Below are 57,538 nucleotides of genomic sequence, written 5' to 3'. Positions count from 1 at the left end.
TGATGAGCGACGCCGACGTCAAGCTCGACGTCGGCCGGGAGCTGACCCGGGGGTTGGGCGCGGGCGCCAACCCCGACGTCGGCAAGAACGCGGCGGAAGACCACCGCGACGAGATCGAAGAGGTGCTCAAGGGCGCCGACATGGTGTTCGTGACCTGCGGCGAGGGCGGCGGCACCGGCACCGGCGGGGCGCCCGTGGTGGCCCAGATCGCCCGCAAGCTCGGCGCGCTGACGATCGGCGTGGTCACCCGGCCGTTCTCGTTCGAGGGCAAGCGCCGGCAGGTGCAGGCCGAGGCGGGCATCGACGAGCTGCGCAACCAGTGCGACACGCTCATCGTGATCCCCAACGACCGGCTGCTCGCCCTGGGCGACCGCGGGATCTCCATGATGGACGCGTTCCGCCAGGCCGACCAGGTGCTGCTGTCCGGTGTCCAGGGCATCACCGACCTGATCACCACGCCCGGCCTGATCAACCTGGACTTCGCCGACGTGAAGAGCGTGATGAGCGGCGCGGGCAGCGCGCTCATGGGCATCGGCAGCGCCCGTGGCGACAGCCGCGCGGTGGAGGCGGCCGAGAAGGCGATCTCCAGCCCGCTGCTGGAGCAGAGCATGGACGGTGCCCGGGGCGTACTGCTGTCCATCGCGGGCGGCTCCGACCTCGGCCTGTTCGAGATCAACGACGCCGCACAGCTGGTGACCGACGCGGCCCACCCGGACGCCAACATCATCTTCGGTGCGGTGATCGACGACGCGCTCGGCGACGAGGTGCGGGTGACCGTGATAGCGGCTGGATTCGACGGCGGTGCGCCCGCGTACAAGCCGGCCGAGCCGCCGCGCAAGGCCACCCCGCCGCGGGTCGACACGCCGCTGCCGACGAGCGCGCCGCCGGTGCCGCCGGCAGCTCCGCCGCCGGCCCGCCGGGTACTCTTCGACGACGTGGACGTTCCGGACTTTTTGAAGAACGGCTCCTAGCCATCGCCAGAGAGGCGGAGATCCGCGCCGGCCTGGTGGCCGTGCGGGAGCGGATCGGCGCGGCGTGCGAGGCGGTCGCGCGCGATCCCGGCGAGGTCACGCTCGTCGTGGTCACGAAGACGTACCCGGCCAGCGACGTCGAGCTCCTCGCCGGGCTCGGGGTCGCGGACGTCGGGGAGAACAGGGACCAGGAGGCGGCGCCCAAGGCCGCGGCCGTTGCGGCGGCCGGGGCCCGGGTCCGCTGGCACTTCGTCGGGCAGCTCCAGCGCAACAAGTGCCGGTCGGTGGCGGGCTACGCGGACGTGGTCCACTCCGTCGACGGCGTACGGCTGGCGCGCGCGCTCGCCGGGGCCGCCGAACGGCACCGGGAGCGGCCTCTCGACGTACTCGTGCAGGTGAGCATCGACGGCGACCCCGCCCGCGGCGGCGCGGTGGTCGGCGCCGGGGAGCCGGACCGGCAGCTCGACCGGGTGGCGGCGGCCGTGGCCGGCGCCGCCCCGCTGCGGCTGGCCGGCGTCATGGCGGTCGCGCCGATGCACTGGGTGCCCGAGGCGGCGTTCGAGAAGCTGGCCGAGGTGTCGGCGCGGTTGCGGGCGGATTACCCGGCCGCGACCGCCGTCTCGGCCGGGATGAGCGGCGATCTGGAGCCCGCGATTGCCCACGGCGCGACACACGTGCGCATCGGCAGCGCGGTCCTCGGAACGCGTGCCAAGCTGCGGTAGCCTGACGGCGGGCACCGAACTACATCAGTGTTATTCGTGGTTCCTCAGTGGGGCCTCAGGCCGGTGTTCGCGTACGCGACAGGCACGCCAGGGGGCGCGTGCCGCCCGGCGGAGGGAGGTGAGCGCATGAGCGCTCTGCGCAAGGCGGGGGTTTGGCTCGGTCTCGTCGAGGAAGAGGACGACGACCGTTCATACGACGACGGCTACGACAACAACAGGGGGCACTACCGGGAGCGGGAGTCCAGCTACCGGGAGAGCCGCACGAGCCGGTACGCCGAGGAGTTCGCCGACGAGGAGGACGAGGTCGACGAGCCGCCGGCGCCGCGGTCGCGCGGCCGGCTGGCCGAGCGGGCCCCGCTGGAGCGGATCTCGCGGGCGGAGTTGGAGCGTGCCGACGCCGACCGTGCCGAGCGGGCCAGCGTGCGCTCGATCACGCGGCCGAGCGCTCCGGAGCCGGTCAGCTATCCGACGCGGGAGAACCTGGCCCTGGCGCCGCAGGTGCAGTTGCGGGAGCGGGCGGTCGTCGCCGACGAGGACCAGCGCTACCAGATCACCACTCTGCACCCGACCACTTACCGAGAGGCACGAACGATCGGTGAGCACTTCCGCGACGGTGTACCTGTGATCATTAATCTCACCGAGATGGATGAGGCAGACGCCCGCCGACTGGTCGATTTCGCGGCCGGTTTGGCGTTCGGGCTGCGCGGTACGATCGAGCGGGTGACCAACCGGGTATTCCTGCTCTCTCCGGCCAACGTCCAGGTCACCGCGGAGGACAAGGCCAAAATCGCAGAGGGCGGGTTTTTCAGTTTGAGCTAACCCGACCGAGGGACCACGTCTGCTGTGCTGTCGATCACGTTGCAAGTCACCTACCTGGTGATTTATGGCTTCTTCCTGACGCTCCTTGCCCGGTTTGTCCTAGGTGCAGTCCTCCAGTACGGACGGCGCTGGCAACCCGGTCGAGGGGCTTCAGCCGCACTCGAGTCGGTGTGGACCGTCACCGATCCACCCCTCAAGGCGTTGAGGCGTGTGATCCCACCACTGCGAATTGGTACTGTCAGCTTCGACCTGGCCTCCCTTGTGTTGCTGGTTATTCTGTTCGTGCTGATGTACGTGGTAGGGCGGTTGATCACTGCGTGAACGCGCAGTGACCAGTCGCTACGCGGCCGCAACTGACCCGAGGAGTTTCGATGCCGCTCACCCCGGCCGACGTTCACAACGTCGCCTTCAAGAAGCCTCCGATAGGCAAGCGGGGGTACGACGAGGAGGAGGTCGACGCCTTCCTGGACGAGGTTGAGCGCGAGCTCGCCCGTCTGATCGAGGAGAACAACGAGCTTCGCGCCCAGGTCGAGCGCGGTGGCGGTCGAGGCGGCGCACCAGCCGGCCCGGGCGCCGACCCGCGGCTTGCGGCCGAGCTCAACGACATGAAGGCGCAGCTCGACCGCGTACAGCGGGACAAGGCCGCCGCCGAGCAGGCGGCCCGCGCCATGCAGGCCGAGCTGGAGCAGGTGCGTTCGCAGGGCGGCCCGGTCGTGGGCGGCGACGGCGAGCAGCAGGCCCTGCGCGTGCTGATGATGGCCCAGCGCACGGCCGACGACCACGTCGCCGACGCCCGGCGCGAGGCCGACAAGCTGCTGTCCGACGCCCGGTCCAAGGCGGAAGAGGTCACCCGCGAGGCGCGGGCCAAGGCCGACGCCCTGGAGCGGGACGCGCGCCAGCGGCACCAGGAGGCGATGGGCGGCCTGGACGCCAAGCGCACCGCCCTGCAGAAGCACATCGAAGAGCTCAAGCAGTTCGAGCGCGAGTACCGCACCCGGCTCAAGGCGTACCTGGAGAGCCAGCTGCGGGACCTCGACGGTCGGGGGCAGGGCCTCGAAGCCGAGATGACCCGCGCGGACGGCAACCGTGCCGTCGGCGGCTCCGGTGGCCTGGCTACGGCCGGTTCGTACGGCGGAGGCCGTTCGGGCGCGCTCGAGAGCCGGTAACTGAACGAGTCCAAAACGAGAAGAAGCCGTTTCATGCGGCGGGGGTGAGCCGTGATCGTCGGAAGTCTGCTGCTCATCCTCGTCGCCGTCACGCTGCTCGTGTTCGGCCTGATCTTCGGGTCCAGCGCGTTGCTGATCAGCTCCATCGCGGCGAGCCTGCTGGCCGCCGTCGCATTGGTCGTGGGTGCCCGCCAGGCAGCCGCCGCCCGCGGCGACGCCGGCTTCGCCGACGATGAGCGCGAGCGTGCCGGCGACGAGGGCGGGGAAGAAGACCGAGACCGCCGCCGTGCGCTGCCGGCCGGGGTACGGGCGACCGAGTCGATCGGTCGCCGTACCGGCCCGGTTTTCACACCGCCCGCCCGGCCCGCCGAGCACACCATGCGCTTCGAGTCGCCGGTGGCCCTGGCCGAGCCCGACGTGGACTACGCACCTCGCGAGGCGCTGGGCTACACCGCGCCGGAGATCGTCCCGGCCGACGAGGCGACGACCGGCGACATCCTGGACGACGCGGACCCGCCGGACGAGCCCGCCGCCCAGTACGTCTCGCCCGCCGACGCCGCCCGGGTCGCCCGGATGACGGCCGAGGTGCTGGTGATCGACGGCCGCCCGCGCTACCACCTGGCCGGCTGCGTGCACCTGCTGGGCCGGGAGAGCGAGTCGCTGCCCGTCGGCGAGGCGGCCGACCTGGGCTTCTCCCCGTGCAGCCGGTGCGAGCCGGACAGCGCGCTGCTGGCCGACGCCCGCCGGGTCTGACCGGCCCATCCGATCCCGTGACGCCCAGCGTGTCGGCACAATGAGGCATGGTCACGCCGATCTCGCTGTCCGTACCGGTACGGGTCAAGCCCGGCTCCGCCCGAGCCCGGGTGGGTGGGCGGCACGACGGCCCGTACGGGGCGGCGCTGATCGTCGCCGTCAACGCCCCGGCGGTTGACGGGCGGGCCACCGAGGCCGCGCGGCGGGCGCTGGCCGAGGCGCTCGGCGTACGGCCGGCGCACGTGACCCTCCGCGCCGGGGCGGCCAGCCGCGACAAGCTCTTCGTGGTCACCGGCGCCGCGGATCTGCCCAGCCGGCTCGCGCTGATCATGGACTCATGAGCGACGGGCTGGACGTCGCGCTCCTCATCGGAGCCGCGGTCCTGCTCGTCGCCGTCGGCGCGGTACGGCTGTCCACCCGACTCGGCGTCCCCAGCCTCCTGGTCTACCTGGCGCTCGGGGTGGCGATCGGCGAGTCCGGGCTCGGCATCGACTTCGAGAACGCGGAGCTGACCCGCGTCCTCGGGTTCTGCGCGCTCATCGTGATCATCGCGGAGGGCGGGCTGACCGCCCGGTGGGCGACGCTGCGTCCGGTGTTGGGCGAGTCGGCCACCCTCGCCACGGTCGGCGTCCTGATCAGCTCGGTGGTCGTCGGCGTCGCCGTGTACGTCGCGTTCGACGAGGACTGGCGCGTCGCCCTGCTGTACGGCGCGGTGCTCTCCTCCACCGACGCCGCGGCCGTCTTCGCGACGCTGCGCCGGCTGCGCCTCCCGCCCCGACTGGTGGCCACCCTCGAGGCCGAGTCCGGCATGAACGACGCCCCCGCCGTGCTGCTGGTCGTCCTGCTCTCCAGCACCCCGGTCGGCGGCGGCCACCCCTGGTGGTACGAGGTGCTCGTCGTCGCGTACGAACTGGTGGCCGGCGCGGCGATCGGTTTCGTGGTCGGGATGGCCGGGAAGTGGGGCCTGCGCCGGGCCGCCCTCCCATCGGCCGGGCTCTACCCGATCGCGGCGGTGGGCCTGACCGTCCTGGCGTACGCGGCCGGCGCCGTGGCCCACGCGTCCGGCTTCCTCGCCGTGTACGTCGCCGGCGTCGTGCTCGGCAACGCCCGGCTGCCGCACCGGCAGGCCATCCTCGGCTTCGCGGACGGGCTGGCCTGGCTGGCGCAGATCGGGCTCTTCGTCCTGCTCGGCCTGCTCGCCTCGCCGGAACGCCTGGACGAGGCGGTGCTGCCGGCCATCGTCGCCGGGCTGGCGCTCGTGCTGCTCGCCCGGCCGCTGTCGGTGGTCGTGTCGGCGACGCCGTTCCGGGTGGGCCTGCGCGACCAGGCGTTCCTGTCCTGGGCCGGGCTGCGCGGTGCGGTCCCGATCGTGCTCGCCACCGTCCCGCTGTCGGCGCAGGTGCCGGGCGCGACGCGGCTGTTCGACGTGGTGTTCGTGCTGGTCGTGATCTTCACGCTGGTGCAGGCGTCCACCCTGGGCCCGGTGGCGCGCCTGCTGGGGATCACCGCGCCGGCCGAGGCCGCCGAGATCAGGGTGGAGACCGCCCCGCTCGACCGGATGCAGGCCGACCTGCTCCAGCTCGAGGTGCCACCGGGCTCCCGGCTGGCCGGCGTACACCTGGACGAACTGCGGCTGCCGGTCGGCGCGGCGGTGACCCTGGTGCTGCGCGACGGCGTGGGCTTCGTGCCCCGGCCGGACACCCGGCTCAAGGTCGGCGACAGCCTCCTGATCGTCGCCACCGCCCAGGTCCGGGACGCCACCGAGCGCCGGCTGCGCGCGGTCAGCCGCCGTGGCCGGCTGGCGCGCTGGTTCTCCGAGTACGGCGACGACCGCGACGCATAAACACCGCCTCGCGCGGTGATCATGAAGTTAGCGTCAAAATGGAGCGCTCTCGCCGACGCTAACTCCATGATCACCGCGCGAGGGCGGGCATGATGTGGCATTGGTGATGGATGAGGGAGTACGCCCGCGAGTGAGGAATTATTGATCTAGAGTGGCTTTCGCCCGGTTTGCGGGTTTAGCAGCCTCTGAATTGGGTACGAACGGTGCGGCATGTTGTCGGACGTCCTCACGTTCCGTATTCTTGCCAGCCACCGGAGTGCGCGGCGTCCCGCCGCGCGCCCGTTTTGCAAGTGGGGGACACGATGGCCGAGCGGGCGAACGCCGCGCGCAAGGCGGCATCGAAGAGCGGTGCGTCCACGCGCGCCGTGGGGGCTCGGGCCGCGGCTAACCGCGCCGCGACCGTGCCCGCGACCAAGGCGCCGGCGGGTAAGAAGGCCGCCCCGGCACGCAAGGCGGGGTCCGGACCGGCCCGCAAGACCGGCGCCACCCCGGCCGCGAAGAAGGCCGCCAACAAGACCGCGGTCAAGAAGGCCACAACGCCGCCGGCCAAGGCCGCGCCAGCGAAGTCCGCGAAGGCGACCGCGCCCGCGAAGAGTACGGCGAGGAAGGCCGCGCCGGGCAAGGCCGTGACCACCGCAGCGCCGGCCAAGGCGACCGCGCCGGGCAAGGCCGTGACCACCGCAGCGCCGGCCAAGGCGACCGCGCCGGCCAAGGCGACCGCGCCGGCCAAGGCGACCGCGAAGAAGGCGGCGGCGGGGAAGGCCGTGCCAGCGAGGGCCACCAAGGCGAAGAAGGCGCCGGCCAAGGCGGCAGCGGCGAGCCAGGCCCCGGCCAAGAAGGCGCCCGCGACGAAGACCGCGGCGACGAAGGCCCCCGCCAAGGCGAGTACCACCAAGGCGAGCGCCGCGAAGGCGAGCGCGGTCAAGGCGAGTACCGCCAAGGCAGCGCCGGCCAAGGCGAGCACTACCAAGGCAGCGCCGGCCAAGAAGGCGGCCCCGGCGAGGGCCACCAAGGCCGTGGCCCCAGCGAAGGCCGCAACCGTGGCCCCGGCGAAGGCCGCCAAGGCGAGCACCACCAAGGCGGGCAAGAAGGCGGCCCCGGCGAAGGGGGTAAAAGCTACCAAGGCCGCCCCGACCAAGGCAGGCAAGAGGGCGCCGGCCCGAGCCGCGCAGACCACACCGGCTCAGCGCTCCGGCGTACTCGAAAAGGAAGCTGAACCACCGCGCAAGAGTGCGCGACCGCAGACACCGGCACCGACGACGGCGCCGGCGGAGGCCCTTGTGGCCCCCAGGCCGCCCGAAAGGGCGGCGACCGCCGCTCCAGCGGCTCCGGCGCAACCCGCCGGCGGCGCTGCAAGCACCACCACACCGACCGCGGCCACCCAGGCCCCGCCGATCGCCGCGGAGACCGCGGCCAAGGGAGCGACGATGGCGAAGCCAGCCGACACCAAGACCGCCACGAGCCGCAAGCCGGCGAAGGGGACCCGCAGCGCCGCGGAGACCGAGAAGATCCGGGCCGCCCTGGCGGCGCGCCGGGACGAGTTGCGCGACGAGTACGATCAGACGCTGAGCGAGATTACCGAGTTGCAGCGCGAGCGGCTGACCGACTCGGCCGGGGACGACCAGGCCGATACGGGCACCAAGACGTTCGAGCGGGAGCAGGAGATCTCTCTCGCGAATGGCATCCTGGAGCGGATCAGCCAGGTGGAGCGTGCGCTGGAGCGGCTCGACGAGGGCAGCTACGGCTGGTGTGAGCGGTGCGGCAACCCCATTCCGGTGGAGCGGCTCGCCGCGTTCCCGTCCGCGACGTTGTGTGTGACCTGCAAGCAGTTGGAGGAAAGGCGCTGAGTGCTACGGCTTCGGACGCGCCGGCCGTCGATGAACGGCCGGCGCCGGCACGGCGACCAGCGGTCCTGATTCTGGTCGCCACCGCCGCTGTCGCGGTCGCGATCGACCAGGTCACGAAGCAGCTCGCGCTGTCCCATCTCGAGGACGGCGATCCGGTACGCCTGCTGGGCGGCGCGGTCTACCTGAGCCTGACCCGCAACAGCGGGGCGGCGTTCAGCCTGGGCAGCGACTACACGTTCGTGTTTCCGCTGATCACGTCGGCGGTCATCGGGTGGATCGCGTGGATGGCGCTGCGCCTGCGGTCGGTGCCGTGGGGCGTCGCGCTGGGCCTGGTGCTCGGCGGTGCGCTGGGCAACGTGGTGGACCGGATCTTCCGGGCGCCCGGCTTCCTGGTCGGGCACGTGGTCGACATGGTCAGCCTCTTCGATCCGCGCGGCCAGGTTTGGCCGATCTTCAACGTGGCCGACAGCGCGCTGGTGTGTGGCGTGCTGCTGGCGGTCGGGCTGGAGTTCACCGGGCGGCAGCGGGACGGCACCCGGGTTCGGAGTCTTAAGAAGTGAGTGACACACGGTCGCTGCCGGTGCCCGACGGGCTCGACGGGCTGCGCCTGGACCAGGCGGTGTCGCGGCTGTTCGGGCTGTCCCGGACGGCCGCCGCGGCCCTGGTCGAGGCCGGTGACGCGCTCGTCGACGGCTTCCCGCGGCCGAAGGCCGACAAGGTCAGCGCCGGCTCGTGGCTGGAGGTCACGCTGCCCGCGCCGCCGGCCGCGATCGAGGTGGTCCCGCAGGCCGTGCCAGGACTCCGCGTCATCTACGCGGACGACGACATCGTCGTGGTCGACAAGCCGGTCGGTGTGGCCGCGCATCCCAGTCCGGGGTGGAGCGGACCGACCGTCATCGGCGGGCTCGCCGCGGTCGGGCACCGGATCTCCACCAGCGGCGCCGCCGAGCGGCAGGGCATCGTGCACCGCCTCGACGTCGGCACCACCGGCGTGATGGTGGTGGCCAAGAGCGAGCACGCTTACAGCGCGCTCAAGCGCGCGTTCAAGGAGCGCGAGGTCGACAAGCGCTACCACGCCGTCGTGCAGGGCCATCTCGATCCACTACGGGGTACGGTCGACGCGCCGATCGACCGGCACCCGACACACGACTACAAGTGGGCGGTGATGTCGGGCGGCAAACCCAGCGTCACGCACTACGACACGCTGGAAGCCTTTCCGGCGGCAAGTCTTGTCGATGTGCGGCTGGAAACCGGCCGTACGCACCAGATCCGGGTCCACTTCTCGGCCATGCGGCACCCATGCGTCGGTGACCTGACGTATGGTGCGGACCCGACACTCGCGGCCAGGTTGAAGCTGTCCAGGCAGTGGTTACACGCCCGTGCGCTCAGCTTCCTGCACCCCCGTACGGGGGAAGAAGTTCGCTTCGTCAGCGACTACCCTGATGACCTGGCGCAGGCGTTGGCCATCCTCCGTGACGCCGCGTGACCAGACGACTCAAGGGAGAGCAACGCCGTGCGCGCTGGCGACCTGCTGCGCCGGTTGGACAGCCGGTTGTTGCCGCCACTGGCGCACGCCATGTCCAAACTGGCCCAGGGGCGCACTCGGATGCGGGTCCTGACCGGTGCCGCGTTGCTGTCCGCTACCGCGGTGTTGCTGACCGCGGTGTGGGCCGTGGACCGGCAGCCGGCCGGAGATCCCACCGTCGGTGAGGTCGTGCGGGTCGGCGTGTTCGAGGGCCAGTCGATCCCCGGCTACGTCGCGTCGAGCCGCGAAGAGCTGGCCGGCCTGCTGGCGACGCCCCCGTCCGGGCCGGGCGAGACGTACGCGTTGGTCACGCTTTCGGCGTATCTGGCGCCCGATCGGCTGACCCCCCTGCTGGGTGGGGTCGCGGTCGCCGAGGTGCTCGGCCGGGTGCCGCTCGCCGACGCACAAACCCAGATAGTGCACATTCCCGCGAATCGCATCCCGACCGACGTCGTCGCCGGCATGGCGGCGGTCGCCGATCGCAAGGAGGCGGAGGCCCGCGAGTACCGCGAGCTGAGCCGCAAACTCACCGGCCAGAGCGCCCGCGAGCGCGAGCTCCGGCAGGTGTACGACACGGGTGCGGCCATCGCCGCGGCGGAGGCGACCGCCTACCGGTCGTCCTGTTCATGCGTGTACGCGGCGGTGATTCGTGCCACACCGGTCGCGCTGGACCAGATCTCCGCGCGCCCCGAGGTGCGGGCCGTGGACCCGGCTCCCGAGGTGCAGCGGCTCGACCGCGCGGTGTTCCTGCCGCCGCTGCCCGAGCAGGACGACATCGTGCACCCGCCGGCCGATACCGGGCTGCCCTCGCCGGAGGTGTCCGCGCCGGCCACGTATGCTGCGGACCCCGGCTCGGCTAGCCCTTCCGCCCAGCCCGAACCGGCGCCGTCGACCGAGCCGAGCCCGTCCGACGGCGTGCCCACCACCGACCCGACGCAGAGCCCAGCGCCCTCCTCGGCGCCCACCACCGAACCCGCCGGTACGCCCTCAACGGGCACCTGATGCCGGCCGCCAGCATCCCTGTGTGTCGAAGTGCGTTGAACCGTTGACGAGCCTGGCCCGTGTCCAGATCGGGGTGATGTGGGCGTTGTTCGCTTGTGGGGCCGATGGTGTGGTCTGAATAAGGATTTGTTCGTAGCCTGTCAGGGCGGGACCTATATGGCGCTGGGAGGGACGAGCCGTGGAGGGCACCGAGACCGGCTGGGGCCGGCCTGCGGAACCAGCGCCGCGTTGGCGGGCGCTGCTCGACCGTGCCCGCGGCGGCCGTACCGGTGAGCAACCCGCGGTCGACCCGAGGGGCCGGCCACGGCGGGTGCCGAGCCCGCTCGACGGTCGCCCCGACGACGACGGCCCCGCGTTCGACCTGCCGCCGCCCCGGTCGCTGGACGGTGGCTGGGACGACGAGCCGCGCGGGTCGTCCTTCAACGGCTCCCGTGGCTTCGACGAACCGCCCTTCGAGGGTCCGCCGCCTCGGCCCCGTGGGTCCAACGGGCGGGCCCGTCCGCCCGCCTATCCCGGCCCGGAGGCGTACGGCAGCCCGGTCGGCTACCCGGAGGACGGCTACCCGCCGGACGCCCGCTACGCCGAGCCTGGGTACGCGGAGCCCGGGTACGCCGAGCCGCGCTACCCCGAGCGCCGGTACGAGCCGCAACCGTCGGCTCCCGGCGGGTACAGCCGCTGGTCCGAGCTCGAAGGTGGCTGGCAGCCGCCACCCCCGCAGCCACCACCCCCACCGCCGCCACCGGCCCCGCCGGTGAGGGACAACGGGTACAACCCGGTCGCGCAGGTCGAGTTCCGGCAGACCCGGCCGGACGCCGAGGTGGAGCGCGCGGTCAGCGTGCTGCGCCGCGACCTGGGCACGCCCAAGGTGCTCGCGTTCGCCAACCCCAAGGGTGGCGTGCACAAGACCACCGCGACCGTGCTCGCCGCGGCGACCGTCGGCAGCGTACGCGGGCGCGGGGTGCTCGCCTGGGACGACAACGAGCTGCGCGGCACACTCGGGCTGCGGGCCGGCAGCGCCCGGCACGCGCGCACCATCCGGCACCTGATCGCCGACCTCGCCGACGTCGAGGCGCGGCACGGCCTGGAGCTCAAGGAAGAGCTCGACGACTACCTGCGGCACGCCTCCGACGGCTCGTACGACGTGCTGGCCGGCGAGGAGAGCCCGCGGTTCGCCCAGCGCCTCGACCAGTACACCGTCCGGCGGGTGCTGGAGCTGCTGCGCCGTACCCACGACGTGATCTGTGTGGACACCGGCAACAACGTGGAGAGCGCGAACTGGCAGACCGTGCTGCAGGCCGCCGACCAGCTCGTGATCACGACGGTGCCGCGGGAGGACGCCGCGTTCACCGCCGACTGGATGCTCGACCTGCTCGACGAGGTCGGCATGGGCGAGCTGGCGGCCAACGCGGTCACCCTGCTGTCCTGCCCGACGCCGGGGCATTCGCCGCTGCTGGACGACCTAGCGCGGCACTTCGCGACGCGTACCCGGGCGGTCGCGATCGTCCCGTACGACCCGGCCCTGGAGACCGGCTCGTCCATCGAGTACGCCCAACTGCAACCCGAGACGCGGGAGTCCTGGCTCAAGGCGGCATCGGTGATGCTGGAGCCGTTCGTCCGCTGACGCGTGTCCCCCCTGCCGCGTGTCATACCTGCGGGCTAGGCTCGTGGCCGGCAGTCAAGGGAGAGGGGGCCTGAGGGTGTCTGACTCGTTCGTGCACCTGCACGTGCACACCGAGTATTCGATGCTCGACGGCGCCGCCCGGCTCAAGGAGCTTTTCAGCGAGGCCAACCGGCTGGAGATGCCGGCCCTCGCGATGACCGACCACGGCAACCTCTTCGGGGCGTACGACTTCTTCAAGCAGGCGACCGGCGCGGGCATCAAGCCGATCATCGGCCTCGAGGCGTACCTCACACCCGGCACCGACCGCCGCGACCGGACCAGGGTGCGCTGGGCCGATGGCGGGGAAAACGACGTTTCCGGCGGCGGCGCGTACACGCACATGACGATGCTGGCCGCCGACGCCGTGGGCCTGCAAAACCTGTTCCGGCTCGGGTCGTTCGCGAGCCTGGAGGGCTACTTCTACAAGCCGCGCGCCGACCGCGAGCTGCTCCACCAGCACGCGAAGGGCCTCATCGCCACGACCGGCTGCCCGTCCGGCGAGGTGCAGACCTGGCTGCGCATCGGCAATTTCGAGAAGGCGTGCGAGTCGGCGGCCGAGTTCCGCGACATCTTCGGCCCGGACAACTTCTATCTGGAGTTGATGGACCACGGGCTCGACATCGAGACCCGGATCCGCGCGGACCTGATCCGCCTCGGCAAGCGGCTCAACCTCAAGCCGGTGGCCACCAACGACCTGCACTACACGTACGACAAGGACGCCGACGCGCACGAGGTGCTGCTGTGCGTGCAGTCCGGCTCGACGATGGCCGACCCGAAGCGGTTCAGGTTCGACGCGCGCGACTTCTACCTCAAGTCGCCGGCCGAGATGCGCAAGCTGTGGGACGCCGAGGTGCCCGGTGCCTGCGACAACACGCTGGAGATCGCGGAGAAGATCGGCGACTACGCGGAGCTGTTCAAGGCGCGCAACCTGATGCCGCAGTTCCCGGTGCCGGCGGGGGAGAGCGAGGAGTCGTTCCTGCGCAAGGAGGTCCTGCGGGGCCTGGAGCGGCGCTTCCCCAACGGGGTGCCCGACGACCGGCGCCAGCAGGCCGAGTACGAGCTGGACGTCATCCTCAAGATGGGGTTCCCGGGCTACTTCCTGGTGACCGCCGACCTGGTGGCGTACGCCAAGCGCGAGGGCATCCGGGTCGGCCCGGGGCGTGGCTCGGCCGCGGGCGCCCTGATCGCGTACGCGCTGGGCATCACCGAGCTCGACCCGATGCAGCACGGCCTGCTGTTCGAGCGGTTCCTCAACCCCGACCGCATCTCGATGCCCGACATCGACATGGACTTCGACGAACGCCGGCGCGGCGACATGATCCGCTACGCCACGGAGAAGTACGGCGAGGAGCGGGTCGCCCAGATCATCACGTACGGCACGATCAAGGCCAAGGCCGCGATCAAGGACGCGGCCCGGGTGCTCGGCTACCCGTTCGCGATGGGCGACCGGATCACCAAGGCGATGCCGCCGGCCGTCATGGGCAAGGACATCCCGCTCGGCGGCATCTTCGACCCCAACCACGCGCGCTACCCCGAGGCGGTGGAGTTCCGCCAGCTGTACGAGTCCGACGCCGAGGTGCAGAAGATCGTCGACACCGCCAAGGGCCTCGAAGGGCTCAAGCGGCAGTGGGGCGTGCACGCGGCCGGCGTCATCCTGTCCCGCGACCCCCTCGTCGACGTCCTGCCGATCCAAAAGCGCGAGCAGGACGGCGCGATCATCACGCAGTGGGACATGGGCGCCTGCGAGTCCATCGGCCTGCTCAAGATGGACTTCCTGGGCCTGCGCAACCTGACCATCCTCGACGACTGCCTCGACTCCATCCGCGACAACCGGGGCACCGACCTCGTGCTCGAGGACCTGCCGCTGGACGACAAGGCGACGTACGAGCTGCTGGCCCGCGGCGACACGCTGGGTGTCTTCCAGTTCGACGGCGGCCCGATGCGGGCGCTGCTGCGCTCGATGGTCCCGGACAACTTCGAGGACATCTCCGCCGTGGGCGCGCTCTACCGCCCCGGACCGATGGGCGCCAACGCCCACAACGAGTACGCGGACCGGAAGAACAACCGCAAGCCGGTGGTCCCGATCCACCCCGAGCTGGCCGACTCACTGAAGGACATCCTGGGCGACACCTACGGGCTGATCGTCTACCAGGAGCAGGTCATGGCGATCGCGCAGAAGGTGGCCGGCTACTCGCTCGGCGCCGCGGACCTGCTGCGCCGGGCCATGGGCAAGAAGAAGAAGGAGATCCTCGACAAGGAGTTCGAGCCGTTCGCCGCCGGCATGAAGGCCAACGGCTACTCCGACGCGGCGATCAAGACGCTGTGGGACATCCTGGTCCCGTTCTCCGACTACGCGTTCAACAAGGCACACAGCGCGGCGTACGGCGTGGTGTCGTACTGGACCGCGTTCCTCAAGGCCAACTACCCGGCCGAGTACATGGGCGGCCTGCTCACCTCGGTCGGCGACGACAAGGACAAGTCGGCCGTCTACCTCGCCGAGTGCCGGCGCATGGGCATCAAGGTGCTGCCGCCGGACGTCAACGCGTCGATGGCCCGCTTCGCCGCCGTCGGGGAGGACATCCGGTTCGGCCTCGCCGCCGTACGCAACGTCGGCACCAACGTGGTCGAGGCGATCCGGCGGTGCCGCAAGGAAAAGGGCGCCTACACCGACTTCTACGACTTCCTGCGCAAGGTCGACGCGGTGGCCTGCAACAAGAAGACCATCGAATCGCTGATCAAGGCCGGCGCGTTCGACTCCATGGGGCACACCCGCAAAGGGCTGCTCGCCGTGCACACCGACGCGATCGACTCGTTCCTCGACACCAAGCGCAACGAGGCGGTCGGCCAGTTCGACCTCTTCGGCGGCGGCGACATCGGGGGCGCGCCCATCGAGGTGACCCCGCCCATCCCCACCGGCGAGTGGGACAAGGCCGACCTGCTGACGTTCGAGCGCGAGATGCTCGGGCTGTACGTCTCGGACCACCCGCTCTTCGGCGTCGAGCACGTACTGAGCGCGGCCGCCGACATGTCCATCTCCGCGCTCGCCGAGGATGGCTCGGTCTCCGACGGCCAGGTCGTCACGCTGGCCGGCATCCTGTCCGGCGTACAGCGGCGGATCACCAAGCAGGGCCGCGCCTGGGCGTCGGCCACGCTGGAGGACCTCGGCGGCGCGGTCGAGGTGCTCTTCTTCCCCAACACGTACGAGGTGGTCGGGCAGTACATCGCCGAAGACGCGATCGTGGTGGTCAAGGGCCGGGTCGACCGGCGCGACGACCAGCCGCGGCTGATGGCGATGGACATGTCCCTGCCCGAGATCACCGCCGCCGACGAGGTCAAGCCCGTGGTGCTGGCACTGCCCCCGTCGCGCTGCACCCCGCCGCTGGTCGAACGGCTGCGCGAGGTGCTCACCAGCCACCCCGGCTCGGCCGAGGTGCACATCAAGCTGGTGAACGGGTCCCGCTCGACCCTGCTGCGCCTGGGCCCGACCCGGGTCAACCCGACCACGGCCCTGATGGCCGACCTGAAGGCCCTCCTGGGCCCGAGCGCGGTCGCCGGCTAACCCCATCTCTTCGCGCCGCGACGCCGCCCGCGCCCCGCGCCGTGCGTGGCCCCGCCCCGCGCCGTGCGCGCGAGGCCGCGCCTGCGGCCCCGCGCCGCGACGCCGCGTCGATCAAGGGCATATGGTCGTGCTTTGATCTCCAAACCGCGACCATATGCCCTTGATCGACGATGTTTTCCTTGATCGACGGGCCCGGCGGGGGTCCGCGGTTCGGTGCGGGCCTTGCACGGAGCCGCAGGCGGGCGCGGCCGTGCACGGAGCCGCAGACAGGGCGCGGCCGTGGACAGAGCGGCGGACCGGGCGCGGTCCTGCACTGAGCGGCGGGCCGGGCGCGGGCCGCGGTGCCGGGCGTGGACGGGTACGCGTCGTCGGGTAGCTCGGGCCGTGACTGGAACACCAGTGCTGTATCAGCGTCGCCATAACAGCACTGGTGTTCCAGTCACGGGGCTGGCCGAGCGGGCGTGGGCATCGCGCCTGGTGGCCCGCTGGGCGCGGCGCGCCTCGCCGGCTCGGCGACGGTCAAACCGGCCGCGCTGGAGCCCAGGCGCCGCGTCGATCAAGGACTTTCGCGTCGATCAAGGGCATATGGTCGTGGTTTGGAGATCAAAGCACGACCATATGCCCTTGATCGACGCAGAAAGCGCGAGAACGGGGCGGAAACGGCGGGGAAGCGGAAGCGGCGCGGGAGCGGGGAGGCGGAAACGGGCGGGAAAGGCGGGGAGGCGGGGGAAGGCTTGATCGACGGGCGGGGCCCGAGGCATGCAAAAGGGGGTCGGCCTGAGAGGATCGGGGGGTGAGCGGGACGATGGACGGCGGCGAGGTGGTCAACTCGCACCCCCAGGAGCCGCACCCGGTACCCGAATCCCCGCGAGCGGGGCGGGTGGCGGCTGTCGGGCTAGGGACGGCGGTGGTGCTGGCCGCGCTCGGTGCGCCGCTGGGCTGGCTGTGGTCGGCGTTCGCCCCGGACGTTCCGCTTGTCAAGACGGCGAACGGCATGCAGCTCACCGAGCCGCAGCCGGAGCAGTTCGTGGCGGCGGACGGGTGGTACAGCCTGCTGGGCCTCGGGTTCGGGGTGCTGGCGGCGATCGCCGTGTGGGTGCTGCTGCGGCGCTACCGGGGGCCGGTGACCCTGCTCGCCGTGGCGGTCGGGACGGTCGGGGCCGCGCTCATCGCCTGGTGGCTGGGGAGCCGGCTGGGGCAGGACGCGTTCGAGCGGCTGGTCGCCAGCGCGCCGGTCGGTACGACGGTGAGCCAGCCGCCGGAGCTGCGGGCGGGCGGGTTCGAGTGGGTGTACGGCTTCATCCCCACGCTGCGCGGTGACGTGCTGCTGCCCGCGTTCGGGGCGGTCGTGACGTACACCTTGATGGCCGGCTGGTCGCGGTACGCGACGCTGGTGCCCGAGCAGGAGCCGGAGTTGGACGCCGAGCCGGCGGTCTTCGGCCCGCGCCCGGCGGCCGAGTGGCAGGCCGCGACGTGGTCGCGCCCCACGCCGGCGACCGGCTCGCCGGTGCCCGACCGGGGACCGTGGCAGATCAACGGCGCCGGGATCGACGGTGGGCCGGGGCCGACCAACGACACCATGCCCGGTGCGGGGCCGTGGGCGACCCCGCCGGCCGAGCCGAACGGTGACGTCAGTTCGCGCTCACCGGCACCGCAAGCTCCGACAGAGGCACCGGCACCGCCCGTACCTGACCCAGCAGCGCCGCCTCGCGACTGAGCAGGCGCAGCTCGTTGCGCAGCCGGATCGCGGTGTCGTCGGCGGCCAGGAGCTCCTGGCGGTCCTCGACGGTGAGCGCCGCGGTGGCCGCGACCAGGTGGGACAGGACGGTCGGGTCCTCGGGCAGCTGCTCGGTGAGCTCGACGTCCACGGCCTCGCCGCCGGTGCGCATCAGCCGCAGGTACCGGCGGAACACGGCCAGCACGCGCGGGGCCAGCAGCTCGGCGAGGTCTTCCTGCCCGCTGGGCTCGGGCAGCCATTCGACCTCGCCGGTGAGGTAGGGCCGGGACTCGGCGTCGACGCCGGTGAGGCGGAAGCGGCGGCGGCCCACGGTGACGATGTCGAAGCGCCCGTCGTCCAGCTCGGTCACCTGGCGCAGCTCCGCCGTACACCCGATGTCGTGGAGGCTGACCTCGGCGGAGGCCGCCTCCCAGCCGCGCCGGATGGCCACCACGCCGAACTCGCGCGGGGTGTCCTCGGGCTGGGCGACCAGGTGGCGGACCAGCTCGCGATAGCGGTCCTCGAAGATGTGCAGCGGCAACACCAGACCGGGGAAAAGCACCGTCCCCAGCGGAAACACCGGCAGCCGCGGACTCATCTACAGAGCTTATCGGGTCAATCTCAGTGCCTGGACCGGCCAGATGGGCGCGGCTGGGCGGTCCCACGGGCCCGAATAGACTCGGTGGCGTGTTGAACCGGATCGACCTGCGCGGCAGCGCCACGGACCCGCGCGGCCTGTTGCCCCGTGCCCAGCTCGACGTCTCCGTCGCGGTCGACAAGATCCGCCCGGTCGTCGAGGCGGTACGGGAGCATGGGTTCGCCGCGATCCGGGAGGCGACCGAACGGTTCGACGGCGTGCGGCTGGAGCGGCTCCGGGTGCCGGCCGAGGCGATCGCGGCCGCGGCCGACACGCTCGACCCCGAGGTGCGGGCGGCCCTGACCGAGGCGATCACCCGGGTACGCAAGGTGCACGCCGACCAGCGGCGGGCCGAGGTGACCACCCAGGTGGTGCCGGGTGGCAGCGTCACCGAGCGCTGGGTCCCGGTGTCGCGCGTCGGGCTGTACGTGCCGGGTGGCCTTGCCATGTACCCCTCGACCGTGGTCATGAACGTCGTCCCCGCCCAGGTGGCGGGCGTCGATTCGCTGGTCATCGCGAGCCCGCCCCAGGTCGACAACGGCGGCCTGCCGGACGCCCGGGTCCTCGCCGCCTGCGCGCTGCTCGGCGTCGAGGAGGTGTACGCGGTCGGCGGCGCCCAGGCGATCGCGATGCTCGCGTACGGGGCGGAGGAGTGCCGGCCCGTCGACATGGTCACCGGGCCGGGCAACATCTGGGTCACCGCGGCCAAGCGGCTGCTGCGCGGCGTGGTGGGCATCGACGCCGAGGCCGGCCCGACCGAGATCGCGATCCTGGCCGACGACACGGCCGACCCGGTGCACGTCGCCGCCGACCTGATCAGCCAGGCCGAGCACGACCCGCTCGCCGCGAGCGTGCTGGTCACGCCGTCGCAGGCGCTGGTCGAGGCGGTGGAGCGGGAGCTGACCCGGCAGGTGGCCGCGACCAAGCACAGTGCCCGGATCACCGAGGCGCTGACCGGCCCCCAGTCGGGCGCGGTGCTGGTCGACGACCTGGCGGCCGGGCTGCGGGTGGTCGACGCGTACGCGGCCGAGCACCTGGAGATCCAGACCGTGGACGCCCGGGAGTGGGCCATGCGGGTACGCAACGCGGGCGCGGTCTTCGTCGGGGCGTACTCGCCGGTGTCGCTCGGCGACTACTGCGCCGGGTCCAACCATGTGCTGCCCACCGGCGGCTGCGCGCGGCACTCGTCGGGGCTGTCGGTGCAGACGTTCCTGCGCGGCATCCACATCGTCGACTACGACGAGGCGGCGCTGCGCGACGTGGCCGGCCATGTGGTCACGCTCGCCAACGTGGAGGACCTGCCGGCGCACGGCGAAGCGGTGTCGGTGAGGTTCGCGTGACCCTCCCGATCCGTGACGACCTGCGGGGACTGACCGCGTACGGCGCGCCGCAGCTCGACGTACCCGTCCGGCTGAACACCAACGAGAACTCGTACCCGGTGCCGGACGCCGTGGTGGAGGCGCTCGGCAAGGCGCTGCAGGCCGAGCTGCGCGACCTCAACCGCTACCCGGACCGGGACGCGGTGGCGCTGCGTACCGACCTGGCCGCGTACCTCGGGCACGACCTCACCACGGACCAGGTGTGGGCCGCGAACGGCTCCAACGAGATCCAGCAGCAGCTGCTGCAGGCGTTCGCCGGGCCGGGGCGCATTGCGCTGGGCTTCACGCCGGCGTACTCGATGCATCCGCTCCTCGCCGTTGGCACCGGCACCGCTTGGGTGGACGGCTACCGGGCGGCGGACTTCGGGCTCACCGCCGCGCACGCGGTGGAGCAGATCGAGCGGCACCGGCCCGACCTCGTCTTCCTCTGCTCGCCCAACAACCCGACCGGCACCGCCCTCGACCCGGCGGTGGTGACCGCGGTGCTCGACGCCGCGCCCGGCATGGTGGTGGTCGACGAGGCGTACGCGGAGTTCGCCCGCGCGGGCACGCCCAGCGCGCTCGGCGTGCTGCCGGGCAACCAGCGGCTGGTGGTGACCCGCACGATGAGCAAGGCGTTCGGGTTCGCCGGCGGCCGGTTGGGCTACCTCGCGGCCGACCCCGCGGTCGTCGACGCCGTGCAGCTCGTCCGCCTGCCGTACCACCTGTCGTCGCTGACGCAGGCCGCGGCGCGCGCGGCGCTGGCCCACCGCGACGCCCTGCTCGCCACGGTCGAGGCGATCAAGGAGCAGCGCGACCGGATCGTCAGCGTCCTGCGCGAACGGGGCATGCGCGTCGCGGACAGCGACGCCAACTTCGTGCTCTTCCAGACCCAACCGGACCAGAAAAAGAGCTGGCGGGCGCTGCTCGACCGTGGTGTGCTCGTGCGCGACGTCGGGTTGCCCGGCTGGCTGCGGGTCACCGCGGGCACGCCTGCCGAAACGGACGCCTTCCTATCGTCGATGGAGTCGCTGTGAGTCGCACGGCCCGGATCGAACGCACCACCAAGGAAACCAAGGTGCTGGTCGAGGTCGACCTCGACGGCACCGGCAAGGGCGACATCAGCACCGGGGTCGGCTTCTACGACCACATGCTGAACCAGATCGCCCGGCACGGCGGCTTCGACCTGACCGTGCACACGGTCGGCGACCTGGAGATCGACGCCCATCACACCATGGAGGACACCGCGCTCGCGCTGGGCGCGGCCTTCGCGGAGGCGCTCGGCGACAAGGCCGGCATCCGGCGGTACGGCTCGGCCGTCGTACCCATGGACGAGGTCCTGGTGCAGGCGGCGGTCGACCTGTCCGGCCGGCCCTACGTGGTGCACGACGAGCCGCTCCTGGCCCCGTACATCGGGCCGGTCTACCCGACCAGCATGACCCGGCACATCTGGGAGTCGTTCGGCCAGGCCGCGCGCGTCACGCTGCACGTGACGGTGCTGCGGGCCGCGCGCCCCGGCGGCCACCCCGACGCGCACCACGTGGTCGAGGGGCAGTTCAAGGCGGTCGCTCGGGCGCTGCGCGAGGCGACCGCGCTCGACCCGCGCGTGGCCGGCGCGGTGCCCAGCACCAAGGGGATGTTGTGAGCTCGCTCCGTGGCGCGGCGGCGCTTGGATCGGCCCGGGTGACCACCGACTCGCCTGACCAGGTCGGGCCGATCCAAGCGCCGCCTAAAGGCGCCGCGGAGCGAGCTCACCAGGAGGAATCATGAGCAGCGCAATTCCGGTCGTGCTGTTCGCGCTCGCCGGAGTGCTCGTCGGGGGTGCCTGGTCGATGCACAAGCAGGGCGCCGCGAAGGGCGCCATCGGGCTGGTCGCGGTGCTCGCCGCGCTCGCGGTCGGCGGCGGCGTGCTCTGGCTGATCCCCGGAGACGGCTGATGGCCCCCCGGGTGGTCATCCTCGACTACGGGTCGGGCAACATGCGGTCCGCCGAGCGGGCGCTCGCCCGGGCCGGCGGCGACGTCACGGTCACCCCCGACCTCGACGCCGCGGCCGCCGCCGACGGGCTCGTCGTGCCGGGCGTCGGCGCCTACGCCGCCTGCATGGCCGGCGTCGACGCGCTGGGCGCCGGCCCGGTCATCGCCGAACGGGCCGCCGCCGGGCGCCCGGTCCTCGGCATCTGCGTCGGGGCGCAGATCCTTTTCGAGTACGGCGATGAGCACGGCACCGTCACCAAAGGACTGGGCCTGTTTCCGGGCGGCGTGACCCGGCTGCCCGCCAAGCGGCTGCCGCACATCGGGTGGAACACGGTCGATCCGGCCCCCGGCTCGACCCTCTTCGCCGGCCTGCCGCCCGGGACGCGCTTCTACTTCGTCCACTCCTACGCCGCCAACACCACCGGCCCAGGCGTGACGACCTGCACGCACGGTGCCCCCTTCCTGGCCGCGATCGAACGCGCCGCGGTCTCCGCCTGCCAGTTCCACCCGGAGAAGTCCGGCGACGCCGGCGCCACCCTGCTCCGCAACTGGGTCGGCTCCCTATGACCCCCGATCCCCCGGTGATCAGGGAGTGGCTCGGGCGTTTTGCGGCGCGCCGAGAGAGCTGGTCCCTGATCAACTCGATCCTCCCGGCGGCCGGCGTGGCTAAGGAGCGGGCGCGGCGGCGGGCGGAGCGCGAAGCCCTGGCCGCGAAGGAGCGGGCCGCGGCCGAGCGTCGCCGCCGGCGCCGGGCTGCCCTGCGCCGGTTGAAGCCCTCGTTGCCGCGCCGCCGCCGTACCGGCCGGCTCCTCGCCCGGCGCAGTCGCTTCGAGCGGGCCGGCATCGTCGCGGTGACCGTGGTGCTGCTCGTCGCGGTCTGGCTGTTCGTTGACCCCATCGCGCTGCGGCTGGCGCTGATCGCCCTGCTCGTGCTCGTCCTCCCGGCCGTCGTGGTGATCGCGTTCGGCCGGCGCACCTGAATTGGAGTTGTTGTGAGCCTCGTCCTCCTCCCCGCCGTCGACGTCGCCGACGGCCAGGCCGTCCGCCTGGTCCAGGGCGCCGCCGGCAGCGAGACCGTGTACGGCGACCCGCTCGACGCGGCACTGGCCTGGCAGCGCGACGGCGCCTCCTGGGTGCACCTGGTCGACCTGGACGCCGCGTTCGGCCGGGGCTCCAACGCCGCCCAACTGGCCGACGTGGTCGCCCGGCTGGACGTCCAGGTGGAACTGTCCGGCGGCATCCGCGACGACGAGTCGCTGCGCCGGGCGCTCGCCACCGGGGCGGCCCGGGTCAACATCGGCACCGCCGCCCTCGAGGACCCGCAGTGGTGCGACCGGGTGGTTGGCGAGTACGGCGACCAGGTCGCGATAGGGCTCGACGTACGCGGGCACACGCTGTCCGCGCGCGGCTGGACCCGCGACGGCGGCGACCTCTTCGAGGTGCTGGAGCGCCTGGAGAAGGCCGGCTGCCAGCGGTACGTGGTGACCGACGTGCACCGCGACGGCACGCTCACCGGCCCCAACCTGGACCTGCTGCGCGAGGTGTGCGCGCGCACCGACAAGCCGGTCATCGCCAGCGGCGGGGTGTCCACCCTGGACGACCTGCGCGCGCTGACCACACTGGAGGCGGACGGCGTGGAGGGCGTCATCGTCGGCAAGGCGCTGTACGCGGGCGCGTTCACCGTTCCGCAGGCGCTGGCGGCACTCGCATGACCGTGGCCGTACGCGTGATCCCCTGCCTCGACGTGGACGCCGGGCGGGTGGTCAAGGGCGTGAACTTCCTCGACCTGCGGGACGCCGGCGACCCGGTCGAGTTGGCGGCGGCGTACGACGCGGCCGGCGCCGACGAGCTGACCTTCCTCGACGTGACGGCGTCCTCGGACGACCGGGGCACGATGCTCGACGTGGTACGCCGTACCGCCGAGTCGGTCTTCATCCCGCTCACCGTGGGCGGGGGAGTGCGTTCGGTGGCCAACGTCGACGTGCTGCTGCGCGCCGGTGCCGACAAGGTGGGCGTCAACACTGCGGCGATCGCCCGGCCGGCGCTCATCGCGGAGATCGCCGACCGGTTCGGCAACCAGGTGCTGGTGCTGTCCCTGGACGTACGGCGCGGGGCGACGGCGAGCGGCTTCGAGGTCACCACGCACGGTGGGCGCCGGGGCACCGGCATCGACGCGGTCGAGTGGGCCGCGCGCGGTGCCGAGCTGGGTGCCGGCGAGATCCTGCTCAACTCGATGGACGCCGACGGCACCAAGGCCGGTTTCGACCTGGAGCTGATCCGGGCGGTACGGGCGGCGGTGGACATCCCGGTGATCGCCAGCGGGGGTGCGGGCGCGTTGGGCGACTTCCCGCCCGCGGTCGAGGCGGGCGCCGACGCGGTGCTCGCCGCCAGCGTCTTCCACTTCGGCGAGCTGACCATCAGCGACGTCAAGCAGACCCTGCGCTCCGCAGGTGTCGAGGTCCGCTGAGCGGTTAGGAAGGGGCCCTTCCTATGCAGAAAGCGTTAACAGGGTGCCCTTCCTTGCACCTCAGGGGGCGAAGGCGGAGCGGACGGCGGCGCCGTAGTCGTCCTCGCTCAGCGACCAGGTTGCCGTGCCGGGCTGGCGGGACCTGTTCAGGATGCCCAGCATCGTGTCGACCGTGCTGGACAGGCCGGAGCGGGGGCGGGTGCGCCAGAGCGTCTCGCCGGTCGGGGTGAGGCGGAAGAAGCCTTCCGTCACGGAGACCAGCCCGGCGCCGAGCAGCCGACGGATCGCGGTCTCCACCTCGTCACGCCCGGGGATGGACTGGTGCAGGTGCTCGGCGGTGGCCAGCACCTCGGCCAGCGGTACGCCCTCGGGGCGCCGGGTGTTCGGGGACCTGAGGTGCCGCCCGGAGCCGCCGCCGATGACCACCGAAACGAAGATCCACGCGTCGCTCCGGGCCCAATCCGCGTCCGCCATGGCGCAATATTGCCTTGATCGAGCCGCCTCCGGGTAGCGGTTGTGATTTCCGGATCAAAATGCTGGCGCATCGATCCGTTCACCCTTACCGTCCATAATGGACTCTGTCGGTCGGACGGTGAAGAGCGGGATGAACGCGTGTGCCAGCGGCCCGATCGCCAGGGCGTACGCGATGGTGCCGAGGCCCACTGTGCCACCGAGGAGCCAGCCGACCGAAAGTACGGTCACCTCGATGACCGTACGGACGACCCGGATCGACCGACCGGGCCGCCGCGCCACGAATCCGGTCATCAGGCCGTCCCGGGGACCCGGGCCGAGGCGGGCGCCGATGTACAGGCCGGTGGCGACCCCGTTGAGCAGGATGCCGGAGATCAGGAACGCCAGCCGCGCGGCCATCGGCTCGACGGTGGGCAGGAGCGCGATCGCGCCGTCCACGGCCAGGCCGATCACCACGACATTGGATACCGTGCCGAGGCCGGGACGCTGGCGCAGCGGGATCCACAGCAGCAGGACCGCCGCGCCCGTGATGATCACGATCAGGCCGAAGCGGAGCCCGGTCACCTCGGAAAGTCCCTGGTGAAAGACGTCCCACGGATCCAGGCCCAGCGTCGACTCGACCATCAGGGCCATGCTCAGCCCGTACAGGACGAGTCCGGCGTAGAGCTGAGTGAGCCTGCGAGTGATCATAGGTGCCACTTTGCAGGCCAATTGGTAAGGTACAAAGAGCCAATCTTGGGAGGGTGGCATGACCAGCACCGTGCGAGGTAGCCAGCTTGCCCGTCTGCTCGGCCATTGGCATTCGCTGCCGGGCCGCCGGCGGAGCCCGGACTACGCCGCGCTCGCGGGCGCCATCCGGGGCCTGCTCTCCGACGGGCGCCTGCCCTTGGGGGTACGCCTCGCGGCCGAGCGGGAGCTGGCCGAGGCGCTCAAGGTGAGCCGCACCACGGTGACCGCGGCCTACCGGGAGCTGCGCGAGACCGGCCACCTCACCAGCCGGCGGGGCGCGGGGAGCTGGACCACCCTGCCCAACGGTCACCGGGTCGCCAGCTCCGGCCTGTGGACCCCGCAGGACGACCTGGACATGATCGATCTTGGCTGCGCCGCGCTCGCCGCGCCGGCCGAGCTCGTGACGGCCGCCCGCGCCGCCGCCGAGGACCTGCCCCGCTACCTGCAGGGGGCCGGCTACCACCCGACCGGCATCATCGAGCTGCGCGAGGCGGTGGCGCAGGGGTACACCGAGCGCGGGCTCACCACGAGCCCCGATCAGATCATGGTGACCAGCGGCACGCAGCACGCCCTCGATCTGGTCCTCCGGTTGAGCGTGCCGGCCGGTGCCCCCGTACTCGTGGAGTCGCCCACCTATCCGAACGCGCTGGCCGCGCTGTCCGCGCGGCGGGCACGCATCGCCACGCACGGCATCGACACGGGCGGCGGCGACGGTTGGGACGCGGACCTGCTCCTGGACGGCCTGCGGCAGACGCGGCCGCGGCTGGCGTACCTGATCCCCGAGTTCCAGAACCCGACCGGCCACCTGATGCCGGCCGCGCTGCGCGAGCGGGTCGTGGCGGCGGCGCACGCGAGCGGCACCGACCTGGTCATCGACGAGTCCTTTGTGGACCTCCCGCTGGACGGGACGGAGGTGCCGGCGCCGGTGGCCGTGCACGACCGGCACTCCCGGGTGGTGTCGATCGGCGGGATGAGCAAGCCGTACTGGGGCGGGCTGCGGATCGGGTGGGTACGCGCGTCGGCGCCGCTCGTGCAGCGGCTGGCCGCCCTGCGGGTCGGGGTCGACATGGCCAGCCCCGTGCTCGACCAGTTGGTCGCCGTACACCTGCTGGAGCGGGCGGACGTCATCGTGCCGGCGCGGCGGGCGCAGCTGGCCGAGCAGCGCGACGCGCTGGTCGTGGCCATGGAGCGGGAGCTGCCCGAGTGGCGGGTGACGGTGCCGCGCGGCGGCGTGACGCTGTGGGTCGAGCTGGACGGGCCGATCTCGAGCGCGCTCTCGCGTGCCGCCGAGGAGGTCGGGGTACGGCTCGCGCCCGGCCCGCGCTTCGGGGTGGACGGGACGCTGGAGCGGTTCCTGCGGCTGCCGTTCACGCTGCCGGCGGCCGACCTCGAAGACGCGGTGAAGCGGCTCGCCGCGGTCCGCTACGATCTTGATCGCACCCGTCGTCCACAGTGGAGAGAGCCTGCGGTGATCGCATGACGTTGTCCATCTCGGACCTGCCCGCCGAGATCCTGCTGACCGCGCCGCCGCGCACCGACATCTTCGTCGACCCGGGCGGGGCTGAGCCGACGCTCAACGCCACCCGGCTGCTGGGCACCCCGCCGGACGGGCCCTTCCAGCTCTCCGCGCGGGTGCGGGTCGAGTTCGCCGGGACGTACGACGCCGGGGCGCTGCTGGTGTGGGTCGACGAGCGCACCTGGGGCAAGCTCTGCTTCGAGCGCTCCCCGCAGGGCGAGACGATGGCGGTGTCCGTGGTGACCCGCGGCCTGTCCGACGACGCGAACAGCTTTACCGTGCCGACCGGCGACCCGCTGTGGCTGCGAGTGTCCCGGCTCGGCCCCAACTGGGCCTTCCACGCCAGCACCGACGGCGCGCACTGGCACTTCGTCCGGCACTTCGCGCTGGGCGAGGGCGCGGCACCGGTGCAGGTCGGCTTCGTCGCCCAGTCGCCGGTGGGCGAGGGCTGCGCGGTCTCCTTCGACCAGATCGCCTTCGTCCCCGAACGCCTGGCCGACATGCGCAGCGGCGCCTGACACCCGGACGCCGCCGATCAAGGACCATTCCGTCGATCAAGGGCAAACGGTCGTGGATCGGAGATCGAACCACGGCCGTTCGCCCTTGATCGACAGGAAAAATGCCTGGTCAGATCTCCGCGAGGGTGCCCTCGTACATCTTGTCGATCTCACCGGCGAAGTTGGCCTCGACCGAGCGCCGCTTGATCTTCATGGACGGCGTCATCTCGCCGTCCTCGATGGTCAGGTCGCGGTGCAGGATGGTGAACTTCTTGACCGTCTCCCAGCGGTTGAGCTTGGCGTTCAGCTCCTTGACGTACCCGGCGACCATCGCCTCCGCCTCCGGCGACGAGACGATCTCCGCGTACGACTTGCCCTCGAGTGGCCCGCCGGCGGCCCACCCGACGACCGCGTCCGGGTCGAGCGTGACCAGCATCGTGCTGTAGTTGCGCCCCTGCGCGACGATGACCGCCTGCGACGAGTACGGGCACAGCGCCTTGAACTGGCCCTCGATGTACGACGGCGCGATGTACTTGCCGCCGGACGTCTTGACCAGGTCCTTCTTGCGGTCGGTGATGGTCAGGAAGCCTTCGTCGTCCAGTTCGCCGATGTCACCGGTGCGGAAGAAGCCGTCCTCGGTGAACGCGGCGGCTGTCTCCTCGGGCAGGTTGTGGTAGCCGCGCATGACCGGGGCGCCGCGCAGCAGCACCTCGCCGTCCTCCGCGATCTTGACTTCCAGGTCGCCGAGCGGCGGCCCACACGTGCCGATCTTGAGGCGGTCGAAGCGGTTGACGAAGTTGCCCGCGCTGGTCTCGGTCAGGCCGTACCCCTCACCGACCGGGATGCCCGCCGCCGCGAAGAACTCCGCGATCGGCACCGACAGCTTCGCCGAGCCGGAGACCAGCTTGCGGATCCGGCCGCCGAGCCGGGCCTGCAGCTTGCTGAAGACCAGCTTGTTGGCCACCGAGTAGCGCAGCGCGAGGGTCCCCGGCACCGGCTTGCCGGCCTGCTCCAGGGCCACCTTCTCCTTGCCGGTGCGCACCGCCCAGGCGAAGATCTTGGCCTTGGCGCCGCCCGCGTCCATCGCCGACGACACCGCGCGGTTGTAGACCTTCTCGTAGATGCGCGGTGCGCCGCACATCAGGGTCGGGCGCACGACCGACAGGTTGTCGACGAGCTTGTCGATCCGGCCGTCGACGTACGTCGGCATGCCGATGTGGATCACGCCGGAGAGCAGCGTCTTGCCGAACGAGTGCGACAGCGGCAGCCACAGATACTGCAGGTCCTCCGCCTCCATCAGACCCGGCCCGGACTGGGCGACGGCCTCCCAGCACCAGCCGCCGTGCAGCAGCTCGACGCCCTTGGGCCGGCCGGTCGTACCCGAGGTGTAGATCAGCGTGGCCAGGTTGTCCGGGCCGATGCCCTCGGAGATCTTCTCGATCAGGTCCGGCTCGGCCGCGAGCCGCTCCGCGCCGGCGACCTCCAGGTCGTCCAGCGTGACCTGCGGCGGGCTGGCGGCCGGGTCGGCCGGACCATCGATGAGTACGACGTGGGTCAGCGCCGGCACGGTCGCCCCGGCCAGCTTGGCTGCCTGGGCCGCGTTTTCGGCGATGAGGACCTTCGAGCCCGAGTCGCCCACGATGAACGCCACGTCCTCCGGCTCGGTCGTGGGGTAGACCGTCGTGGTCGCGGCGCCCGCGCACATGATGCCGAGGTCGGCGATGACCCATTCCAGCCGCGTGTTGGAGATGATCGCGACCCGGTCCTCGGTTTCGACGCCGAGACCTCGCAGGCCGGCGGCGAGCGCCTTCGCCTGCTCGCCGATCTTTCCCCAGGTGAGCCACTCCGGCGGTCCGGCGTCACCGGGCGCGGGCCTGGCGAACGCGTCCCGATCGGGGGTGGACGCGATGCGTTTGAGGAACATGTCAGGTATGGACCGGTAGGGAACGTCAAGAGCCATGCGAGGGCCGCCTTACGGTATGCCAACGTGACCGCGGTCACGTTAAAGTGGTGTTACCGAAGAGTATTGAAGAGGTGCCGCTGCGCCAAGCCCTGCGTGTCCAAGCGGGTACGTGGCGCTGCGGGAAATGGAGCGACTCACAGGCCCAGTTTGGCGGTGCGCAGAAAGCCGGCCACGGCGGGTGGGCCGTCTACCTGGACGCGGGCCGCGCGCTGGCGCCCGCTCAGGAAGAGCGCGAGCTCCCCGGGCGCGCCGACCAGTCGTACCGGATCGCCGCCGGCGCCGGCTGTCAGCTCGCCGTACCCGGGAGCCTGCACCTGCACGGCGGCGCGCACGCGGCGCAGCGCGAGCTTGGCCGTCCCCTGCGCCCGCCGCCACAGGGCTTCCTGGTGGTCGTGCGGCAGTTCGCGCGGGACCCACTCGGGCTGGGCCCGGCGGACGTCCTCGTGGTGGATGAAGAACTCCAGGGTGTTGACCGCGCCGTCGGTGACCGGGTTGCTGACCGGGCTCCACCACGGCGCCGCGCGGACCATGGCGACCAGCTTCGGGTACGACGTGGCGGCCAGCGCCCGGCGGACCCGCTCGGAGTGGCCGCGTAGCGCCCCGAGCATGATGCCGGCGGCGGCGTCCGGGCGGCGTTCCCGCATGACGAGGTGGGCGGCGAGGTCGCGGGCGGTCCAGCCCTCGCACAGTGTGGGCGCGTCGGGGCCGACCGTGAGGAAGAGGTCGGCGATGGCTTGCCGTTCGCGCTGGGCGTACCCGGGCATGCGCCCAACAGTAACTCGTGTGATCGCAGACACAGCGGTTAACCGGTCGTCAGCGGCGCTTTCCTTCGGTAAGGATAAGGATGGCCAACAAGGGCTTACGGCGGGAGTGCGGTGGCGGACAGTACCAGCCGGGACGTGCTGGGCAGGGGCCTGCGCGTCCTCGGTCACGCGATCCGGGAGGAACCCCGCATATTCACCGTCGGCGTCGTCGGCAGTTCGCTGTTCGGCCTGCTGACGATCGGCGGCGCCTACCTCGTGGGCGCGATCGTGGGCCACATCGTGGTGCCGTCGCTGGAGGACGGGCGCGTCGACGCCGGCCTGCTCGCCCTCGCCGCCGCCGCGCTGATCGGGCTCAGCGTCCTGAAGGTGGGCGGCATCTTCGCCCGGCGGCTGGGGGCCGGGTGGATGCAGTTCCGGCTGCAGGCCACGTTCCGGCGCCGGGTGACCCGCCGCTACCTGGAGCTGCCGGTCGCATGGCATCAGCGCAACGCCACCGGCACGCTGCTGTCCAACGCGAACTCCGATGTGGAGGCCGCCTGGTTCCCGATCGCGCCGTTGCCGTTCGCGGTCGGGACGGTGGTGATGCTGGTCGGCGCGTTCGTGTCGCTGTTCGCCACCGACTGGGTGTTGGCCCTGGTCGGCGCCGCCATCTTCCCGGCGCTCTTCGCGCTCAACGTGATTTACTCGCGCCGGATGGCGCCCCGCCAGGCCCGCGCCCAGGCCCTGCGCGGCGAGGTCAGCGCGATCGCGCACGAGAGCTTCGACGGCGCGCTGGTGGTCAAGACGATGGGCCGCGAGGCCGAGGAGACCGCCCGCTTCGCCACCCGCGCCGCCGAACTGCGCGACGCGCTCATCTCGGTCGGCCGCCTCCGCGGGATCTTCGACCCGATGCTCGACACGCTGCCCAGCCTCGGCACGCTCGCGGTGCTGCTGGTCGGCGCCTGGCGGCTGCGGCAGGGCGCGGTCACCGTCACCGAGCTGGTGAGCGTCGCGTTCCTGTTCACCGTGCTGGCGTTCCCGGTGCGGGCGATCGGCTGGGTGCTCGCCGAGCTGCCGCGCAGCGTCGCCGGCTGGGACCGGGTGCAGCGCGTCCTGACCGCCACCGGCGAGATGCCCTACGGCGCGAGGTCGCGCGCGGGTCAGGGCACGCCAGCGAGCTTGCGCTTCGAGGGCGTCAGTTTCGGGTACGACTCATCGGACGTCCTCCACGACGTCTCCTTCACCGTGCCCGCCGGCCGTATCGTGGCGCTGGTCGGACCGACCGGCTCCGGCAAGTCCACGATCGCCTCCTTGTCGGTACGGCTGGTGGACCCGGGGTCCGGCACGGTCTTCTTCGACGAAGACGACCTGCCCTCGCTGACCGCCGAGTCCCTCGCCGGCACGGCCGCGCTGGTGGCGCAGTTGCCGTTCGTCTTCGACGACTCCGTACGCGCCAACGTGACCCTCGACCGGCCCGGAGTGTCCGATGAGGACGTCTGGGCGGCGCTGCGGCTGGCCCAGGCCGAAGGGTTCGTGGCGCGGCTGCCCGACGGGCTGGACACGCACGTGGGCGAGCGCGGCGCCACGCTGTCCGGCGGGCAGCGGCAGCGGCTGACCCTCGCGCGGGCGCTCGCCGGCCGGCCCGACCTGCTCGTACTCGACGACGCCACCAGCGCCGTCGACCCGCGGGTGGAGGCGGCCATCCTCGGCTCGCTGCGGTCCGCCGAGCCGCCCGCGTCGATCCTCATCGTCGCGTACCGCCGGGCGACGATCGCACTCGCCGACGAGGTGGTCTACATCGAGCAGGGCCGGGTGGTCGCGCACGGCACCCACACCGAGCTGCTGGCCACCGTCTCCGGGTACGCCGACCTGGTCACCGCGTACGAGAAGGCCGAAGCCGAGCGGGAACTCGAACGGGAAAGCGTGTGAGCGCCCTCGCCACCCTCAGACGCGGGCTCGCGCTGTCTCCCGAGCTGCGCACCGGCCTCGCCGGCACGCTCGGGCTCGCCATCGTGTCGATGATCGGGCGGGCCGCCGTACCGGTCGCCATCCAGCAGGGCATCGACCGCGGGCTGCGCGCCCCGGGCGGGCCCGACCTGGGGCTGGTCGCCGGCATCGTCGCGCTGACCGTGGCGGTGCTCGCGGTGACCACGCTGTGCGGGTACCTGATGATGCGCCGGCTCTTCACGGTCAGCGAGACCGCGCTGGCCGGGGTACGCGTGCGGACGTTCCGCCACGTGCACGACCTGTCGATGCTGCACCAGCAGGCCGAGCGGCGCGGGTCGCTGGTGTCCCGGGTGACCAGCGACGTGGACCAGATCACCCAGTTCCTGCAGTGGGGCGGCGTGATCCTGCTGGTCAGCTTCGGCCAGGTGGCGGTGACCGCGATCGTGATGACGGTCTACTCGTGGCAGCTGACGCTGGTGGTGTTCGGCGCGTTCCTGCCCGCCGTCGTGGTGATCCGGGCGTTCCAGAAGCGGCTCGCCCAGGCGTACGCGGTGGTGCGTGAGCGGATGGCCGCCATGCTCGCCGCCATCTCCGAGAGCGTGGTCGGCGCCACGGTCATCCGGGCGTACGGCGTGTCCGGACGTACCGCGATCAAGCTGGACCGGACGATCGAGGCCCAGCGGCGGGCCCAGAGCCGCGGGCTGCGGCTCGCCGTGACCAGCTTCTCCACCGGTGAGCTCGCGTCCGGGCTGGCGCTGGCCTCGGTCGTGGTGATCGGCGTGCGGCTCGGTGCCGACGGCGCGCTGACGATCGGGCAGCTCACCGCGTTCCTGTTCCTGGTGACGCTCTTCGTACAGCCGGTGCAGATCGCCACCGAGGTGCTCAACGAGGCGCAGAACGCGGTCGCCGGCTGGCGGCGTGTGCTGGACGTGCTCGACCTGGAGCCGGACGTCGCCGACCCGGCCACCGACGGCGTCGACCTGCCGCGCGGGCCGTTGGAGATCCGCTTCGCCGGTGTCTCGTACGCCTATCCCGACGGGCCCACCGTGCTGTCCGATGTGGACCTGGAGATTCCGGCCAAGACCCGGGTCGCGGTGGTGGGCGAGACGGGGAGCGGCAAGACGACGTTCGCCAAGCTGCTGACCCGCCTGATGGACCCGTCGACCGGGGAGGTGCTGCTGTCCGGCGTACCGCTTCCCCAGGTGCGGTTCGGTTCGCTGCGCAGCCGGGTGGTGATGGTCCCGCAGGACGGCTTCCTCTTCGACGCGACGGTGGCCGACAACGTGCGCTTCGGGCGGCCGGGACTGGGCGCGGACGGGCTCGCGCTGGCGTTCGCCGAACTGGGCCTGGCCGACTGGGTCGAGGGCCTGCCGATGGGGCTGGCGACGCCGGTGGGGGAGCGCGGCGAGGCGCTGAGCGTGGGCGAGCGGCAGCTGGTCGCGCTGGCCCGGGCGTACGTGGCGGACCCCGACCTGCTCGTGCTGGACGAGGCGACGAGCGCCGTCGACCCGGCGACCGAGGTACGCCTGCAGCGCACCCTCGACGCCGTGACCCGTGGGCGTACGACGGTGGCGATCGCCCACCGCCTCTCCACGGCGCAGGCGGCCGACGAGGTGATCGTGGTCGACAAGGGTCGCATCGTGCAGCGCGGGGCACATGCCACGTTGGTCGCGGAGCGTGGGTCTGTGTACGCGAAGCTGTACGCCTCCTGGCTAGAGCAAACCCGCTAGTGCATGGAAGGGCACCTTGTTATCGCTTTTTGCATAACAAGGTGCCCTTCCATGCACTCAGGCGGCGGCCACACCGCAGTGGCGGCACAGCACCGGGTGCAGGAGGCGGGCCAGGTCCGCGCGGTCGGCGACCGGGCGGGGGAACGCCAGACGGGCGCGGTACTCCCGGCCCGGCGTGCCCAGGGCGACGACGAAGCCGTAGCGGTCCAGGCGGACGACCCGCGGCTGGGCGCCGGGCGGCTGGGTGTGGCCGGCCTCGGTGAGTTGGCGGTGGATGTAGTCGGCCATCTCCGGCACGTGGTGGTCGGCGAGATCCGTCAGCAGGTCCCACTCGATGGCGTGCAGCGGATCGGGCTCCGCCGCAGCGTACTCGTCGGGGTCGATGTCGATGAGCGCGCCGCCGCGCTCCAGCCGGACCTCCTCGGCGGCCATGCGGAAGATGACCTGGCCGCGCCCGACGTCGAGCAGGTCGCCGGTGGGGTCGATGTCGACGAAGTCCAGCGCGGCCTGGCGCGCCTCGGTGCCGGCCAGCGGGGCCGCCCACCCCGACACCCAGACCCGGCCGAGCGAGGGCGCGCCGGCGACCGGGGGCACGTCCAGGACGTCGAGCACCAGGGCCACGTCCTCGGCGTCGTCCGCGGGGCGCAGCGCGCGGGCGATGTCGCTGTCCACCGGTACGAGCAGCAGCACCCGTCCCCCCGCGTCGGTGGCGTGACGCACCTGGTGGGGGCCAGGTCGGCAGGCGATGTGCGCGCTGCCGCGGAGGCGGCCGGCGGCCAGCGTGCGGGCGACCTCGGCGGGACTGGGATGCATGACGCGGACCTCCGGCGGGTTAGGTTAAGCTAACTAAGGGCAGGCTAACCTACTCAACTGGAGGCGTCTACGTGAACCAGGCCAGACCCAAGGCTCGAATCTCCCGCGCGCTCGGCATCCCGCTGACCCGCAAGGACACCAAGTACTTCGAGCGCCGGCCGTACCCGCCGGGCATGCATGGGCGGTCCCGCCGCAAGACGTCCGACTACCAGGTGCGGCTGCTGGAGAAGCAGCGCCTGCGGTTCCAGTACAACATCCGTGAGGGTCAGCTCCGGCGGGTCTTCGACGAGGCGCACCGCAGCACCGGCAAGACCGGCGAGCGGCTCGTCACGCTGCTGGAGCGCCGGCTCGACGCGGTGGTGGCACGCGCCGGCCTCGCCCGCACCATCTACCAGGCGCGGCAGCTCGTCGCGCATGGACACTTCACAGTGGACGGTCTGAAGGTGGATCGGCCGTCGTACCGGCTCAAGCCCGGACAGGTCGTCCAGGTCAAGCCGGCCAGCCGGCAGAAGCCGCCGTTCCTGCTCGCCGCCGCCGGTGCGCACGCCGGTGACGGGCCGACCGCGCCGTACCTGTCCACGGCGCTGTCGGAGCTCACCACCACGCTGATCCGCGAACCGGAGCGCAAGGAGATCCCGATCATCTGCGACGAGCAGCTGGTCGTGGAGTTCTACTCGCGCTGACCGATGTCACCGGTCACGTAGCGCTGCACGGTCGGGCCGATCGCCGCGACGACCACCTCGGGCGGCGCGGAGGCGAGCGGCTGGAGCTTCAGGACGTACCGGATCATGGCCAGCCCGGCCATCTGCGTCGCGACCAGGCTGGCCCGCAGCGGTGCCTCGGCGGGGTCCATGTCGAGCCGGGGCAGCACGTACCGGATCAGCTGGGTGGCGACGAACTCCCGCATCAGCCGCGCGGTCCACTCGTTGGTCAGCGCGGAGCGCATCAGCGCCACCGCGGGGACGCCGGCCGGCGAGTCCCATATGGCCAGGAACGTCCGCACCAGCCGCTCGCCGAGCCCGTCCGGGCCGTCGGCGAGCAGCTTGGGAAAGACCTCGGCCGGGTCGATCGGGAAGTTCATGCACGCCTTGAAGAGCTGTTCCTTCGTACCGAAGTAGTGGTGGACCAGCGCCGGGTCGACCCCGGCGCTGGTCGCGATGGCGCGGATCGAGGCCGCGTCGAACCCGCGCTCCGCGAACGCCTCGCGGGCCGCGCCAAGGATCGCTTCGCGGGTGTCCGGGTTGCCGGGCCGCCGCCCGGTCCGTCGTGCCATGTGCGCCCCTACCCGAGTACGTCAGGCCGTGCGCCGCCGGAGCGTGGCGGCGGCCAGGACGAGCGCCACCAGCACGCAGCCCCCGACGACCGCCACGTCCCGCCACATGGTGCCGGTGGGATCGGAGTGCACGCCGACCTCTTGGAGCGCCTCCACCGCGTACGACAGCGGCAGCACGTTACTGATCGCCTCCAGCCAGCCCACCATCTGATCCCGAGCCACGAACAGACCGCAGAGCATGATCTGCGGGAACGCCACGACCGGCAAGAACTGTACGGCCTGGAACTCAGTCTGCGCGAAAGCGCTGCAGAGCAGGCCGAGCGCCACGCCGAGCACGGCGTTGATCACCGCGATCAGGATGACGAGCCCGGCGCTGCCCCGGGTGTCCAACCCGAACAGCCAGTACGAGACGCCCGCCGCCACCGCCGCTTGGAGGGCGGCCGCGAGGCCGAACGCGATCCCGTACCCGAAGAGCAGGTCCACCTTGCCCAGCGGAGTGGTCAGCAGCCGCTCCAGCGTGCCCGTGGTGCGCTCGCGCAGCATCGCGATGCTGGTCACCAGGAACATCACGATGAACGGGAAGACCCCGAGCATGATCAGCGCGATCCGGTCGAAGACGGGCGGCTGGTCGTCGAACATGAAGTAGAGCAGCGTCAGCAGCAGCAGCGGTACGCCGATCAGCAGGCCGATCGTGCGCCGGTCGTGCGAGAGCTGCCGCAGGATGCGGGTGGTGGTGACGGCGAGGATGCGCGCGTTCACGCCGGCACCTCCTGGGCCCGGATCAGGCGCAGGAACGCCTCGTCGAGGTCGTCGGTGCCGGCGGACGCCCGTACCTCCGCGGGGGTGTCGTCGGCGATGAGCCGGCCCTCCCGGATCAGCAGCAGCCGCTCGCACCGGCCGGCCTCGTCCATCACGTGGCTGGAGACCAGGATCGTGGTGCCGGCCGCCGCCAGCTCGTGGAACTGCCGCCACAACTCGTCGCGCAGCACCGGGTCCTGTCCGACGGTCGGCTCGTCCAGGACCAGCACCTCCGGCTTGCCGAGGATCGCGCAGGCCAGCGACGCCCGGCTGCGCTGGCCGCCGGAGAGGGTGCCGACCAGCTGGCCGGCCGCCTTGGCCAGCCCGACGTCGGCGATCGCGCGGTCGGCGACGTCGGCGCCGTAGCCGTACAGCGCGGCGAAGTAGCGCGCGTTCTCCCGGACGGTCAGGTCCGCGTACACGCTCGGCGCCTGGGTCAGGTAGCCCACCGTGCGGCGCAGCGGCGGCGCCCCGGCCGGCAGGCCGAGCACGGTGATCGACCCGGACTTGACGATCTGCACGCCCACGATGGCGCGCATGAGGGTGGTCTTGCCGCTGCCGCTCGGACCGAGCAGCCCGGTCACGCTGCCGCGCGGGATCGTGCAGGAGAGCCCGTGCAGGACGGTTCTTTTTCCGCGCTCGACGACGAGGTCCCGTACCTCGATCGCACTGGTCATGGTGCCCTCCTCTGGGCCTCCGAAGAAACTCATCACCCGTTGAACTCAACGCTAGATGAAATCTTGTCCGTGGGCAACGTCAGGCTTGACTTCGAGTGCGCTCGAACTGGAACTCTGGAGGCATGACGATGACCGTGAGCGAAGCGGCGGGGCAGGTCGGACTCACCACCTACACGCTGCGCTGGTACGAGCAGGAAGGGCTGGTCGAGCCGGTCGGGCGGGACTCGGCCGGGCGCCGCCGCTACACCCAGCAGGACGTGGACTGGCTGCTCCTGCTCACCCGGCTGCGCCGTACCGGGATGCCGGTGCGTGACATGCGTCGCTATGCCGAGCTGGCCCGGGAGGGCGACGGCACGCTCGGTGCCCGCCGCAGGCTCTTCGAGCAGCACCGGGACCGGGTACTTACCCGGATCGCCGAGCTGGAGGAGGACCTCAAGGTCCTCAACTACAAGATCGACGTGTACGGGAAGATGGAGCAGGAGCTGTGCTGACCCGCCGGATCGCCGACGCCCAGGTCGCCGCGGTCGGCCTCGGGTGCATGGGCATGAGCATCGCGTACGGCCCGGCCGACGACGCCGAGTCGACCCGCACCCTGCACCGGGCGCTCGACCTGGGCGTCAACCACCTGGACACCTCCGACGCGTACGGCGCGGGCGCCAACGAGCGGCTGCTCGCCCCGGTCGTGCGGGCCCGGCGCGGCGAGGTGTACCTGGCCACCAAGTTCGGCATCCGGATGCCACCCGGCGCGACCCACTCGGCGGTGCCCGGCGTACGGGTCGACAGCAGCCCCGGATGGGCCGCGCAAGCCTGCGACGCCTCCCTCGGCCGGCTCGGCATCGACACCATCGACCTGTACTACCTGCACCGGCGCGACCCCGAGACCCCGATCGAGGACACCGTCGGCGCGATGGCGGCGCTCGTCGCGGCCGGCAAGGTGCGCCACCTGGGCCTGTCCGAGGTGAGCCCGGCGACGCTGCGGGCGGCCCACGCCGTACACCCGATCGCGGCGGTGCAGATGGAGTACTCGCTGTTCAGCCGCGACGTCGAGGGCGAGATGCTGGCCACCTGCCGGGAACTGGGGGTCGCGCTCGTCGCGTACTCCCCGGTCGGTCGCGGCCTGCTCACCGGCACGATCTCCGGTACCGCGCAGCTGGGCGCGGGGGATTATCGCGCCACCGGCGCGCCGCGCTTCTCGGCGGAGAACCTGCCCGCGAACCTCGCCCTCGTCGAAGAGGTCCGCGCGGCGGCCGCGGAGATCGGCTGCACGCCCGCGCAGGCCGCGCTCGCCTGGGTGCTGGCGCAGGGTGCGGACGTGGTGGCGATTCCCGGTACCAAGCGCGTGCGCTACCTGGAGGAGAACGCCGCGGCCGCCGCTGTTTCGCTGACGCCGTCGCAGCTCGCGCGGTTGTCGGCCGCGGTGCCCACTGGCGCGGTTGCCGGAGAACGGTACGCTGAGGCAGCAATGCGATTCATCGGACACTGAGGATGCATTGCCACCGGATCGGGCATGCGGCACGATGACGCGGTGATCGAACTGCCCGTGCTCGACACCGGGTTCCTGGGAGACTGGGTGGACCGGTTGCGGACGTCAACCGGTCCACCCGTCGTAGGCGTCCTCCTGCGTGGCAGCTACGCCCGGGACGAGGCCACCACCTACAGCGACGTCGACCTCGACGTGCTGGTGGACGGCCCGCCGCGGCAGTCGTACCCGGCGTACCTGGTGGAGGCCGGCGGGCGGCTGGTGCACCTGTCCGTCGCGGTCAGCGACACCACCAGCTGGTACGCGCACGTGTCCGCGCCCGCCGACTGGGCGTTCGGCCTGCCCGTGGTCGCGCCGGCCCGCCTGCTGTGGGCCGCCGAGGAGTGGCGCGACCGGCTCGACGTCACCGAGATCCGCCAGCCCGCCGGCGACCCCGCGCTGGAAGACCTCGTCGCCGGCCTGGGCAAGGTCGCCGGCGCGTACGCCGCCGGGGACGACCTCGGCGCCCGCTTCGCGGCCACCGACCTGGCCCGGCTCTGCCCGTCCGTACTCCGGCTCGCCAACCCCGCGGTCACCGTCGCCGGCCGCCGGTCGGCGCTCGACGCCGCGCTGGGCTTCCGGGTCGCGCCCGCGGGCTACCGCGACGACATGCTGACCTGCCTCGGGCTCGCGGCAGCCGCACCCTTCCAGGTGTACGCCGCCGCCCGCCGCCTGGTCACCGGCACGGTCACCCTGATCCGCCCGTACGCCAACCAGCTGGCCCCGACCGCGGGCGAGGACCTGGCTGGCGCCCTGCTGGACGGCCGCCTCCCGCGCTACCTCTCCCAACTAACCCCCACCCCTCCCCCGTCCCCGCCTTCTAGCCGTCCCCCGTGCCCCTCGTCCCGGCCCTCTTCCCGGCCCCTCGTCCGTCGAGCAGACCGCCTCTTTCCGTCGATCAAGGGCGAAGGGTCGTGCTTTGATCTCTTTTCCACGGCCGGTTGCCCTTGATCGACGTGGAATGCCTTGATCGGCGAGGCCGTGGCGGCTCAGAGGCTGTCCTTGGCGCAAAAGGATCTCGGCACAAAAGGATCGTGGTGACTAGCTGCCCTTGGAGGGGCAATTAGTCACCACGATCGCTGCGGCGCGGTGGGTCAGAGGGCGAGCACCCGGTCGAGGAAGTCGCGGTAGCGGCGCATCGCCATCCGCAGGGCCTCGGTGTCGGGGCTCTCGGCCTGCCGGCGCGGGTCGAGATCGACCTGCTCTGCCAGCAGACGCTCGGCGAGCGTGTTCACCGCGTTCGCGACCAGGGCCTGCGCCTGGGCCACGGCGGCCTCGGGCTCGTCGACGAACAACGCCTTCACCTGGTGCCAGTCCTCGCGGAACCGGTCCGCGGCTTCCTCGCTCCAGATCGCGATCGGCGCCTCGGCGATGTCACCCGGCTTGAGCGGTGCGGCGGCGGCTACGGGCACCACCTCGACGGTGGTCGACTCGTCGTCGGCCGGCGGGACGCCCCAGTCGTGGTCGTCGCCCCCGTCCGGTCCCTTGTCCGCGGCTGGCTCGGCGGTGCCCAGTTTGTCGCTCGACCAGTCGTTGTCGAACGCGTCGGCGGACTTCTCCGGCGCGGCCTCCTGCTCTTCTATTTCGTCGATCGGTTGGATGATGTCCTCCTCGATGAGGGGCTCGTGGGTCGGTTGTTCGGTGGGGCCCGCCCAGGCTTCACTGATGGCCGCGCCGTTGATGCCGACGTCGGCCGGCTCGTCGGCGGCGTCAGGCGCGATGACCGCGTCGGCTTCGGTGGCAGCGTCTTCCTCGTCCGCCTCGGCGACGGTTTCCGGCTCCGCAGTCGCGTCCGGCTCTACGTCCGCCTCGGGCTCCTCGGCGCCTTCGGGCGCGGCGACGTCCTCGGCCTCCTCGACGACTGCGGCCTCGGGCTCGATCGTCGCGTCCGGCTCGTCCGCGGTGTCGGAGTCCGCTTCGGAGTCGGCTTCGGACGCTGCCGCCTCGGGCACGGAGTCCACCTCCGCGGCGGCCTCGGGCTCGGCGTCGACCTCTTCCTCGGTGGCCTCGAACGCGGCGACGGCGGCGGAGGGCTCGGCCGCCACGTCGTCGGCGTCGGGCTCGGCATCCGGGTCGGTCGCGCCGGCGTCGGCTTCGGCCGCGTCGATGCTGTCGGCCTCCGCGTCGAGTGCGCTGTCGGCGTCGAGGGCGGTTACAGCGTCCAGCGCGGTGTCGGCGGCCAGCGCGGTGTCGGCGTCCAGGGCGGTGTCGGCGTCCAGGGCGGCTGCTGAGTCGGTAACAGACTCGGTGTCCGGGTCAGCCATAGCCTCGACGTCGTCGGCCTCCACCACGGCGTCGGGGTCGAGGGCCGTGTCCGCCTCGGCGTCCGGCCCCGTCAACGCTGCGGCGTCGAGGTCGGCGTCCGCATCGGTTGCGGCGTCGGGATCGGCCTCGGCGTCTTCGCCGGTTAGGTCGGCCTCGGGATCGGTTACGGGCTCGGTGTCCGCCGCGGCTGGCTCGGTGGCGGCTTCCGGCTCCGCGTCGTCCTCGACCTCGGCGTCGTCGGTCTCCACCAAGGCTTCGGCGTCCGCGCTGGCCGCGTCGGCCTCCGCCCCTTCGTCGAGAAGGGACTCCTCGGAGTCGCTGACGAGTGCGGCGTCCGGCTCGGCCAGGTCCGCGTCGGCCTCGGTGCTGTCGTCGGTCGCGACCAGGGCGTCGGGGTCGTCGGTCGGGTCGGGCGCCGCGACGGCCTCGGCCTCCTCGTCCACGACCGCGGCGTCGTCGGTGTCAAGCGTGGCGTCGGCGTCGGCCTCGGCTACCGCGTCGGGCTCGATGTCTTCGTCGGCATCGGCCTCGTCCGCTGCGGCGACAGGCGGGGTGTCGGTCTCGGTCTCGGCGTCGTCGGCATCCGCTTCCGCGTCTAGCTGAGCCTCGGTGTCGTCCGTCTCCGCGAGCGCGTCGGGCTCGGCTTCCGCGTCGGTGTCCGGCTCCGCGACTACGTCGTCGGTGTCGGTGACAAGCGTGGCGTCGGGCTCCGCGAAGGTCTCGGCCTCGGTGTCAGCGTCGGCCGCGGGGGCGACGTCCGGCTCCGCTTCGGCACCGGTGAGCGCCTCGGCCACGTCGACGGAAGCCTCTGCATCAGGGGAATCCTCCGTGTCAACGGAAGCGACCGCGTCAGGGGAATCCGCTGCGCCGGGAGAAGCCTCCGCGTCAAGCTCCAACTCCGCGTCGGCCTCAAGGTCCGACTCGACGGAAGGCTCCGCGCCGGTCTCGACGTCCGCCACGGCGAGAGCATCGGCGTCAATGTCCGCGTCTACGGAGGCGTCCGCGTCCACGGAGGCGTCCGCGGGAGCGGCCGCGGAGGCGTCCGTGTCCACAGAGGTGTCTGCGGGAGCGTCAGCGTCCAGGGAGGGTGCCGACTCGGCGGAGGGTGCTGTGTCGAGGTCCGGGTCCGCGACCGGGTCGGTGAGGACGTCCGGCTCGGTGGCGGCGTAGACCTGGTCGGCGGGCGGGGAGTCGATCAGTTCGGAGGCGTACGGGGGGAGCGGGCTGTGGCCTTGGTCGGTGCGCGGGACGATCACCGGCAGCTCGCTGGTGGGCTCGTTGAGCACGGGCTGGTCCGACGGCGGGCGCTGGCCGGGTAGGAGCGCTCCGGCCGCCGGTGGCACGGCGCTGAGGGGTCCGCGCAGGATGCCGCCGGGAAGGGGGATGGCGGCCGTCGTGTCGGTGTCGGCCGGGTCGGGGCTGGGTGTGGGAGTGGGCTGCATTGAGTGTCCTCCGTCCGCTCGGCTGGGCCCCGGCGAGCGGATGCCGGTGGGCCCGGTGCGCCCGTGCGTGGATCTTCGGCGTCGCCACCCAGTCGCCGCGCAACAGCGTCGGGCGTCGCGTCGATTCGTTGCGACCCGCCGGAGACCCCAGGCGGCGCACCGACAACCTACCGTCAAGCCGCCCCGAGCACAGCCCCCAGGCAGGCGTCGCAACCCGTACGGAACAATCGGACAGGTGGAAGCAGCCGTACGACCCTCCGACCTCGACCCGGCAATAGCCGCCCGGCTAAAACGCGACTCGGCCGGACTGGTGGCCGCGATCGTGCGGGAGTACCAGTCGGGTGACGTGTTGATGATGGCCTGGATGGACGACGAGGCCCTGCACCGGACGCTGACGACGGGTCGGGCGACGTACTGGTCGCGCAGCCGCCAGGAGTACTGGGTGAAGGGGGCCACGTCGGGGCATCACCAGTACGTCAAGTCGGTGGCGCTGGACTGTGACGGCGACACTGTGCTGGTGAGCGTGGAGCAGGTGGGCGCGGCGTGCCACACCGGCAGCCGCACGTGCTTCTTCGATGAGCTTCCGGTCAAGGGAGAGACGCGATGACGACCGGTGCGGTCAGCCCGGACGAGGCCACGTTTCGCGCGCGGGCGGCCACCCGCCGGGTCGTACCGGTGATCCGGCGGCTGCTGGCGGACGGCGAGACGCCGATCGGGGTGTACCGGAAGCTGGCCGGCGGGCCCGGCACCTTCCTGCTGGAGTCGGCCGAGCAGGGCGCCGGTCCGGCCGGCACCGCTTGGTCGCGGTACTCCTTCATCGGGGTGCGCAGCGCGGCCACGCTGGTGGAACGGGATGGGCGGGCGGCCTGGCTGGGCACGCCGCCGGCCGGGGTGCCGGCCGATGGCGACCCGATCGCGGTGCTCCAAAAAACCATCGAGGCGCTGACCGGGGACGCGCCGGACGACGAGGGCATGCCACCCCTGACCGGCGGCATGGTCGGCTATCTGGGCTACGACCTGGTACGCCGGTTCGAGCGGCTGCCCACCCTCGCCGAGGACGACATCGGGCTGCCCGAGCTGGGCATGATGCTGGCGACCGACCTGGTGGTGCTGGATCACTACGAGGGCGCGGCCATCCTGGTGGCCAACGCCATCATCGATGATCAAGGAAGCGTGGCGGCGGCGTACCACCACGCGATCGGCCGGCTGGACGCGATGACCACGGCGCTGTCCCGGCCGATCCCGCCGATGATTTCCACAGTGGACCGCGCGCCCCTGGGGGAGATCGTCAGCCGGACCGAGCCCGGGGCGTACCCCAAGGCGGTCGAGGCGGCCAAGGAGGCGATCCGGGCCGGGGAGTGCTTCCAGATCGTGGTGGCGCAGCGGTTCGAGCGGGCCACCACGGCGGACCCGCTGGACGTCTACCGGGTGCTGCGCACCACCAACCCGAGCCCGTACATGTACCTGCTGCGGTTCGACGACTTCGACATCGTGGGGTCGTCGCCGGAGGCGCACCTCAAGGTCACCGGCGGGCCTCGGGAAACGGCGCGGCGGGCACTGCTTCATCCCATTGCCGGCACCCGGCCGCGCGGCGGCACGCCGGAGCAGGACGCCGGGCTGGCCGCCGAGCTGATCACCGACCCCAAGGAGCGGGCCGAGCACGTCATGCTGGTCGACCTGGGCCGCAACGACCTCGGCCGGGTCTGCCGGCCGGGGACGGTCGAGGTGCCGGAGTTCGCCACCATCGAGCGGTACAGCCATGTGATGCACATCGTCTCGACCGTGGTGGGTGAGCTGCGCGACGACCAGACGGCGTTCGACGCGCTGGCCGCGACGTTTCCTGCCGGCACGCTCTCGGGCGCCCCGAAGGTGCGCGCCATGGAGATCATCGAGGAGCTGGAGCCGACCCGCCGGGGGCTCTACGGCGGCACGGTGGGCTACTTCGGCTTCGGCGGCGACATGGACATGGCCATCGCGATCCGCACCGCGCTGATCCGCGGCGGGCGGGCGTATGTGCAGGCCGGCGCCGGGATCGTGGCCGACTCGGATCCGGCCGCCGAGGAGCGGGAGACCCAGAACAAGGCCGCCGCCGTGCTCGCGGCGATCGCCGCCGCCGAGACCCTGCGGCCCGCGCGATGAGGACCGGCAGAGAGCTGGCGTTGGCGGTGCTCGCGTGCCTGGCGGGGGCCGGGCTGGCGCTCTTCGCGGCGACCCGGACCTGGTCGGTGACCGAGCTCTACCGGCCGGTGCCGTTCGGACCGGGCGCCGACAAGCACACCGGCGGGGAACTGATCCAGTGGCTGCCGCCGCTCGCCGTGGTGGGACTCGCCGGTGCAGGGGCCATCGTGGCCACCCGCGGCCGGGTGCGCCAGGTGCTGGGCGTACTCCTGCTGTGCCTTGGAGCCGGTGTGGCGGGTGGCGGAGCTCACGGTCTGACCTGGGCCACCGGATGGCCGTTGGCCTGCATAGCAGGCGGTTTGTTGATCGCCGCCGGCGGCGCTCTCGTCGCCGTGCGCGGGCTGCGTTGGCCGAGCCTGGGTACGCGCTACGAGCGCGCCACGCGCTCGGGCGACGGGCCGACGGCGGCCTGGGACGCCCTGGACCGGGGCGACGACCCCACCTTGAGCTGACTGACCTGCCGGCGCACCTCGTCCTGCCGGTCGGCGCGGGCGCGGTCGGCGCAGACGGCCTCCCACGCGTTGCGGCGGGCGGTACGGACCCGGTCGTCGCCGACCACGACACGCTCCACCGTGTCGATGACCCCCACGGCCACCGACAGGACGGTACGTGGGATCGCGACGAGGCCGTTCTCAGGTGTGCTCATGGCATTTGCTCCGGGTCGCTCAGGGGCACCGTCGACCAGTTTGCCCGACAACGATGCTGCCTGCGGGTGTTTCCAGGGGATGACCTGCCCGTCAAGTATTCAGCGTCGGGCGCGCATTATGCCCGAGTCCAACCCGTGAGGCGTGCCATACCCCGGACTCCGACACCTCCGTGGCGCCCCCTAGCATCGGGCGAATGACACCCGGAAAGGGGAGTCCGTTGGTGACTGCTGAGCATGCGAACGCGGAGGACGACGGCGGCAGGCCCGCCGCCGGGGCAGCCGTGAGTGTGCTCGACGAGATCCTCGCCGGCGTGCGCGAGGACGTCGAGCTGCGACAACAGCGGGTCTCGCTGGAACGGGTCAAGGAACTCGCGGCGGCCGCCCCGCCCGCGCTCGACGCGTACGCGGCGTTGCGCAAGCCGGGCGTCGGGGTGATCGCGGAGGTCAAGCGGTCGTCCCCGTCCAAGGGGCAGCTCGCCGAGATCCCGGACCCGGCTGACCTGGCCACGGAGTACGCCGCGGGCGGTGCCCGGTGCATCAGCGTGCTGACCGAGGGCCGGTGGTTCGGCGGGTCCCTGGACGACCTGGTGTCGGTGCGGGCCGCCGTGCAGGTGCCAGTCCTGCGCAAGGACTTCGTGGTCTCCAGCTACCAGGTGCACGAGGCCCGGGCGCACGGGGCCGACCTGGTGCTGCTGATCGTGGCGGCGCTGGAGCAGAAGGTGCTGGTGGGTCTGCTGGAGCGGATCGAGTCGCTGGGCATGACCGCGCTGGTCGAGGTGCACACCGAGGAAGAGGCCGACCGGGCCCTGGAGGCGGGTGCGCAGGTCATCGGGGTCAACGCCCGCAACCTGCGGACGCTGGAGGTGGACCGGTCGGTGTTCGAGCGGATCGCGCCCGGACTGCCGAACAACGTCGTCAAGATCGCCGAGTCGGGCGTGCGGGGTCCGCACGACCTCATCCGGTACGCCTCGGCGGGTGCCGACGCGGTCCTGGTGGGCGAGGGTCTGGTGACCAAGAAGAGCCCGCGCGACGCGGTCGCCGAGCTGGTCAACGCGGGTAACCACCCGGCTACCCCCGGCCCGTGCGATGAACGCGTCGCTCGCGGGCCTGCTGCCCGACGTGGCCGGACACTTCGGCCGGTACGGCGGCCGGTTCGTGCCGGAGGCCCTCGTCGCGGCGCTCGACCAGCTCGACGCGGCGTACCGGCACGCGATGGCGGACGAGGCGTTCCAGGCGGAGTTCGGGGCGCTGCTGCGGGACTACGCGGGCACGCCGTCGCTGCTCTACCGGGCTTCGCGGCTCTCCGCGGCGGCCGGCGCCCAACTGTTGCTCAAGCGCGAGGACCTCAACCACACCGGCGCGCACAAGGTGCGCAACGTGCTCGGCCAGGCGCTGCTCACCAAGCGGATGGGCAAGCGGCGGGTGATCGCCGAGACCGGGGCCGGGCAGCACGGGGTGGCGACCGCCACCGCGGCGGCGCTCTTCGACCTCGAGTGCACCGTGTACATGGGCGAGGTGGACACCCAGCGCCAGGCGCTCAACGTGGCCCGGATGAAGATGCTGGGCGCCACCGTCGTGCCCGTGACCACCGGCTCGCGGACGCTCAAGGACGCCATCAACGAGGCGCTCCGCGACTGGGTGTCCAGTGTGGACAACACCCACTACCTCCTGGGTACGGCCGCCGGCCCGCACCCGTTCCCGGCCATGGTGCGCGACTTCGTGCGCGGCATCGGGGTCGAGGCCCGCCGGCAGTGCCTGGAGCAGACCGGCGGGCTGCCCGACGCGGTGGCCGCCTGCGTGGGCGGCGGCTCGAACGCGATCGGCATCTTCCACGCGTTCGTCGGGGACGAGGGCGTGCGGCTGTACGGCTTCGAGGGCGGCGGCGAGGGCATCTCGACCGGTCGCCACTCGGCCCGCTTCAGCGGCGGCTCGCCGGGCGTGCTGCACGGCGCGCGGACGTACGTGCTGCAGGACGAGGACGGGCAGACCATCGAGTCGTACTCGATCTCGGCCGGGCTGGACTACCCCAGCGTCGGGCCCGAGCACGCCTGGCTGCACGAGAGCGGGCGCGCGTCGTACCAGCCGGTCACCGACACCGAGGCGATGGCCGCGTTCCAGCTGCTGTGCCGGACCGAGGGCATCATCCCGGCGATCGAGAGCGCGCACGCGCTGGCCGGGGCGCTGCGGATCGTCCCCGCGCTCGCCGCTGAACTGGGGCGGGAGCCGACGATCGTGGTGAACCTGTCCGGGCGGGGGACAAGGACGTGGAGCAGGCCGGTGCGTACTTCGGGATGCTGCCGTGAGTATTTCTGTCGCTTTTGAGAAGGCACGGGCCGAGGGCCGGGCGCTGGTGGTCGGCTGCATGCCGGCCGGCTTCCCCACGGTCGAGGGCAGCATCGAGTCGATGAAGGCGATGGCCGCGGGCGGCGTCGACGTCATCGAGGTGGAGCTGCCGTACTCGGACCCGGTCATGGACGGGCCGGTCATCCAGCAGGCCAGCGAGATCGCGCTCGCCGGGGGCGTACGCACCCGGGACACGCTGCGGATCATCGAGGCGGTGGCGTCGACCGGCGTACCGGTCGTGCTGATGACCTACTGGAACCCGATCGAGAAGTACGGCGTGGACGCGTTCGCCCGGGACCTGGCCGGCGCCGGGGCCACCGGCATGATCACGCCCGACCTGATCCCGGACGAGGCCGACGAGTGGCTGGCCGCCTCCGACGCGTACCAGCTGGACCGGACGTTCCTCGTCTCGCCCTCGTCGACGGACGCGCGGGTCGCGATGACCGTGGCGCACTGCCGCGGCTTCGTGTACGCGACCGCGATCATGGGCGTGACGGGTGCCCGGGAGCAGACGTCGTCGGCCGCGCCCGAGCTGGTCGCCCGGATCCGTCCGGTCACCGACCTGCCGGTGGGCGTTGGCCTGGGCGTACGCGACGGGGCCCAGGCCGCCGAGGTCGGCGGGTACGCGGACGGCGTGATCGTGGGTAGCGCGCTGGTCCGGTGCGTGCTGGACGCGCCCGACGAGGCGGCCGGGCTGGCCGCACTCCGGGAACTGAGCGCCGACCTGGCCCGGGGCGTCCGAACCGCTACACGCTGAGGATCGACGCGGGTGGGGTGGGTGTGAACCGCGGCGGGTGAGGCCGCGGGAGCAGCGGTCCGCACCGCGACGGTCGTCGCGGTAGCTCTGAATTTTGGATCTAGACGAGTTAGGGCTCTGAGCTGACCTTTTCTCGTCTAGATCCACGGGGCGGGCCGTCGTGCTAGGTGGCGGCCGCGACGAGGGGCTCGGAGTCGGCGGCGTCGGGGATGTCCGGTTCGGCGTCCCGCTGCACCTCGCGCAGCACGCCCGACCGCCCGGCCACGGCGTCGGCGATCGCGACCCGCGTGATGGGCGTCAACGGGCTGGGCAGGGCGTCCGGGTCGTGCCAGGACAGCCGGGAGATCTTCCCGGGCGAGTTGACGCTCGCCTCGCCGCCGTCGATCTGGCCGCGGAAGACGTACTTCAGCACGTCTGGCATGTCTTCGCCGCAGGAGTTGCCGCTCAGCTGGTACAGACCCACGATTTCCACCATGTGGGTCTCCAGGCCGGTTTCCTCGCGGATGTCGCGGATCGCGGCGTGGACGGGGCTCTCCGCTTGGCGGATCCGGCCCCCGGGAAGGCACCACAGTCGATGTCCTTGGCTCTGCTGACAGAGCAGCACGCGGCCTGCGGCGTCGGTGATGACGGCGGCGACCGCGGAGGTCAAAGAGCTCATGGACAAAAAGCGTACGACTGGGTAAACGAGAAGTCAGCCATGCCGGGCTGCCAAACCCCGGGCTAACGCGGGTCGGCCCGGCGGCGGTAGCGTGTGCACCCGTGACAATCGCCGCAATCCCGAGCCCCAGCTCCGCCGTCTGGCAGCTCGGTCCGATCCCGATCCGGGCGTACGCCCTCTGCATCGTCCTCGGCATCGCGGTCGCCTGCCTGGTGACCGAGTATCGGCTGCGCCAGCGGGGCGGGCCGCCGTGGGTGGTCCTGGACATCGCGGTGTGGGCGGTGCCGTTCGGGATCGTCGGGTCGCGGATCTACCACGTGATCACGTCGCCGCAGGACTACTTCGGCGAGGGCGGGCACCCGCTCGACGCGTTCAAGATCTGGGAGGGTGGCCTCGGCGTCTGGGGCGCGGTGGCCGGTGGCGTGTTCGGCGGTTGGCTCGCCTGCCGGCAGCTCGGTCTCCCGCTGCGGGTGGTCGCGGACGCGGTCGCGCCGGCGCTGCCCCTGGCGCAGGCGGTGGGCCGGGTCGGCAACTGGTTCAACAACGAGCTGTACGGCGGCCAGACCACGCTCCCGTGGGGCCTGAAGATCCACCAGATGGATCCGGACAACCCGGGACACGCGCTGCGCGACCAGAACGGCGACCCGATCCTCGAACCCGGGCTCTACCACCCGGCGTTCCTGTACGAAGGGCTGTGGAACGTCGGCGTGGCCGCCATGGTCTACCTGGTCGACCGCCGCTGGAAGCTGGGCCGCGGCCGGGCGTTCGCCCTGTACGTCATGGGCTACACCGCCGGGCGGTTCTGGATCGAACTGATGCGTACCGACGAGGCCAACGTGATCCTCGGGGCGCGGGTGAACGTGTGGGTGTCGGTGCTGGTGTTCCTGGGCGCGCTCGCGTACTTCCTGCGCGTCAAGGGGCCGCAGGAGTTCCTGGTGCCGATCGACGGCGCGCCGGTGCCCGTGACGGTGGGCGCGGACAGCGACGTGTCCCAGCGGGACGTGTCCGGCTCCGCGGCCAAGGCGGCGGCCACCCGGCCCTCGGGCTACCGGACGGTGAGCGAGGAGCAATACCTGGCGTACCGGGAAACCGGGGAGCTGCCCGGCGACGCGCCCGGCGGCGCGGAGGCGGACGCCTCGTCCGACTCCGAGCCGGACGGCGGCGGCGACAATGGCGACGACGGCGAACCGGACGGCAGCGTCCGGACCACCGACGATCGCTGACCCAAGAGCGAGGAGCGCCACCCATGCGTACGGCTGTCGTCGTTGGGGCGGGCATCGGCGGCTTGGCCGTGGCGGGCGCGTTGGCGCGCTCCGGCTGGCAGGTGACCGTCCTGGAACGCGGCGACCGGGTGCGGGGTGACCAGACCGCGCTGATCCTCTGGCCGAACGGGGTCAAGGCGCTCGACGCCCTCGGCCTGGCCGGCGGGCTGGCGGCGATCGCCACCCCGCTGCCCGACAGTGGCGTACGGCGTCCCGACGGCCAGTGGCTCGTGCAGCCCCGGCCGGGGGCCACGCGCGTGCCGGTGATCGTGCACCGGGAAGACCTGCACGACACGCTCGTGGCGGGGCTCGGCGACCGGGTGGAGATCCGCACCGGCGTCACCGTCCGGTCCACGCGCGTGTCGCCCGACGACCGGCCGGCGGTGAGTGACGGCCGGACGACGTACGAGGCGGACGTGGTGGTCGCCGCCGACGGCATCGACAGCGCGGTACGCCAGCGGCTCGCGCCCGGGTCCACCGTGGTCAGTTCGGGCTGCGCGGCGTGGCGGGCGGTCATCCCCTGGTACCGGGTGCCGCCGCTCAACGACGGGCGGCCGGTCGTGGGGGAGACCCTCGGCGCCGGCTACCGCTTCGTGGCCGCCCAGCTCGGGCAGCGCGGCTCGGCCGGATCCTCCACGCGGGGCGGCATCTACTGGGTGGCGACCGCCGCCGGGGCGCCCCGCCCGGAGTCGCCGGAGACCCAGCTCGTCCTGCTCCGGCGGTGGTTCGCCCGCTGGCACGCGCCGATCGGGGACCTGCTCGCCGCCACCGAGCCCGACGACCTGGTCCAGCAGGAGGTACGCGAGCTGCGCCCGCTCCCCCGGGAGTACGGCTTCCCGGCCGGTCCGGGCGGCTTCGTGCTGCTCGGCGACGCGGCCCACGCCATGCCGCACCACCTCGGGCAGGGCGCGTGCCTGGCACTGGAAGACGCGGCGACGTTGCAGTCCCTGCTGCGCGAGGCGGTCCCCGGCCGGCAGGTGTCCGAGGCGGTGGCGGCGTACTCCCGGTTGCGCCGGCCCCGGGCGGCCACCGTCGTACGCCAGACCCGGCGCATGTCGGCGGTGTTGCAGGCGCGCGGCCGGCTGGCGCTGCGCGCGCGAGACGCCGCGCTGGGCACGATCAGCCCCGCCTGATGGGCAGCGCCGCCACGGCCGCCGCCGCCTGGAAACCCCCGGCCTAACCCTCCCGCGCGCCCCGCCCTCCGCGCCGCGCCGCGCCGCCCCCGCTCGCGGTGCCGCGCCGCCGCGCCGCCGCGCCCGCGCCGCGCCGATCAAGGACTTCCGCGTCGATCAAGGGCAAACGGTCGTGGATCGGAGATCAAAGCACGGCCATACGCCCTTGATCGACGGGAAAGCCCTTGATCGACGCGGGAAATGGAGCCGAATGGGGGGCTGACCATCGCAGCGCGCGAGGGGGACACTACGCGCAATGACGAATGGCCTACGCGTTCGCCCAGGGCAGGTGCGCCTTCTGGGCCCGGTGGAGTTGGCCGGGGCCGAGGGCGCTATCCCGCTGGCCACCGGCGCGCGCAGGCTGCTGGCCGTGCTCGGGTTGCGGGCCGGGGAGATCGTGGGGTGGGCGCAGCTCGCCGCGACCGGCCTGGCCACCGACTCCCTCGATCGTGACGCCGCCGCCCTCGCCGGCGCGCTGACCCGGTGCGGGCTGCGTGGCGCCTTGCAGACCCGGGCGTCCGGGTTCCGGCTCGCCGGGCGGTACGTCGATGCCCGTCTCTTCCAGGATGACCTGCGCCGGGCGCTGGCGCAGCGGGCCGCGGGCGAGCTGCACGCCGCGATCGCGCTCTACGACCGGGCGCTGGCGCGGTGGCGGTCCGACACGCCGCTCGCCGGGATGGTGCTGTCCGGTTGGGCGGTTGCCGAGGCGAAGCGGCTGGCCGAGAGTCGTTCGCGGGCCCGCGAGGACCGCTGGGACTGCGTACTCCGGCTGGCTGGCGCGGCGGTGCGGGCGAGCGGCGCGCCGGTGGCCGATCGCGCGGCGGTGGCCGCGGGCATCGAGGCGGCGAAGGTCGCCGCGGTGGCGGCCGCCGAGCTGGAGGCGGGGGTGGCCAGGCATCCGCTGCGCGAGCGCCGGTGGGAGCTGCTGCTGACCGCCACCTTGGTGAGCGCCGGCCGAGGGGCCGCCCGGTCGGTGTACGAGCGGGCCCGGCGCACCTTCGCCGAGCAGCTCGGCGTCGAGCCGGGGGAGCGGCTGCGGGCACTGGCCGCGGCCGCCGAGCGGGGCGACCTGGCGGAGCCGCCGGCGCCACCGCCGCCCCCGATGCCCCGGCTGCCGCGGCAGGTGGCCGCGCCGCCGGTGCCGCTGACCAGCCTGCTGGGGCGCGAGACGCTGCTGGACGAGATCGGCGCCCGGCTCGGGACGCACCGCCTGGTGACGCTGGTCGGGCCGGGCGGCGCCGGCAAGACCCGGCTGGCGATCGCCGCGGCGGGCGGGGCCGGCAGGCCGCTGGCCTGGTTCGTCGACCTGAGCGCGGTGGACCGGCCGGTACGGGTGCCGGCGGCCGTCGCCGAGGCGCTGGGCCTGCGCGAGGAGCCGGGCAAGGAGTCGATCGACGCCATCGCCGAAGAGGTCGGGGACCACGACGTCCTGCTCGTGCTCGACAACTGCGAGCACCTGGTGGCGGGGTGCGGCGAGCTGGCGGGCCGGCTGCTGGCGGCGTGCCCGGGGCTGCGCGTGCTGGCCACCAGCCGGGCGCCGCTGCGGGCGGACGGCGAGGCGATCGTGCCGGTACCGCCGCTGACGCTGCCCGCCTCGACGGCCGGGCTCACCCTCGCCGAGCTGGCCAACCACGCCGCGACCCGGCTCTTCCTGGAGCGGGCGCAGGCGCGTTCCGGCCGGCCGGTGCCGGAGGGCAGCGCCGACGCGGTCGCCCAGCTCTGCCTGGAACTGGACGGGCTGCCGCTGGCCATCGAGCTGGCCGCGGCGCGTACCCCGCTGCTGAGCGTGTCGGAGATCGTGGCCCGGCTGCGCACCGACCAGCGCCTGCTGCACAGCCCCGACCCGACCGCGCCGCCGCGGCACCGCACCGTGGCCGCCGCCGTCGAGTCCAGCCTGGAGCAGCTCGACGCGCAGGTCCAGGCGTACTTCGACCGGTTGGCGGTCTTCGTGGGCGGCTTCGACCGGGGTGCCGCCGACGCGGTCCGCGGCGGTGCCGGCCCCGAGGCACTCGACCTGCTGGTCGACGCGTCCCTGGTCGAGGCGAACACCGGCCGCTACCGGATGCTCATGCCGATCCGCCGGCACGCGCTCGCCCGGCTGTACGGTGACGCGCCGGTTGCCCGTACGGCCCACGCGGCGCACTACCTGTCGGTCGCCGAGTCCGCCGACGCCGACCTGCGCGGGCACGGCCAGGAGGCTGGGTTGGCCCGGCTGCGCGCCGAGGCGGCCAACCTGCGTGCCGCGATGGCCTGGCTCGGCGAGGCGCGGCCCAGCGCCATCCCGTACGGCGATCTGCGGCTCGCCACCGCGCTGGCGATGTTCTGCCGGATCGAGGGGCACTACCGGGAGGCCCTGGACTGGCTGGCGGCCGCCCTGGCCCGGCACCCCCGGGCGCCCAAGCTGCTGCGCGCCGCCGCCGCGGCCGACGCCGCCATGCTCGCGATGCTGCTGTGCGACTATCCGGCCGCCGCCGAGTACGCCGAGGTGGCCCGGGTGGCGTACCGGGCGGTCGGGGACCAGCGCGCCCAGGCGCGGGTGGAGATGATCCTCGGCTCGGTCGCCCGGGAGCGTGCCGAGTACGAGGAGTCCGCCGCGCACCTGGACAAGGCGGCCGCCATCTACGTGGAGTGCGGCGACGAGCTGGGCGAGGCGCGCGCGGTGCTGCTGCGCGGCTTCACCGCCTGGCTGGCCGGCGACCTGGACCGGGCCGAGTTGCGGCTGCGGGCGGGCCGGCGGTGGTTCGAGCGGCTCGGCGACGCGGAGGCGGCCGCCTCCGCGCTGATGAACCTGGGCGCGGTCGCTCTCTACCGCGGCGACACCGACCGGGCGACGTCGCTGCTGGACGCCGCCCTGGAGCGGTACGCCGCGCTCGGCTTCCCGGAGGGCGTCGGCTGGGTGCACAACCTGCGCGGCCTCGTCGAGCTGCGCGGCGGGCGCACCGACCGGGCCGGGGAGCACCTGGCGCTGAGCCTGGCCACCCACCGCAAGGTCGGCGACCGGTGGCGCACCGCCAGCGTGCTGGAGGCGCTCGCCGAGGTGCACCGCCAGGACGACCCGGAGCGGGCGGCCCAGCTGCTGGCCGACGCGGGCCAGATCCGCACCGAGATCGGCGCGCCCGTCCCGGCCTGCGAGCGCGCGGATGTCGAGGCTACGGCCGCGGCTCTCGGCTTCGCCGTTCCGGCCTAGGGGGTTGGGCTTGGGTTTTGGGGGCCAGGGTGCCCTGCGAAGCCCGTCAGGCTTGATGTCTTCGCAGGGCACCCCGGCCCCAAAACCGCTCTAGACGGTGGGGAAAATCGAGGGAGAGCCGATGCAAGCGGTACCGATGCGGCGGAAGCCGACGCGCGTGTAGACCCGCGCGATGTCCTCGCTGCCCGCGGACAGGAACACCACGTCGACGCCCTGGTCCAGCGCGTGCCGGGCGAGCGCCGCGGTGACCGCCGCGCCGAAGCCCCGGTGCCGGGCCGCCGGCAGCGTCGCCACCCCGGCGATCTCGGCCACGTCGTCCACCCGTTGCAGGATGCCGCTGGCCACCACGCCGAGCTCGGGGTCCTCGGCCAGCGCCGACGCCCGCCGGCCCGCTCCGGTCGCCCGCCGCTCGTCGGCCAACTCCTCCTCGGCCACCTCGAACACCGCCGCGTCGCGTTCCGCGGGACCCGCCGGGCCGGCGCCCGTGCCGGGCGCGCCGAACCCGACCGCACCCACGGCCCGCCGCACCGCGATGTCCGCGGCGAAGCTGGGCGCCGCCGGATCGATAAGACGCACTGGTACGCGGGAGGGCTTGACCAGGGCGGCCGGATCCAGCACCAGCAGGGGCGCCTCGAGCACCGTCAGCCCCGCCGACCGCGCCACGGCGAGCAGGTCGGGGGTGGTCTCGTGCACCCACTCGAACGCCTCGGGCGCGCCGAGCTCGCGCTGCCGGGCCCGGGCCGCGGTAATGTCCGCGGCGGATGGTGGCTCGGCGGCGCCCAGCCGCGGACGCGCATAAAAGGGCCAACCAGCGCCGTTCCGGACAAAGAGCACCAGCCCCCGAAAATCTCGGTATGCGCGCCGTCGCGGGGTACGGCATCGTAAAAGCGCTCTAACCTGTCAAATAGTTCAGGCACGTGTGATCAATCTCCGCTGGTGGAGTACAGGAACCCCTAACGTAGACTCGAAGGACTCAGCAGGGCCGACGTCGTCCCGACCTTTCCGTGTGTAAACGCGCGAGCGACGACAAGGAGGCCCGGTGGTCCATCCGCACCCTCAGCGAAAGCCCGAAGGGCTGTACGACCCGGCGTACGAACATGACGCCTGTGGCGTGGCCTTCGTGGCGGATCTTTCGGGCCGCCGGTCGCATGACGTCGTCGCGAAGGGCCTGTCGGCGCTGTGCCGGCTCGACCACCGCGGCGCGCGCGGCGCGGAGCCCAACACCGGTGACGGCGCCGGGATCATGCTGCAGGTGCCGGACGAGTTCTTCCGGGCCGTGGTCGACTTTCCACTCCCACCGCCCGGGCAGTACGCGACGGGCCTGGTGTTCCTGTCCCACGACGCGGAGAAGACGGCCCGCGCGGTCCAGGTGCTGGAGAAGTACGCGCTGGTCGAGGGCGCCGACATCCTGGGCTGGCGGGACGTACCCGTGGACCCGGCCGACCTGGGTGAGTCGGCGGACGCGGCCCGGCCGGTGATCCGGCAGATCTTCCTCGCCGCGCACCGGCTGACCGACTCGCCGGAGGGTCCGGCGGGTGACCCGCTGACCGGTCTCGACCTGGACCGGGTGGCGTTCTGCGTGCGCAAGCGCACCGAGCGGGAGACCCGCGAGCGGGGCGTGGCGGCCTACTTCCCGTCGCTGTCGTCGCGCACGATGGTCTACAAGGGCATGCTGACGCCCGCGCAGGTGCCGACGTTCTTCCCGGACCTGGCCGACGAGCGGGTGGCCAGCGCGATCGCGCTGGTGCACTCCCGGTTCTCCACCAACACGTTCCCGTCGTGGCCGCTGGCGCACCCGTACCGGTTCATCGCGCACAACGGCGAGATCAACACGATCCGCGGCAACAAGAACTGGATGAACGCCCGCGAGGCGCTGCTGGCGTCGAAGAACATCCCGGGCAACATCCGGCGACTGTTCCCGATCTGTACCCCGGACGCCTCCGACGCGGCGAACGTGGACGAGGTCCTCGAACTGCTCCACCTGGCCGGCCGGAGCCTGCCGCACGCGATGCTGATGATGATCCCGGAGGCGTGGGAGAACGACCCGGACATGGACCCCGCGCGGCGGGCGTTCTACCGGTTCCACGCCAGCCTCATGGAGCCGTGGGACGGCCCGGCCGCGGTGGCGTTCACCGACGGCACCGTCGTGGGCGCGGTGCTGGACCGCAACGGCCTGCGGCCGGGCCGGTGGTGGCGTACGAGCGACGGCCTGGTGGTGCTGGGCAGCGAGGCGGGCGTGCTCGACCTCGACCCGGCGACCGTGGTGGCCAAGGGCCGGTTGCAGCCGGGCCGGATGTTCCTGGTCGACACCGCCTCCGGCCGGATCGTGGAGGACGACGAGATCAAGGCCGAGCTGGCCGCGGCCCAGCCGTACGACGACTGGCTGCACGCCGGCCTGATCGACCTGCAGGACCTGCCCGAGCGCGAGCACATCGTCTACACGCACGACTCGGTGCAGCGCCGGCAGCAGACGTTCGGCTACACCGAGGAGGAGCTGAAGATCCTGCTCGGCCCGATGGCCCGCACCGGGTCGGAGCCGCTGGGCTCGATGGGCACGGACACGCCGATCTCGCCGCTGTCCACCCGTCCCCGCCTGCTGTACGACTACTTCCACCAGCTCTTCGCCCAGGTGACCAACCCGCCGCTGGACGCGATCCGGGAGGAGCTGGTCACCAGCCTGCAGTCGACCATCGGCCCGGAGGGCAACCTGCTCGACCCGGGTCCGGCCAGCTGCCGGCAGATCGTGCTGCCGTACCCGGTGATCGACAACGACGAGCTCGCCAAGATCCTGTCGGTCGACGACGACGGCGACCTGCCCGGCTTCAAGGCGGTCCGGGTCTCCGGCCTGTACCCGCTGCGCGACGGCGCGGCCGGCATCAAGGCCCGGCTGACCCAGATCTGCCGGCACGTGTCCGAGGCGATCGAAGACGG

The 57,538-nt window shown here is 72.4% G+C and carries 51 protein-coding genes and 3 pseudogenes (2 of these 54 running past the window's edge); 41 read left to right on the top strand and 13 right to left on the bottom strand.

What is annotated here, in order from left to right; translation table 11 throughout:
- From ftsZ to Prum_RS09225, 15 genes are all read left to right on the top strand, one after another.
- On the top strand, window positions 1-971 hold the 3' portion of the coding sequence (ftsZ, locus tag Prum_RS09295) for a cell division protein FtsZ (protein ID WP_173075649.1). The gene continues 142 nt to the left of window position 1, outside the view; 971 of the gene's 1,113 nt are visible here — the last part of the coding sequence; its start codon lies beyond the left edge, outside the window; the stop codon is at window positions 969-971.
- A 2-nt stretch (window positions 972-973) separates the two neighbouring features.
- Entirely contained in the window at window positions 974-1,693 is a 720-nt protein-coding gene (locus Prum_RS09290) for a YggS family pyridoxal phosphate-dependent enzyme (RefSeq protein ID WP_173083578.1), read from the top strand.
- Between the two features lie 126 nt (window positions 1,694-1,819).
- Window positions 1,820-2,512 (top strand): cell division protein SepF, encoded by a 693-nt coding sequence (locus Prum_RS09285; protein WP_173075647.1) that lies wholly within the window; start codon window positions 1,820-1,822, stop codon window positions 2,510-2,512.
- A gap of 24 nt (window positions 2,513-2,536) precedes the next feature.
- Entirely contained in the window at window positions 2,537-2,833 is a 297-nt protein-coding gene (locus tag Prum_RS09280; RefSeq protein ID WP_173075645.1) for a YggT family protein, read from the top strand.
- Window positions 2,834-2,883: 50 nt separating this feature from the next.
- The gene (locus Prum_RS09275; protein ID WP_173075643.1) at window positions 2,884-3,678 is read left to right on the top strand and encodes a DivIVA domain-containing protein; all 795 of its coding nucleotides are present in this window, start codon (window positions 2,884-2,886) and stop codon (window positions 3,676-3,678) included.
- Between the two features lie 51 nt (window positions 3,679-3,729).
- Entirely contained in the window at window positions 3,730-4,431 is a 702-nt protein-coding gene (locus tag Prum_RS09270; protein WP_173075641.1) for a hypothetical protein, read from the top strand.
- Window positions 4,432-4,478: 47 nt separating this feature from the next.
- Window positions 4,479-4,772 (top strand): DUF167 domain-containing protein, encoded by a 294-nt coding sequence (locus Prum_RS09265; RefSeq protein ID WP_173075639.1) that lies wholly within the window; start codon window positions 4,479-4,481, stop codon window positions 4,770-4,772.
- Window positions 4,769-6,274: a potassium/proton antiporter gene (locus tag Prum_RS09260; RefSeq protein ID WP_173075637.1), complete on the top strand. Its 1,506-nt coding sequence runs from the start codon at window positions 4,769-4,771 to the stop codon at window positions 6,272-6,274. Before Prum_RS09265 ends, Prum_RS09260 begins: the two co-directional genes overlap by 4 nt.
- 1,427 nt (window positions 6,275-7,701) lie before the next feature.
- A complete protein-coding gene (locus Prum_RS09255) occupies window positions 7,702-8,121 on the top strand; it encodes a TraR/DksA family transcriptional regulator (protein WP_173083576.1) in 420 nt (139 codons plus the stop codon).
- Window positions 8,085-8,681: a signal peptidase II gene (gene lspA, locus Prum_RS09250; RefSeq protein ID WP_371871209.1), complete on the top strand. Its 597-nt coding sequence runs from the start codon at window positions 8,085-8,087 to the stop codon at window positions 8,679-8,681. The genes Prum_RS09255 and lspA overlap by 37 nt, the downstream gene beginning before the upstream one ends.
- Window positions 8,678-9,607 (top strand): RluA family pseudouridine synthase, encoded by a 930-nt coding sequence (locus Prum_RS09245; RefSeq protein ID WP_173075633.1) that lies wholly within the window; start codon window positions 8,678-8,680, stop codon window positions 9,605-9,607. Before lspA ends, Prum_RS09245 begins: the two co-directional genes overlap by 4 nt.
- 27 nt (window positions 9,608-9,634) lie before the next feature.
- Complete coding sequence (locus Prum_RS09240) at window positions 9,635-10,648, top strand: hypothetical protein (RefSeq protein ID WP_173075632.1); 1,014 nt, start codon at window positions 9,635-9,637, stop codon at window positions 10,646-10,648.
- 178 nt (window positions 10,649-10,826) lie between these two features.
- Window positions 10,827-12,269 (top strand): MinD/ParA family ATP-binding protein, encoded by a 1,443-nt coding sequence (locus Prum_RS09235; protein WP_173075631.1) that lies wholly within the window; start codon window positions 10,827-10,829, stop codon window positions 12,267-12,269.
- A 76-nt stretch (window positions 12,270-12,345) separates the two neighbouring features.
- Complete coding sequence (dnaE, locus tag Prum_RS09230; protein ID WP_173075630.1) at window positions 12,346-15,867, top strand: DNA polymerase III subunit alpha; 3,522 nt, start codon at window positions 12,346-12,348, stop codon at window positions 15,865-15,867.
- A gap of 793 nt (window positions 15,868-16,660) precedes the next feature.
- Complete coding sequence (locus tag Prum_RS09225; protein ID WP_246277766.1) at window positions 16,661-17,584, top strand: DUF2567 domain-containing protein; 924 nt, start codon at window positions 16,661-16,663, stop codon at window positions 17,582-17,584.
- Here Prum_RS09225 and Prum_RS09220 read toward each other — a convergent pair.
- Complete coding sequence (locus Prum_RS09220; protein ID WP_173075629.1) at window positions 17,499-18,182, bottom strand: LON peptidase substrate-binding domain-containing protein; 684 nt, start codon at window positions 18,180-18,182, stop codon at window positions 17,499-17,501. The genes Prum_RS09225 and Prum_RS09220 overlap by 86 nt on opposite strands.
- Before the next feature lie 89 nt (window positions 18,183-18,271).
- Between Prum_RS09220 and hisD the strand changes: the two genes are divergently transcribed.
- The 8 genes from hisD (at window position 18,272) to hisF (ending at window position 24,021) form a co-directional block, all read left to right on the top strand.
- On the top strand, window positions 18,272-19,561 hold the full coding sequence (gene hisD / locus Prum_RS09215) for a histidinol dehydrogenase (RefSeq protein WP_173075628.1): 1,290 nt from the start codon (window positions 18,272-18,274) through the stop codon (window positions 19,559-19,561).
- Window positions 19,558-20,616 (top strand): histidinol-phosphate transaminase, encoded by a 1,059-nt coding sequence (locus Prum_RS09210; protein WP_173075627.1) that lies wholly within the window; start codon window positions 19,558-19,560, stop codon window positions 20,614-20,616. Before hisD ends, Prum_RS09210 begins: the two co-directional genes overlap by 4 nt.
- Complete coding sequence (gene hisB, locus Prum_RS09205) at window positions 20,613-21,224, top strand: imidazoleglycerol-phosphate dehydratase HisB (protein WP_173075626.1); 612 nt, start codon at window positions 20,613-20,615, stop codon at window positions 21,222-21,224. The genes Prum_RS09210 and hisB overlap by 4 nt, the downstream gene beginning before the upstream one ends.
- 121 nt (window positions 21,225-21,345) lie before the next feature.
- Window positions 21,346-21,516 (top strand): CG2302 family histidine operon protein, encoded by a 171-nt coding sequence (locus Prum_RS09200; protein ID WP_173075625.1) that lies wholly within the window; start codon window positions 21,346-21,348, stop codon window positions 21,514-21,516.
- Window positions 21,516-22,121 (top strand): imidazole glycerol phosphate synthase subunit HisH, encoded by a 606-nt coding sequence (hisH, locus tag Prum_RS09195; protein ID WP_173075624.1) that lies wholly within the window; start codon window positions 21,516-21,518, stop codon window positions 22,119-22,121. The genes Prum_RS09200 and hisH overlap by 1 nt, the downstream gene beginning before the upstream one ends.
- Window positions 22,122-22,216: 95 nt before the next feature.
- Window positions 22,217-22,534, top strand: coding sequence for a hypothetical protein (locus tag Prum_RS09190; protein ID WP_173083572.1), 318 nt, complete (start codon window positions 22,217-22,219; stop codon window positions 22,532-22,534).
- Window positions 22,535-22,546: 12 nt separating this feature from the next.
- Entirely contained in the window at window positions 22,547-23,266 is a 720-nt protein-coding gene (priA, locus tag Prum_RS09185) for a bifunctional 1-(5-phosphoribosyl)-5-((5-phosphoribosylamino)methylideneamino)imidazole-4-carboxamide isomerase/phosphoribosylanthranilate isomerase PriA (RefSeq protein WP_173075623.1), read from the top strand.
- On the top strand, window positions 23,263-24,021 hold the full coding sequence (gene hisF / locus Prum_RS09180) for an imidazole glycerol phosphate synthase subunit HisF (protein ID WP_173075622.1): 759 nt from the start codon (window positions 23,263-23,265) through the stop codon (window positions 24,019-24,021). The genes priA and hisF overlap by 4 nt, the downstream gene beginning before the upstream one ends.
- A gap of 60 nt (window positions 24,022-24,081) precedes the next feature.
- Here hisF and Prum_RS09175 read toward each other — a convergent pair whose 3' ends face one another.
- Window positions 24,082-24,495 (bottom strand): hypothetical protein, encoded by a 414-nt coding sequence (locus tag Prum_RS09175; RefSeq protein WP_173075621.1) that lies wholly within the window; start codon window positions 24,493-24,495, stop codon window positions 24,082-24,084.
- A 54-nt stretch (window positions 24,496-24,549) separates the two neighbouring features.
- Window positions 24,550-25,182: a membrane protein YczE gene (gene yczE, locus Prum_RS09170; protein ID WP_173075620.1), complete on the bottom strand. Its 633-nt coding sequence runs from the start codon at window positions 25,180-25,182 to the stop codon at window positions 24,550-24,552.
- A gap of 58 nt (window positions 25,183-25,240) precedes the next feature.
- Here yczE and yczR point away from each other — a divergent pair, with 58 nt between their 5' ends.
- Both yczR and Prum_RS09160 read left to right on the top strand, forming a co-directional pair.
- Window positions 25,241-26,701 (top strand): MocR-like transcription factor YczR, encoded by a 1,461-nt coding sequence (gene yczR, locus Prum_RS09165; RefSeq protein WP_173075619.1) that lies wholly within the window; start codon window positions 25,241-25,243, stop codon window positions 26,699-26,701.
- Window positions 26,698-27,255, top strand: a complete 558-nt coding sequence (locus Prum_RS09160) for a DUF1349 domain-containing protein (protein ID WP_173075618.1) — start codon at window positions 26,698-26,700, stop codon at window positions 27,253-27,255. Before yczR ends, Prum_RS09160 begins: the two co-directional genes overlap by 4 nt.
- A gap of 109 nt (window positions 27,256-27,364) precedes the next feature.
- Here the strand turns inward: Prum_RS09160 and Prum_RS09155 are convergent, their stop codons facing one another.
- Window positions 27,365-29,194, bottom strand: coding sequence for an AMP-dependent synthetase/ligase (locus tag Prum_RS09155; protein WP_173075616.1), 1,830 nt, complete (start codon window positions 29,192-29,194; stop codon window positions 27,365-27,367).
- 137 nt (window positions 29,195-29,331) lie between these two features.
- Complete coding sequence (locus tag Prum_RS09150) at window positions 29,332-29,961, bottom strand: TIGR03085 family metal-binding protein (RefSeq protein ID WP_173075614.1); 630 nt, start codon at window positions 29,959-29,961, stop codon at window positions 29,332-29,334.
- 111 nt (window positions 29,962-30,072) lie between these two features.
- On the opposite strand from Prum_RS09150, the gene Prum_RS09145 reads away from it, so the two are divergent.
- The gene (locus Prum_RS09145; RefSeq protein ID WP_246277765.1) at window positions 30,073-31,869 is read left to right on the top strand and encodes an ABC transporter ATP-binding protein; all 1,797 of its coding nucleotides are present in this window, start codon (window positions 30,073-30,075) and stop codon (window positions 31,867-31,869) included.
- Window positions 31,866-33,617: an ABC transporter ATP-binding protein gene (locus Prum_RS09140; protein WP_246277764.1), complete on the top strand. Its 1,752-nt coding sequence runs from the start codon at window positions 31,866-31,868 to the stop codon at window positions 33,615-33,617. Before Prum_RS09145 ends, Prum_RS09140 begins: the two co-directional genes overlap by 4 nt.
- A gap of 57 nt (window positions 33,618-33,674) precedes the next feature.
- On the opposite strand, the gene Prum_RS09135 is transcribed toward Prum_RS09140, so the two are convergent.
- A complete protein-coding gene (locus Prum_RS09135) occupies window positions 33,675-34,430 on the bottom strand; it encodes a DUF2470 domain-containing protein (protein WP_173075612.1) in 756 nt (251 codons plus the stop codon).
- 71 nt (window positions 34,431-34,501) lie between these two features.
- Here Prum_RS09135 and rpsD point away from each other — a divergent pair, with 71 nt between their 5' ends.
- Complete coding sequence (gene rpsD, locus Prum_RS09130) at window positions 34,502-35,113, top strand: 30S ribosomal protein S4 (protein WP_173075610.1); 612 nt, start codon at window positions 34,502-34,504, stop codon at window positions 35,111-35,113.
- Here the strand turns inward: rpsD and Prum_RS09125 are convergent.
- From Prum_RS09125 to Prum_RS09115, 3 genes are read right to left on the bottom strand one after another with little or no spacing between them, the layout of a single operon-like run.
- The gene (locus tag Prum_RS09125) at window positions 35,101-35,703 is read right to left on the bottom strand and encodes a TetR/AcrR family transcriptional regulator (RefSeq protein ID WP_173075601.1); all 603 of its coding nucleotides are present in this window, start codon (window positions 35,701-35,703) and stop codon (window positions 35,101-35,103) included. The two genes, rpsD and Prum_RS09125, sit on opposite strands and share 13 nt — an antisense overlap.
- Before the next feature lie 21 nt (window positions 35,704-35,724).
- Window positions 35,725-36,462 (bottom strand): ABC transporter permease, encoded by a 738-nt coding sequence (locus Prum_RS09120; protein ID WP_173075599.1) that lies wholly within the window; start codon window positions 36,460-36,462, stop codon window positions 35,725-35,727.
- Complete coding sequence (locus Prum_RS09115) at window positions 36,459-37,178, bottom strand: ABC transporter ATP-binding protein (RefSeq protein ID WP_173075597.1); 720 nt, start codon at window positions 37,176-37,178, stop codon at window positions 36,459-36,461. Before Prum_RS09115 ends, Prum_RS09120 begins: the two co-directional genes overlap by 4 nt.
- A gap of 122 nt (window positions 37,179-37,300) precedes the next feature.
- Between Prum_RS09115 and Prum_RS09110 the strand changes: the two genes are divergently transcribed.
- From Prum_RS09110 to Prum_RS09100, 3 genes are read left to right on the top strand one after another with little or no spacing between them, the layout of a single operon-like run.
- Window positions 37,301-37,669 carry a MerR family transcriptional regulator gene (locus tag Prum_RS09110; RefSeq protein ID WP_173075595.1) on the top strand — a complete coding sequence of 123 codons (369 nt, stop codon included), beginning with the start codon at window positions 37,301-37,303 and terminating at the stop codon, window positions 37,667-37,669.
- A complete protein-coding gene (locus Prum_RS09105) occupies window positions 37,663-38,661 on the top strand; it encodes an aldo/keto reductase (protein WP_281368872.1) in 999 nt (332 codons plus the stop codon). Before Prum_RS09110 ends, Prum_RS09105 begins: the two co-directional genes overlap by 7 nt.
- 24 nt (window positions 38,662-38,685) lie before the next feature.
- Window positions 38,686-39,648: a nucleotidyltransferase domain-containing protein gene (locus Prum_RS09100; RefSeq protein WP_173075594.1), complete on the top strand. Its 963-nt coding sequence runs from the start codon at window positions 38,686-38,688 to the stop codon at window positions 39,646-39,648.
- A 143-nt stretch (window positions 39,649-39,791) separates the two neighbouring features.
- Here the strand turns inward: Prum_RS09100 and Prum_RS09095 are convergent, their stop codons facing one another.
- Window positions 39,792-41,972 (bottom strand): midas domain-containing protein, encoded by a 2,181-nt coding sequence (locus Prum_RS09095; RefSeq protein WP_173075592.1) that lies wholly within the window; start codon window positions 41,970-41,972, stop codon window positions 39,792-39,794.
- A 667-nt stretch (window positions 41,973-42,639) separates the two neighbouring features.
- Between Prum_RS09095 and hisI the strand changes: the two genes are divergently transcribed.
- From hisI to Prum_RS09080, 3 genes are read left to right on the top strand one after another with little or no spacing between them, the layout of a single operon-like run.
- Entirely contained in the window at window positions 42,640-43,011 is a 372-nt protein-coding gene (gene hisI / locus Prum_RS09090; protein ID WP_246277763.1) for a phosphoribosyl-AMP cyclohydrolase, read from the top strand.
- Window positions 43,008-44,543 (top strand): anthranilate synthase component I, encoded by a 1,536-nt coding sequence (locus tag Prum_RS09085; RefSeq protein WP_173075590.1) that lies wholly within the window; start codon window positions 43,008-43,010, stop codon window positions 44,541-44,543. Before hisI ends, Prum_RS09085 begins: the two co-directional genes overlap by 4 nt.
- Window positions 44,540-45,034, top strand: coding sequence for a Trp biosynthesis-associated membrane protein (locus Prum_RS09080; protein WP_173075588.1), 495 nt, complete (start codon window positions 44,540-44,542; stop codon window positions 45,032-45,034). Before Prum_RS09085 ends, Prum_RS09080 begins: the two co-directional genes overlap by 4 nt.
- Here the strand turns inward: Prum_RS09080 and Prum_RS09075 are convergent.
- Window positions 44,950-45,228 (bottom strand): hypothetical protein, encoded by a 279-nt coding sequence (locus Prum_RS09075; protein ID WP_173075586.1) that lies wholly within the window; start codon window positions 45,226-45,228, stop codon window positions 44,950-44,952. The genes Prum_RS09080 and Prum_RS09075 overlap by 85 nt on opposite strands.
- Window positions 45,229-45,515: 287 nt before the next feature.
- Between Prum_RS09075 and trpC the strand changes: the two are divergent.
- The 3 genes and pseudogenes from trpC to trpA form a co-directional block, all read left to right on the top strand.
- Window positions 45,516-46,310: pseudogene (trpC, locus tag Prum_RS09070) on the top strand (indole-3-glycerol phosphate synthase TrpC); the annotation flags it as partial.
- A 4-nt stretch (window positions 46,311-46,314) separates the two neighbouring features.
- A pseudogene (gene trpB / locus Prum_RS09065) lies at window positions 46,315-47,531 on the top strand (tryptophan synthase subunit beta).
- A complete protein-coding gene (trpA, locus tag Prum_RS09060; RefSeq protein WP_173075583.1) occupies window positions 47,528-48,328 on the top strand; it encodes a tryptophan synthase subunit alpha in 801 nt (266 codons plus the stop codon). Before trpB ends, trpA begins: the two are co-directional and overlap by 4 nt.
- 163 nt (window positions 48,329-48,491) lie before the next feature.
- Here the strand turns inward: trpA and Prum_RS09055 are convergent, their stop codons facing one another.
- Window positions 48,492-48,986: an NUDIX hydrolase gene (locus Prum_RS09055; protein ID WP_173075581.1), complete on the bottom strand. Its 495-nt coding sequence runs from the start codon at window positions 48,984-48,986 to the stop codon at window positions 48,492-48,494.
- A gap of 101 nt (window positions 48,987-49,087) precedes the next feature.
- On the opposite strand from Prum_RS09055, the gene lgt reads away from it, so the two are divergent.
- From lgt to Prum_RS09040, 3 genes and pseudogenes are all read left to right on the top strand, one after another.
- Window positions 49,088-50,209 (top strand): prolipoprotein diacylglyceryl transferase, encoded by a 1,122-nt coding sequence (gene lgt, locus Prum_RS09050; protein WP_246277762.1) that lies wholly within the window; start codon window positions 49,088-49,090, stop codon window positions 50,207-50,209.
- Between the two features lie 23 nt (window positions 50,210-50,232).
- Window positions 50,233-51,428 (top strand): annotated as a pseudogene (locus Prum_RS09045) (FAD-dependent oxidoreductase).
- A 281-nt stretch (window positions 51,429-51,709) separates the two neighbouring features.
- On the top strand, window positions 51,710-54,607 hold the full coding sequence (locus tag Prum_RS09040; RefSeq protein ID WP_173075579.1) for an AfsR/SARP family transcriptional regulator: 2,898 nt from the start codon (window positions 51,710-51,712) through the stop codon (window positions 54,605-54,607).
- A gap of 90 nt (window positions 54,608-54,697) precedes the next feature.
- Here Prum_RS09040 and Prum_RS09035 read toward each other — a convergent pair whose 3' ends face one another.
- Window positions 54,698-55,441 (bottom strand): GNAT family N-acetyltransferase, encoded by a 744-nt coding sequence (locus Prum_RS09035; RefSeq protein ID WP_173075577.1) that lies wholly within the window; start codon window positions 55,439-55,441, stop codon window positions 54,698-54,700.
- Between the two features lie 205 nt (window positions 55,442-55,646).
- On the opposite strand from Prum_RS09035, the gene gltB reads away from it, so the two are divergent.
- Window positions 55,647-57,538: the 5' end (the start) of a glutamate synthase large subunit gene (gltB, locus tag Prum_RS09030; RefSeq protein ID WP_173075575.1), read on the top strand. Its footprint extends 2,677 nt past the window's final position; the window shows 1,892 of its 4,569 coding nt (coding positions 1-1,892); the start codon lies at window positions 55,647-55,649; its stop codon lies off the right edge, out of view.

Origin of the sequence: Phytohabitans rumicis (assembly GCF_011764445.1) — a bacterium.
Lineage (GTDB): Bacteria > Actinomycetota > Actinomycetes > Mycobacteriales > Micromonosporaceae > Phytohabitans > Phytohabitans rumicis.
Note: the sequence above shows the minus strand (reverse complement) of the source record. Positions and strands in the feature narration are given on the sequence as shown.

Excerpts from the sequence above, each read along its gene's own strand:
- Prum_RS09265 (WP_173075639.1), top strand. The coding sequence starts at position 4,479 with ATGGTCACGCCGATCTCGCTGTCCGTACCGGTACGGGTCAAGCCCGGC.
- Prum_RS09110 (WP_173075595.1), top strand. The coding sequence starts at position 37,301 with ATGACGATGACCGTGAGCGAAGCGGCGGGGCAGGTCGGACTCACCACC.
- Prum_RS09285 (WP_173075647.1), top strand. The coding sequence starts at position 1,820 with ATGAGCGCTCTGCGCAAGGCGGGGGTTTGGCTCGGTCTCGTCGAGGAA.
- Prum_RS09135 (WP_173075612.1), bottom strand. The coding sequence starts at position 34,430 with ATGCATCCCAGTCCCGCCGAGGTCGCCCGCACGCTGGCCGCCGGCCGC.
- Prum_RS09200 (WP_173075625.1), top strand. The coding sequence starts at position 21,346 with ATGAGCAGCGCAATTCCGGTCGTGCTGTTCGCGCTCGCCGGAGTGCTC.
- Prum_RS09125 (WP_173075601.1), bottom strand. The coding sequence starts at position 35,703 with ATGGCACGACGGACCGGGCGGCGGCCCGGCAACCCGGACACCCGCGAA.
- Prum_RS09220 (WP_173075629.1), bottom strand. The coding sequence starts at position 18,182 with ATGAGTCCGCGGCTGCCGGTGTTTCCGCTGGGGACGGTGCTTTTCCCC.
- yczE (WP_173075620.1), bottom strand. The coding sequence starts at position 25,182 with ATGATCACTCGCAGGCTCACTCAGCTCTACGCCGGACTCGTCCTGTAC.
- Prum_RS09100 (WP_173075594.1), top strand. The coding sequence starts at position 38,686 with ATGCGGCACGATGACGCGGTGATCGAACTGCCCGTGCTCGACACCGGG.
- Prum_RS09275 (WP_173075643.1), top strand. The coding sequence starts at position 2,884 with ATGCCGCTCACCCCGGCCGACGTTCACAACGTCGCCTTCAAGAAGCCT.
- hisH (WP_173075624.1), top strand. The coding sequence starts at position 21,516 with ATGGCCCCCCGGGTGGTCATCCTCGACTACGGGTCGGGCAACATGCGG.
- Prum_RS09085 (WP_173075590.1), top strand. The coding sequence starts at position 43,008 with ATGACGACCGGTGCGGTCAGCCCGGACGAGGCCACGTTTCGCGCGCGG.
- Prum_RS09175 (WP_173075621.1), bottom strand. The coding sequence starts at position 24,495 with ATGGCGGACGCGGATTGGGCCCGGAGCGACGCGTGGATCTTCGTTTCG.
- Prum_RS09055 (WP_173075581.1), bottom strand. The coding sequence starts at position 48,986 with ATGAGCTCTTTGACCTCCGCGGTCGCCGCCGTCATCACCGACGCCGCA.
- yczR (WP_173075619.1), top strand. The coding sequence starts at position 25,241 with ATGACCAGCACCGTGCGAGGTAGCCAGCTTGCCCGTCTGCTCGGCCAT.
- Prum_RS09075 (WP_173075586.1), bottom strand. The coding sequence starts at position 45,228 with ATGAGCACACCTGAGAACGGCCTCGTCGCGATCCCACGTACCGTCCTG.
- Prum_RS09160 (WP_173075618.1), top strand. The coding sequence starts at position 26,698 with ATGACGTTGTCCATCTCGGACCTGCCCGCCGAGATCCTGCTGACCGCG.
- Prum_RS09115 (WP_173075597.1), bottom strand. The coding sequence starts at position 37,178 with ATGACCAGTGCGATCGAGGTACGGGACCTCGTCGTCGAGCGCGGAAAA.
- Prum_RS09150 (WP_173075614.1), bottom strand. The coding sequence starts at position 29,961 with ATGCCCGGGTACGCCCAGCGCGAACGGCAAGCCATCGCCGACCTCTTC.
- Prum_RS09155 (WP_173075616.1), bottom strand. The coding sequence starts at position 29,194 with ATGGCTCTTGACGTTCCCTACCGGTCCATACCTGACATGTTCCTCAAA.
- Prum_RS09255 (WP_173083576.1), top strand. The coding sequence starts at position 7,702 with ATGGCGAAGCCAGCCGACACCAAGACCGCCACGAGCCGCAAGCCGGCG.
- Prum_RS09260 (WP_173075637.1), top strand. The coding sequence starts at position 4,769 with ATGAGCGACGGGCTGGACGTCGCGCTCCTCATCGGAGCCGCGGTCCTG.
- Prum_RS09080 (WP_173075588.1), top strand. The coding sequence starts at position 44,540 with ATGAGGACCGGCAGAGAGCTGGCGTTGGCGGTGCTCGCGTGCCTGGCG.
- hisF (WP_173075622.1), top strand. The coding sequence starts at position 23,263 with ATGACCGTGGCCGTACGCGTGATCCCCTGCCTCGACGTGGACGCCGGG.